A 54373-nucleotide genomic window follows, 5' to 3' on the forward strand; every position below is an offset into this window, starting at 1 on the left:
TCCTTCGACGGCAACCGGGTCGTCCTCGGCGCCTGGGTCGTCGGACACGAATCGGCCGGCCTCGGCATCCGTGAGTCGGCCGGCCTGGTGACGGACGAATACGCACGCTTCCTGCCGCACGTGATCCTGTGACCCACGGCGGACTCACGGCGGGGCCCGGTTCCGACCGCGCCCCGTCGTCGCTCGCATGGTGGACGGCACAACCTCTCCCGCGGGCGCTCCCGGTACGCTGATCCACGGGCCGTGACTGGCGCGCTGGGATGGGATCGACCATCGGGGAGCGGCCCGGGAACCGTGTGCCGTGCGCCTGGGCCGAACCGTGAACGCCGAACGCCACGTCCGGAGGCCGTCATGTCAGAATCCCGCGCACCCCTCTCCACCGAATCCACCGCCTTCCGCAGTGCCCTCGAAGTGATCCGTGCCGTCGAACCCCGGATCGCCGACGCCATCGGGCAGGAGGTCGCCGACCAGCGCGAGATGCTCAAGCTGATCGCCTCCGAGAACTACGCCTCCCCGGCCACCCTCCTCGCGATGGGCAACTGGTTCAGCGACAAGTACGCGGAAGGCACCGTCGGCCGCCGCTTCTACGCCGGCTGCCGCAACGTGGACACCGTGGAGGCCCTCGCCGCCGAGCACGCCCGCGAGCTCTTCGGCGCCGAGCACGCCTACGCCCAGCCGCACTCCGGCATCGACGCCAACCTCGTCGCCTTCTGGGCCGTCCTCGCCCAGCGCGTCGAGGCCCCGGCCCTGGAGAAGGCCGGCGTCCGCAACGTCAACGACCTCTCCGAGGCCGACTGGGCCGAACTGCGCCAGGCCTTCGGCAACCAGCGCATGCTCGGCATGTCCCTGGACGCCGGCGGCCACCTCACCCACGGCTTCCGCCCGAACATCTCCGGCAAGATGTTCGACCAGCGTTCCTACGGCACCGACCCCACCACCGGCCTCATCGACTACGAGGCCCTGCGCGCCACCGCCCGCGAGTTCAAGCCGATGATCATCGTCGCCGGCTACTCCGCCTACCCCCGTCTCGTGAACTTCCGGATCATGCGCGAGATCGCCGACGAGGTCGGTGCCACGCTCATGGTGGACATGGCCCACTTCGCGGGCCTCGTCGCCGGCAAGGTCCTCACCGGGGACTTCGACCCGGTGCCGCACGCCCAGATCGTCACCACGACCACGCACAAGTCGCTGCGCGGCCCGCGCGGCGGCATGGTCCTGTGCGACTCGTCGCTCGCCGACCAGGTCGACCGCGGCTGCCCGATGGTCCTCGGCGGCCCCCTTCCGCACGTCATGGCCGCCAAGGCGGTCGCCCTCGCCGAGGCACGCCGCCCCGAGTTCCGTGACTACGCCCGGGCCGTGGTCGACAACGCCCGCGCCCTCGCCGAGGGCCTGATGCGGCGCGGTGCCACGCTGGTCACCGGCGGCACGGACAACCACCTCAACCTCATCGACGTCGCCTCCTCCTACGGCCTCACCGGCCGCCAGGCCGAGTCGGCCCTGCTCGACTCGGGCATCGTCACCAACCGCAACGCGATCCCCGCCGACCCGAACGGCGCCTGGTACACCTCGGGCATCCGGATCGGCACGCCCGCGCTGACCACCCGGGGCCTCGGGGCCACCGAGATGGACGAGATCGCGGGCCTCATCGACCGCGTCCTCACCACCACGGAGCCGGGCACCACCAAGAAGGGCACCCCTTCCAAGGCCCAGCACATCCTCGACCCGAAGATCGCGGACGAGATCTCCCACCGCGCGACCGACCTCCTGACCGGCTTCCCGCTGTACCCGGAGATCGACCTCGGCTGATGTCCCGGGCGCGGCGCCGGCCACGAGCCCCCGGCCCCACCGCGCCCGGCCCCGCCGCCCCGACCGCCCGCAGTGTTCCGTCCTGCGGGCCGGTAGGGGCTTGTCGCGCAGTTCCCCGCGCCTCTGAGGGGCGACCCCCACCGGGCCCGCGGCCGGACACGTACCGGCGATCGGGGCAGCACCTGTCCCCGACCGGTTCCGGAGCGGGCCCCGGCACCTGAGAGAATGGTGAGCATGGCTTCTGACCGTCCCCGTGTGCTCTCCGGAATCCAGCCCACCGCAGGCTCGTTCCACCTCGGCAACTACCTCGGCGCCGTCCGCCAGTGGGTGGCCCTGCAGGAGTCCCACGACGCCTTCTACATGGTCGTGGACCTGCATGCGATCACCCTTCCGCAGGACCCCGCGGACCTGCGCGCGAACACCCGGCTCGCCGCCGCCCAACTGCTGGCCGCCGGGCTCGACCCCGACCGCTGCACACTCTTCGTCCAGAGCCATGTCCCCGAGCACGCCCAGCTCGCCTGGATCATGAACTGCCTCACCGGCTTCGGCGAGGCCTCCCGCATGACCCAGTTCAAGGACAAGTCCGCCAGACAGGGTGCCGACCGTGCCTCCGTCGGCCTCTTCACGTACCCGATCCTGCAGGTCGCGGACATCCTGCTGTACCAGGCCAACGAGGTCCCCGTGGGTGAGGACCAGCGCCAGCACATCGAGCTGACGCGCGACCTCGCCGAGCGCTTCAACAGCCGCCTGGGGCAGACGTTCACGGTTCCGAAGCCGTACATCCTCAAGGAGACGGCGAAGATCTTCGATCTTCAGGACCCGGCGGTCAAGATGAGCAAGTCGGCGTCGACGCCGAAGGGCCTCATCAACCTCCTCGACGAGCCGAAGGCCACCGCGAAGAAGGTCAGGAGCGCGGTCACCGACACGGACACGGTGATCAGGTTCGACCCCGTGGAGAAGCCGGGCATCAGCAATCTGCTGGGCATCTACTCCACCCTCACCGGCACCGGTGTCGCGGAACTGGAGCAGAAGTACGTCGGCAAGGGCTACGGTGCGCTGAAGACGGACCTGGCGGAGGTCATGGTCGACTTCGTGACGCCCTTCCGGGAGCGCACCCAGCAGTATCTGGACGACCCGGAGACGCTCGACTCGATCCTGGCCAAGGGAGCCGAGAAGGCTCGCGCGGTCGCGGCGGAGACGCTCTCCCAGGCGTACGACAAGGTGGGTTTCCTGCCCGCCAAGCACTGATCGCCGAGCACCGGCCGCCGGTACGGGAACCCGTAGGGGAGTCCGTAGGCGGTCCGGACGAGACCAGGACAACACCGGCACGACATCCGGAACGGGCCCGCACCGCCGTACAGTCGATAGCCGAACCGGCGGCAACCCATGCCTGACCGGAACGCCGACACGGCGGAACAGAACATCGGCACAACGACAGGAGACGACGTGGGGACCGTAACGATCGGTGTGTCGATCGCGGTCCCGGAGCCACACGGCAGCCTGCTCCAGGAGCGGCGCGAGGGCTTCGGCGACCCCGCGGCTTGCGGTATTCCCACCCACGTCACACTGCTGCCGCCGACCGAGGTCGACCGGTCGGCGCTGCCCGCGATCGAGACGCATCTAGTCGAGGTCGCGGCGGCGGGCCGCCCCTTCTCGATGCGGCTGCAGGGCACGGGAACGTTCCGTCCGCTGTCCCCGGTCGTGTTCGTGCAGGTGGTAGAGGGCGCCGAGGCCTGCACCTGGCTGCAGAAGCAGGTCCGGGACGCCTCCGGGCCCGTGGCGCGCGAGCTGCAGTTCCCGTACCACCCCCATGTGACGGTGGCGCACGGCATCGACGACGAGGCGATGGACCGTGCCTTCGAGGAACTGGCGGAGTACGAGGCGCACTGGCCGTGCACCGGCTTCGCGCTCTACGAGCAGGGGCCCGACGGGGTGTGGCGCAGGCTGCGCGACTACGTCTTCGGGGGCGCGGTCGTCCCGCCGCAGGCGTCCCACGTGGAACGGGGCCCGCTCCCGGCGTGCTGACCGGATCGGATTCGGTTCGGATTCGGATTCGTTCGGAAGTGCGGGGATCGCGAGGTCCGGGGTCAGGGGGGAACATGCGCAAGGTGGTGGCGGGGCTCGCTCTTCTCGGCCTCGCGCTGGCCGGATGCGGTACGGACGACGGCAGCGATCGCGCTGGTAGCGACGAGCGCGGTGACGGCAAGGCGAACTCGGCCGGGATGAGCTGGGCGTACGACGAGATCCTCGACGAGGGCAGCCTGTCGGACGTGCTGGCGAACGGCGCCGACGACGTCTGGGCCGTCGGCGCGGTCCTGAGCAGCACCGATCCGTCGTCCGGCGAGTCGTCCGGCGAGTCCTCCAGCGACGGGTTCCTGCTCCACCGCGACGGCACCCGATGGCAGCGGCAGCCGATGCCCGCGGTGCTCGGCGACAGCGTTCACCAGGCCCGCCTCGACGGCCTGGGCTCCGGAGAGTTCCTGCTGACGGCCTCCGCGCAGGACACGACCACGTCGCGCACGGCGCACTGGGACGGCACGGAGTGGACCGTTCTTCCGGAGCTTCCCGGCGGCGGCCGGGTCACCGAGGTGAAGGCGTTCGCGGCCGACGACATCTGGGTGCTGGCCACCGCGTCCCGGTTCCAGCACTGGGACGGCGCGCGGTGGAGCGCCGTGACGCTGCCCGAGGGCGTCACCGCCACCTCGCTCGACGGCGTCGCTTCCGACGACCTGTGGGCGGCCGGCTACCGCGATACCGGTGACGGCACCGACGGCTACGAGATGCAGCAGCCCGCCGCCGTGCACTGGGACGGCGAGGCGTGGCGGCGGACCGACATGCCCGAGTACCGCTACCCCGACCCGGTGCCCGCCGAGCCCGGCGCCTCGGTCGCCCGGGTCCTCGCCTTCGCCGCCGACGACGTCCGCGCGTACGGCACGCACAGCTTCAACCATGGCGAAGGGGAGGACGAGCCCGAGGAAGAGGCCGTTCGGCTGCGCTGGGACGGGTCCCGCTGGAGCAGGGCGGCCGACGCGCGGGGGGACTGCGCCGGACGCGTTCCCGTGGCTCGCGACGGCGCCCGCGGGCTTTTCCTCGACGGCAACCGGTACGCCGACGGTGACGGGGCCTGTACGAAGATCGGGCGGCCCCGGCTGCCCGACGAGGGCGGGGTCAGGGCCGACTCGCGGCAGTCGCTGTGGCTGTCCGCCGTGGAGCCGGTGCCCGGCACCGACCAGGTTCTCGGCGTGGGCCATGTCCAGGTCAACCAGAGCGGTGACCCGATGGACAAGACCGTCATCGTGTCGCTCACGAGGTAGCGCGCGGCTCCGGGGCCGGGTTCGCGGAGTCTGGGGTTCGGTTCGGGGCCGGGCTGCGGGCCGGTGGGGGCTTGTCGCGCAGTTCCCCGTGCCCCTGAAGGGGCACCCCGGGGGCACGGTTACAGCGGCAGGCGGCGGAACAGGCCCCGCGGTACGTGCCGCAGCGCCGACATGACCACCCGTAGCGCCCCCGGCACCCACACCGTCTCGGAGCGGCGGCGCAGGCCCGTCTCGATGGCTGTGGCGACCGCTTCGGGAGTGGTCGCCAGCGGGGCCTCCTCCAGGCCCTGTGTCATCTTGGAGCGGACGAAGCCGGGGCGTACGACCATCACGTGGACGCCCGTGCCGTACAGCGCGTCCCCCAGGCCCTGCGTGAACGCGTCGAGGCCCGCCTTGCTGGAGCCGTAGATGAAGTTGGCGCGGCGGGCCCGCTCGCCCGCCACCGAGGAGAGCACCACCAGGGAGCCGTGGCCCTGCGTCTGGAGCGCTCGCGCGCACACCAGCCCCGACGACACGGCGCCCGTGTAGTTGGTCTGCGCGACCCGCACCGCGGCACCGGGCTCGTTCTCGTCGTGCGACTGGTCGCCGAGGACGCCGAACGCGAGCAGCACCATGTCGATGTCGCCCTCGGCGAAGACCTTGCCGAGGACCGCCTCGTGGGCGTCGGGATCGAGCGCGTCGAAGTCGACGGTACGGACGTCCGCGCCGAGTTCCCGCAGCCCCGAGGCGGCCGACTCCAGGCCGGGTGAGGGACGGCCCGCGAGCCACACCGTGCGGGTGCGGCGGGTGATCAGCCGTCGTGCGGTGGCGAGCCCGATCTCGGACGTGCCGCCGAGGACGAGCAGGGACTGGGGGATGCCGAAGGCGTCCTTCATGGAAGCGAACTCCTAGGGGGAGGAGGGAGCGTTGACGGACCGGCTCACGTGGCGCCCGCGGGCGTCAGAGCCCGAGGCGCCGGGACAGGTCGGAGGTGAAGACGGACCGCGGGTCCAGCTCCTCGCGCAGCTCCCGGAACTCGCCGAGCCGCGGATACATCGACGCGAGCAGCTCGGGCCGCAGCCGGGAGTCCTTGGCGAGGTAGACCCGCCCGTCGGCCGCGGCGACCTCCTCGTCCAGTTCGTCGAGGAAGCCGCCGAGCCCCGGCAGGTTCGCGGGGATGTCGAGGGCGAGGGTCCAGCCGGGCATCGGGAAGGACAGCCAGCCCGGGTCGCCCTCGCCGAACCGCTTCAGGACGGCGAGGAAGGAGGGGCAGCGGCGCTGCGAGATGCGGTGCACGATCCGGCGCAGGGTCTCCTCCTGCCCGTATCCGACGGCGAACTGGTACTGCACGAAACCACCGCGCCCGTAGACGCGGTTCCAGTGCGGCACGCCGTCGAGCGGGTGGAAGAAGGTGGACATCCGCTGGAGTTCGCCCACCCGCTCGCGAGGCGCCTTCCGGTACCAGAGCTCGTTGAAGAGGCCCACCGTCGTACGGCCCAGCAGACCCTCGGGGACGAAGGAGGGCGCGGCGGGGAGACGTCCCGGACGGAACTCCAAGGGGGCTCTACGCGCGCGCGTGCGGTCGGCCAGCGCCTCCAGGGGGGCGTGATCGCCCCGGGTCAGCACCGAGCGGCCCATGGACGCCCCCCGGGCCAGCAGGTCGATCCAGGCGACCGAGTAGCGGTAGCGGTGGTCGGTGGCCGTGAGGCGGGCCATCAGGTCGTCCAGGTCCGTGGCGCGTTCCGTGTCGACGGACATCAGCGACGTCGCGACGGGCTGCAGCCGGACGGTGGCCGTCAGGATGACGCCGGTCAGGCCCATCCCGCCCGCCGTGGCGTCGAACAGGGGCGTCCCCCGGTCCACCATGCGGATCCGGCCGTCGGCGGTCAGCAGTTCGAAGGACAGGACGTGGCGGGCGAACGAGCCGGACACATGGTGGTTCTTGCCGTGGATGTCCGCGCCGATCGCCCCGCCGACCGTCACATAGCGGGTCCCGGGAGTCACCGGCACGAACCAGCCCAGCGGCAGCAGTACTTCCATGAGGCGGTGCAGGGAGACACCGGCGCCGCACAGCACGGTTCCGCCGTCCGCGTCGATCGCGTGGACGCGGTCGAGCCCCGTCATGTCGAACACGGCCCCGCCCGCGTTCTGCGCCGCGTCCCCGTACGCCCGTCCCAGGCCCCGCGCGATGCCTCCGCGGGCCCCGCACTCCCGGACGGCCGCCACGGCCTCCTCGTACGAACGGGGGCGTACCAGGCGGGCTGCGGTGGGAGCGGTGCGGCCCCACCCCGTGACGGAAACCGTGTCGGTAGACATACCGGTGACCGTATCGAGCGGAGCTTGCCTTTAGTTACCTAACATCCCTCTTCATCCCTTTCCTCCCCGAAATGGGTGATTAATGGGATGTCGCTCAATATTGCCGGAGCTGTAGCGGGGTCGACGTGAACAGTGAGTTCCCATGGACCACCACGACGAGCGCCCTGACCTGGACCACCGGATCCTCACGGCCCTCCACGCACGCGGCACCGGCCCCGGAGTCGCCGCCGCCGCACGGGCCCTGTCCCTGGCCGGTGAGCACGGCGCGCTGTGGCTCGCGGCGGGCCTCGCGGGAGCCGCCGCCGACCGGGAGCGGCGCCGCGCCTGGCTGCGCGGCACGGCCCTGACCGCGGGCGCGCACCTCGCCAGCATGGGCGTGAAACGGCTCGTACGCCGTCCGCGCCCCGGCCATGTCGAGCCGCTGGTCCGCACCGCGGGCCGGCACTCCTTCCCCAGCTCGCACGCCACGTCCGCGGTGGCCGCCGCCGTGGCCTTCGGAGCGCTCGGCGCACGTGTGGTGCCCGCGCTGGCCGCCGCGATGTGCGTGTCGCGGGTGGTCGTCGGCGTCCACTACCCCTCGGACGTCGCCGCGGGCGCCGCCCTCGGCGCGGTGACGGCCCGGCTGGGCGCCCGCTGGATGACAGGAGGCCGTGACCATGGCTGAGACGGCCCTTCTGGGAGGTTCGAAGAATCCGGGGAACGCCGGGAGCCCGGGGAGCCCGGGGAGCCCGGGGAGCCCGGGGAGTCCGGGAGAGGCACCGGGAAAACAGCCCGCCCCGCCGAAAAGGGGCCTCCTGAAGGGGCTCATCAGGACCGCCCGTCCGAAACAGTGGGTCAAGAACGTCCTCGTCGTCGCCGCCCCGGCCGCCGCCGGCGAGCTCTTCTCACGCCACGCCCTCATCCAGGTCGCCCTGGTCTTCGTGCTGTTCACGGCCTGCGCGGCGAGTGTCTACCTGGTCAACGACGCCCGCGACGCCGACGCCGACCGCGCCCACCCGGTCAAGCGGCACCGGCCGGTCGCCGCGGGCGTGGTTCCCGTCCCGGTCGCCTACTCCGTAGGGCTCGTTCTCGCCGTCGTCGCCCCGACCGTGGCCGCCTTCGTGTGCTCGCCGCTCACCTCGGCGCTGCTCACCGCCTACCTGGGGATGCAGTTCGCGTACTGCGTCAGCCTCAAGCACGTCCTGGTCGTCGATCTCGCCGTGGTGACCACCGGGTTCCTGATGCGGGCCATGATCGGCGGGCTCGCGCTCGGCATCCCGCTGTCGCGCTGGTTCCTGATCACGACCGGCTTCGGCGCGCTGTTCATGGTGTCCGCCAAGCGCTACTCCGAGGCCGTCCAGATGGCCGGGAAAGCGGGCGCCACGCGCGCGCTGCTCACCGAGTACACCGTCGGCTACCTGCGCTTCGTCTGGCAGCTCGCGGCCTCCGTCGCCGTCCTCGGCTACTGCCTGTGGGCCCTGGAGGAGGGCGGCCTGCCGCACACCGGCGTGCTGCCCTGGCGGCAGCTGTCGATGGTCGCCTTCATCCTCGCCGTCCTGCGGTACGCGGTCTTCGCCGACCGGGGCACCGCGGGCGAGCCCGAGGACGTGGTCCTGCGCGACCGCGCGCTCGCCCTGATCGGCGTGGCGTGGCTCGGCATGTACGGCCTGGCGGTGGCCAACTGGTGAGCGGGGCGCACAGCGCGGGAACAGGAGGCGCGCGCCCGGCGCCCCCGCCGCACGCGGCCCGACCGCGGCGCGGGGAACTGCTCGGCTTCGCCGCCGCAGGCCTCCTCGCGTACGCCGCCGACCTCGCCCTCTTCCTCTGGCTGCGCGGCCCGGCCGGGCTCGACCCGCTGACCGCCAAGGCCCTGTCGTTCGTGGCGGGCTGCTCGGTCGCGTACGCGGGCAACGCGCTGGGCACGTACCGGCACACGACCACGAGCCTGCTCCGGTACGGGATCTTCTTCGGGGTGAACATCGCCGGAGCCCTGGTGCAGTTGCTGTGCATCCTCGTCAGCCACTACGGACTCGGGTTCACCTCCCCCCGCGCGGACACCGTGTCGGGCGCGGGGATCGGCATGGCGCTCGCCACGGTCCTGCGCTTTTGGGGTACGAGGACATTGGTTTTCCGAGGCGAGGGCAGAGTCGGATCATGGACTGGCTGAAAAAGCTCCCCGTCGTGGGCCCGTTGGTCGCACGGCTGATGCTCACGCACGCCTGGCGCTCGTACGAACGGCTGGACCGGGTGAAGTGGACGCGGCTCGCCGCGGCGATGACCTTCATCAGCTTCCTCGCGCTCTTCCCGCTGATCACCGTGGCCGCCGCGATCGCCGCCGCGGCCCTCGACGAGAAGGGGGTGCGGACGCTTGAGGACAAGATCGCCGAGCAGATCCCCGGCATCGCCGAACAGCTCGACATCGGCGCTCTCGTCGACAACGCTGGCACGGTCGGACTCATCGCGGGCGCCCTGCTGCTCTTCACCGGCATCGGCTGGGTCGGCTCGATGCGCGAGTGCCTGCGCGCGGTCTGGGAACTGCCGGACGAGGAGGAGAACCCGATCCTGCGCAAGCTCGTGGACGGCGGCGTACTCGTCGGCCTCGGCGGCGCCGCGCTCGTCACGCTCGCCGCGTCCACCCTCGCGTCGACCGCCGTGGGCTGGACCGCCCGGCAGCTCGGCGTCGACGAGGGCGGCTGGGGCGGGGTGCTGCTGAGGGTGGCCGCGTTCGCCGTGGCCGTCCTCGCCGCCTTCCTGCTGCTCCTGTACCTCCTGACGCTGCTCCCCGGCGTCCAGCCGGAGCGGCGCCGCCTCGTCGTCGCCGCGCTGATCGGCGCCGCCGGGTTCGAGCTGCTGAAACTGCTGCTCAGCGGCTATATCCAGGGAGTCGCGGCGAAGAGCATGTACGGGGCCTTCGGGGTGCCCGTCGCCCTGCTGCTGTGGATCAACTTCACGTCCAAGCTGCTGCTCTTCTGCGCGTCCTGGACGGCCACGGGGCACAAGGAGGCGGCCGGGCCGGCCGGGACGGACGACTCCGCGGACCTCAGCGGCGGCGACGCATCAGCTCCGGCAGCGGCCAGCGGCGGTTGATCAGGAACACACCGGCGGCGAGCAGGGCGAGGACGCCACCGGTGATCGCGAGCGCGATGCCGACACCGCCCGAACCGTCCGTCTTCGACGCGGCGGCCGCCGTCTTCGGCTCGGCCCCGCCGTCACCGGAACCGCCCGCCTCACCGGAGGCGTTCGCGCCCGGCTGGGCGCCCGTGTCCGCGCTCTTCGGCGGCACCAGCTCGCCCACCGGGGAGACCTTGCCCGAGGCCTTGAACCCCCAGTCGAGGAGCTTGGCGGTCTCCTTGTAGACCTCGTCGTGCTCCTGCTTCTCCGGGTTCATGACCGTGACGAGCAGGACCCGGCCGTCGCGCTCGGCGACCCCGGTGAAGGTCGCGCCCGCGTTGGTGGTGTTGCCGTTCTTCACACCCGCGATGCCCTGGTAGGCGTCGAGGCCGTAGTCGCCGGTCAGCAGCCGGTTGGTGTTCTGGATCTCGAAGGTCCCGCGGGTCGTCCTGCCCTTCTTGTTCTTCTTGGTCTCGCCGGGGAACTTCGCGCGGACCGTCGAGCAGTACTCGCGGAAGTCCGGGTCCGTCATACCTGACCTGGCGAAGAGGGTCAGGTCGTACGCCGACGACACCTGGCGCTTCTCGTCGTAGCCGTCCGGGCTGACCACGTTCGTGTCGAGCGCCTGGAGCTCCTCGGCGCGCGCGTTCATGTCCTCGACGGTCTGGTCGACGCCCCCGTTCATCGCGGACAGGACGTGCACGGCGTCGTTGCCGGAGCGAAGGAAGACACCGAGCCACAGATCGTGGACCGAGTACGTCTCGTCCTCCTTGATGCCCACCATGCTGGAGCCCGTGCCGATGCCCGCGAGGTCGGAGGGGACGACCTTGTGCTTCTGCTTCTTGGGGAACTTGGGCAGCAGGGTGTCGGCGAACAGCATCTTCAAGGTGCTCGCCGGCGGCAGCCGCCAGTGCGCGTTGTGGGAGGCCAGGACATCGCCGGACTCGGCGTCCGCGACGATCCAGGAGCGGGCGCTCAGGTCCTTCGGGAGGACCGGCGCGCCGATGCCGAGGTTCGCCTGGGTCCCGGGCCGCGCGAGCAGGGCGCCGCCCACGGACGACATGTCCGCCGGGGGTGTGGCCGAGGGGCTGGCCGACGGGGTCGGCTTCGGCTTGTCCGCCGCCGAGGCGGCCGAGGCCGCGACGGCGGGCGCGGTGGCGGTCGCCGTGAGCGCGAGCGAGAACGACAACAGGGTGGCGGAAGTGACCAGCAAGGAGGACTTGGCGGTCTTTTTCATGGCGGGCACGGTCGAGAACGTACAGGGCGCGGGGAGGGAAGTCGCAGGGGCCTCCTCGCTGGGGCCCTTCCGGGCAGGGGCTTTTCCGCCACCGTGCCGGGTGTCGTGGCCGGACCCACCCCGGGCGCCGGTTCCGTTCGAGGACGGCGATACTGAACCCATGAAGCTCAGCCGTCCCCTCTCCTGGTTCCTGCTCGCCTTCGGAGTGTGGAGCTGGGTCATTTGGGTCACTTTCATCAAAAACCTGTGGAAGGACGGCAGCGGACTCGCCTTCGACGACGCGGGCGATCCGACCGGGTACTTCTGGGTGCATCTGACGCTCGCCGTTGTCTCCTTTGTCTTGGGGACGGTTGTCGGGGGCATCGGGTTGCGCGGTGTCCGGGCCTTGCGTCACACGTCGTCGTAACGCCGCACGGTCGTGACTCCGCGCAGTCGTGGCGCCGCACCGGCACAACGACGCGTCGCCGTAACGCACAACGTCATAACGTCATAACGGGAGAGTCGTCGCGTGGTCATCGTGTTCGTCGTGGTGGTGGTTCTGGTCCTGGCCGTGTTCGGGGGGCTGCACTGGTACCTGTGGCGCCGGCTGGTGCGCGACACGACAGCGCGGCCCGGGGTGTCCCGGCGCGTGGGCACGGTCGTGGTCGTCGGCGGGCCGCTGCTGATGTTCGCGGCGATCACGTCCGAGCGGACGGGCGCGCCGTTCTGGCTGCAGCAGGTGCTGGCCTGGCCGGGCTTCCTGTGGATGGCGCTGTCGATGTACCTGCTGGTGGCGCTGCTGGTCGGCGAGGCCGTGCGGCCGTTGCTGCGGAGGGCTCTGGACCGGCGTACGGCGCCCGCGGCCGAGCCGGTGACCGAGCCCGCGGTCGAACCGGCGGAGGTGCGCGAGGCCGCGCACGTCCCGGCGGGGGCGTCGGCGGCCGGGGAAGCACCGGCCCGGGAGGCCGGGCGGCCCTCGGAGGCACCGGCGCCCGCGCCCGCCGGCCCCTCGCGCCGGCTCCTCATCTCGCGGGTCGTGGGCGGGGCCGCGGCTGCCGCCGCCGTGGGCACCGTGGGGTACGGCACGTACGGCGTCCTGAGCGGGCCCAAGGTGAAGCGGGTCACCGTGCCGCTGGCCAAGCTCCCGAGGGCCGCCCACGGGTACCGGATCGCCGTCGTCAGCGACATCCACCTCGGGCCCGTACTGGGGCGCGGGTTCGCCCAGCAGGTCGTCGACACGATCAACTCGACGCAGCCCGACCTGATCGCGGTCGTGGGCGACCTCGTCGACGGCAGTGTGAAGGACCTCGGACCCGCCGCCGCGCCGCTCGCGCAACTGCGGGCACGGCACGGCTCGTTCTTCGTCACCGGCAACCACGAGTACTTCTCCGGCGCCGAGGAGTGGGTCGCGCGCGTACGTGAACTGGGGCTGAACCCGCTGGAGAACGCCCGCACCGAGCTGGCCCACTTCGATCTCGCCGGGGTCAACGACATCGCCGGGGAGGACGAGGGCCAGGGACCCGACTTCACGAGGGCCCTCGGCGACCGGGACCGCGCCCGGACGTGTGTCCTGCTCGCCCACCAGCCCGTACAGATCCATGACGCGGTGGACCACGGGGTGGACCTCCAGCTCTCCGGGCACACCCACGGCGGTCAGCTGTGGCCCGGCAACCTGGTCGCGGACCTCGCCAATCCGACCCTCGCCGGTCTGGAGCGCTACGGCGACACTCAGTTGTACGTGTCGCGGGGCGCCGGTGCGTGGGGGCCGCCCACCAGGGTGGGGGCGCCGTCCGACATCACGGTGGTGGAGCTGGCCTCCAGGCAGGCCTGAGGCGGGCCGTCCGACGCGGGCCGTCCTCCGCCGGCCGCCGACCAGCTGATTCCGGCCAGTCGGCGGGGCGTCGGCCGTGGCCGGTACGGCCCGGAACCTTCACATGATCCGGTGAACCGTGACGTGCGGGCGCCGGCCGGCGTGTGGCGTCAGGGGGCGGATCGCCGGTTGAGCAGTGCGGACGCGGGGGATCGGGGCACCCCTCGGACGGGGCGGGGTCCTCCGGTTGTGGAGCCCCGAGGGGATCGGCCCGCCGGGCGCCTGTCGCGTTCACGCAGGGTTGCAATTGCGTGCGTGACGCATCGGGTCCGCGTCACGCAGCATGATGTGACGGAGGCGTGCGGAGGGTGAGGAGCAAACGTGTTGAGACGCAACTCCTTCCGGCTGCCCCGGCACCCGGCTTCCGTCGGGCTCGCGCGGCGGCGGGTGCGTGACCATCTGTCGAACTGGGGGCACAGCGCGGGGGAGCAGGCGTTCGAGGACGTGGTGCTGCTCGTGTCCGAACTGGCGACCAACGCGGTGCGGCATGCGCCGTTGCTTGAACGGGAGTTCGAGGTCGCGGTGACCACGCTCGCTGACGGGTCGTGTCTCATAGAGGTCTCCGACGAGAGTGCCGCGCAGCCGCGGCTGCGGTCGATCGGGGAGTACGACGAGGAGTCGGGGCGGGGGTTACGGCTGGTCGACGGCCTCGCGACCGCGTGGGGGGTCTGGAGCCGGGGCCGCCACGGCAAGACGGTCTGGGCGCTGGTCCCGGCACCGCGGTAGCCCTCCGGGCGCGGCGGTCTGCGACCGACCGCGCAGTTCCCCGCGCCCCTTACGGGGCCGGCCCCGCTGTTTTCTGGCCTGCGGGCCGGTGGGGGCTTGTCGCGCAGTTCCCCGCGCCCCTTGTGGGGCTGGCCCCGCTGTTTTTGGCCTGCGGGCCGGTGGGGGTCGGCCGCGCAGTTCCCCGCGCCCCTGAAGGGCGCCTTTAGGGGCGCGGGGAACTGCGCGGCCCGCCCCCACCGGGGCCGCACCCCCGCGACTCACCTATCGCCCCCCCCCGGAGGGAGACTCACGCGCACAGCCCCGAGGGCAGCGTGATCGTCACCGTCAGGCCCGCCCCCGGTGACGTCCGAACCGTCACCTCACCCCCGTGCGCCACCGCAACCCCCTGCACGATCGCCATCCCCAGCCCACTCCCCGCACCCCCGCCCGCCCGGAAGAACCGGTCGAAGATGCGGGCGGCATCCTCCTCCGCCAACCCGGGCCCCTCGTCGACGACCCGCACCCGCACCACCCCGTCCGCCCGCTCCAGATCGAGGGCCACCGCGACATCCGCGGGCGTGTGCGTGCGTACGTTCGCCACGAGATTGCCCAGCACCTGCCGCAGGCCCGACTCGTCCGCCCGTACGAGAAGGGCCCCCTCGGCGCGCACCGAGACCGGGCGCCCCGGCTGCTGGGCCCGCAGATCCTCCGCCGCGTCCCGCACCAGACGGCTCAGGTCGACGTTCCGGAACCGCAGTTCGGGCTGCTGGTCGAGCCGGGCCAGGGTGAGCAGCTCGTCGACCAGGCGCCCCATCCGGTCGGCCTCCCCGGTCATCCGGTCCCACGCCCGCTTGCGCTCGGCCGGCTCCCGCAGCATGCCCTTGTCGTACAGCTGGAGATAGCCGCGGATCGCCGACAGCGGTGTACGCAGCTCGTGCGAGGCGTCCGCGACGAACCGCCGCAGCTGGGCCGCGCTCCGCTCCCGCGTCCGGTACGCCACCTCGACCTGCTGGAGCATCGAGTTGAGGGCGAGCCGCAGCTGCTCGACCTCCTGGGTGGGGTGGTGGCTGGACGGCACCCGGCGGGCCAGATCCCCCTCGGCGATCGCCGACGACGTCTCCACCATGTCCTCCAGGGGCCGCAGCCGCCGGCTCACGCTCAGCATCGTCAGTACGGCGAGCAGCGCCAGCAGCAGCACCCCGAAGAACAGGTCGAGCTTGAGCGCCTTGGACATGCCCTTGTGCAGCGCGTCGGTGGAGCCGGCGACCAGGATCACGGACCCGTCGGGCAGCGAGGCGCCGATCACCCGGAACGGGGAACCGTCCACCGTCACGTCACGCGGGTCCGCGTCACCGGTGAGCGCGCGGGGATCGTCCACCGCCGCGGCGAGCGCGCGCTGGTTCGAGGTCGGTTCGAAGGTGCCGAGCGTGAGGGCCCGGCCCCTGGAGTCGACCACCGCGAACAGCGAGTCCGCGTCCGGCGGGCCCTGCGCCTCCGGCGCCCTCCCCTCCCGGATGGCGGCCAGTGCGCTCAGCGAGTCGATCTGCCGCGCGGTCAGCTGCGTACTCTCCAGGGAGTCCCGCATCCGCAGGAGCTCCGAGTCGACCTGATCCAGCAGGTAGTACCGCATGCCCATCAGGCTCACCGCCGTCGCCAGGACGATGCCGAGTGCCAGCAGCGCCACATTGGCCACCGTCAGCTTGCCGCGCAGGGAGTGGATGCCGTGCCCGCGGCAGCGCCGGCGGATCACGCGAGCCCGTATCCGACGCCACGCCGAGTCGTGATCACCGGGGCGCCGAGGGCGTCGAGCTTGCGCCGCAGATAGCTGATGTACGTCTCCACGACGGTCGACTCCGCCGGGTGCTCGTACTGCCAGACGTGCCGCAACAGCTGCTCCTTGGGCACGATCCGGCCGCCGTTGCGCACGAGGAAACGCAGCAGCGCGTACTCGGTGGGGGTCAGCTCGACCGTGCGGCCCGCGCGGTGCACCGAGTACGTCGTCTCGTCCAGTTCCAGGTCGCCGTAGCGCAGCGGCGGGCGCTCGGGCAGGACGTCGGCGGGGCGGGTGCGGCGCAGCACGGCGGTGATCCGGGCGATCACCTCGTCGATGTTGAACGGCTTGGTGATGTAGTCGTCGCCGAAGGAGAGCGCGCCGACGATCTCCGTGGGCGCGTCCCGCGCGGTGAGGAACACCAGGGCCAGATCGGGCTGCTTCACGCGCAGTTCGCGGCCGAGCGCCCGGCCGTCCCCGTCCGGGAGCATCACGTCGAGGAGCGCCGCGTCCGGTCGTGTGCGCTCGGCCAGCGTCAGCGCCTCGCGGACGGTCCCGGCCGTCATCACCGCGAAGCGGTGGTAGCGCAGGGCGATGGTCAGCACGTCCGCGATGCTCGGCTCGTCCTCGACGACCAGCACGGTCGCCCCCTCGTGAGCGGTCATGCCCCCAGTATCGGCGCGACCACCGACAACGGGACCGGCTCTCCCTTGGGAGTTCCTTGTGAGTCATGGCCAGGTCATGTCCAGCGGCCCGCACCGCGCCCGATGCTGTGCCGCAGGACCTGGGGGACCAACCGATCGACCGAATGAACAACCAAGCGACTAAGGGGCGTTGAGGCGTGACGACATTGGCACGGTGGTGCTATCGGCACCGGCTGGTGGTCCTGATTCTGTGGGTGGGGGCGTTGTTGGGGCTGGGCTTCGCGGGCTCCGCCGCGGGCACGAACTACGCGGACACCTTCACCCTTCCGAACACGGACTCCACGCGCGCGTACGACCTGATGGCGAAGGCCTTCCCGGAGCGGTCCGGCGACACCGACACGGTGGTGTGGAAGGTCGACGAGGGGACGGCGCGGGACGCGTCCGTACGCTCCCGGATCGAGCCCGCCCTCGAAGAGATCGGGCGCATGAAGGGCGTCGGCGAGGTCAGCAGCCCGTACGCCGACCAGGGCGCCTCGCAGATCAGCGGGAACGGGCGGATCGCGTACGCCCAGATCACCTTCACCGAGCAGGCCAACGGTGTGCCGAAGGCGCTCGTGGAGGACGTCGTCGACACGGCGCGGGACGTCGAGCGCGCCGGGCTCCAGGTGGAGCTGGGCGGCCAGGCGATCACCCGGACCCAGGAACCGCCCAGCGGCATCGCCGAGACGGTCGGCATCATGGCCGCGGCGGTCGTCCTCTTCCTCGCCTTCGGTTCGCTCTTCGCGATGCTGCTGCCGCTCGTCGTCGCGATCGCGGCCCTCGGCACCGGCCTGATGGCGACCTCGCTGCTCAGCCATGTCACCGACGTGCCCGAAGTGGCGCCGCTGCTCGGCTCGCTGATCGGCCTGGGCGTCGGCATCGACTACGCCCTGTTCATCGTGACGCGGCACCGCCGGGGCATCCTGCGCGGCATGGAGCCCGAGGCGTCCGCCGTCACGGCCCTCAACACCTCGGGCCGCGCGGTCCTGTTCGCCGGCGGCACCGTGTGCATCGCGCTCGCCGGGATGCTGGTGATGAACATGCGCTTCCTGGACGGTGTGGTCGTCGCGACCTCGCTGACGGTCGTGCTGAGCGTGCTCGCCGCGACCACCCTGCTGCCCGCGCTCCTCGGACTGCTCGGCATGCGTGTGCTCAGCCGCAGGCAGCGCCGCCGGCTCGCCGCCGAGGGACCGGAGTCGGAGGAGGCGAGCGGACTCGCCGCCCGCTGGTCCGCGTACGTGCAGAAGCGGCCGCGGTCGATCGCCGCCGGGGCCCTGCTCGTGATGATGGTCCTGGCGCTGCCCGTCCTGTCGATCCGGCTCGGCGCCACCGACCAGGGCAACCACCAGGACTCCACGACCACCCGGCAGGCGTACGACCTGTTGGCCGAGGGCTTCGGGCCCGGCTTCAACGGCCCGCTCCAGGTGGTCGTGGACGGCGGTGACGCCGACGCGCTCGTCTCGACCATCCGCTCGACCGACGGTGTCGCCCAGGTGGCCGCCGCGCCGCCGGCCCGGGGCATCACGGTCATCCAGGTCGTGCCCACCACGTCACCGCAGTCCGAGAAGACGGACCAGCTGATCGACCGGCTGCGCGACGACGTGATCCCGGAATCCGGCGTCGACGCCCACGTGGGCGGAGTGACCGCCGTCTTCAAGGACTTCGCGGCCGTCACGGGGGAGCGGCTGCCCTACTTCGTCGCGGCGATCATCTCGCTCGGCTTCCTGCTGCTGATGGTGGCCTTCCGCTCCCTGGTGGTGCCGCTGACGGCGGCCCTGATGAACCTCATCGCGGCAGCCGCCTCTTTCGGAGTGCTCGTCGCGATCTTCCAGTGGGGCTGGGGCACGGAACTGCTGGGCATCGGCAAGGAGGGACCGATCACCGCCTTCCTGCCGGTCATCATGTTGTCGCTGCTCTTCGGGCTCTCGATGGACTACCAAGTGTTCCTGGTGAGCCGCATGCACGAGGAGTGGGTGCACACCAAGGACAACGCGCGCGCGGTCCGGGTCGGCCTCGCCGAGACCAGCCGGGTCATCAACTGCGCGGCCCTGATCATGATCTGTGTGTTCTCCGCGTTCGTGCTCAGCGGTGACATGGAGGGCGCGATGGCGGGCATCGGGCTCGCGGCGGCGGTCGCCCTCGACGCGTTCATCCTGCGTACGGCCCTGGTCCCGGCCGCGATGCACTTCCTGGGCAACTCCAACTGGTGGCTCCCCGCGGGCCTGGAGAAGCGGCTGCCGCACCTGGCGGTGGAGCCCCGTGAGGAGACGGCCGACGGGCCCCACGCGCGCGTGCCCGACGCCGAGACCGGCACTGACTCCGGGACTGGCACCGGCACTGACTCCGGCGCTGGCTCCGGTACCGGCACCGACGGCGGTTCCACCGTGATCCACGGCTTCGTCCGCACCCCGGACGGCGCGCCCGTCGAGGGCGCCGCGCTGACCCTGCTCTCCAAGGGCGGCCGTCAGCTCGACCGGGTGACCTCGCTGGCCGACGGCTCGTACATCGTCTCGGTCCCGTCCGCGGGCTCGTACCTGCTGGCCGTGACGGCCCAGGAGCACTCCTCCCGGGCCCGCCATGTGATGGTCGGCGCGGAACCGCTGGTGTACGACGTGGAGCTGGCGGAGGACGAGGTGGACGCGGTGAACTGACCGCGTGAAGCGCTGAAGCGGCGCTATTTCGCGGACTTCCTGGTGGGTTTGGCGGGATCGGGCAGCGCGTTCGTCATCCCCGGCAGGAAGTCCGTGAACAGTTCGTGCACCTCGCGGACCAGGGGCCGCAGTACGCGGAAGCGGGCCAGCGAGACGCCGAGCGAGGTGAGGCGGGCGCCGCGTTCGGCGAGGCGGTAGCTGCGCTCGCGGCCCTCCGTGCGGTCGAAGATCCAGTACAGGACCAGGCCCATCTGGGAGAGCCACAGCAGTTCGGGAAGCACCTCCCGCAGTTCCTCCGGGATCTTCGCCTTCGAACCGCTCAGCACCTCGCCGCAGACGCCGATGGCCTCCACGCGCGCGTGCTCCGACTCGGGCGAGAAGGGGCTGAGCGGGCTGTCCGGATCGGCGGCGTTCTTGAAGAACTGCACGGCGAACTCGTGGTACGGCGTCGCCACGTCCAGCCACGCCTTCAGGACACCGGCGATCCGTTTCTCCAGATCCCTCTCGTGGTCCAGGACCTCACGGACCGCCGCCCGGTGCTCCACGGCCATGCGGTCGTAGAAGCCCTGGATCAGGTGCTCCTTGCCCGCGAAGTAGTAGTAGGCGTTGCCTACGGAGACCCCGGCCTCCTTGGCGATGGCCCGCATCGTCGTCTTCTCGTAACCCCGCTCCTGGAACAGGCGCATGGCCGTCTCCAGGATCAGGGCCCGGGTCTGCTCGCTCTTGGCGGGCGTGCGCGGGGCGCCGGGGCCTTCGGCCCCGCCGGAGCTCTCGGGCACGGCGGGACCGTCCGGGCTGGGGGCACTGTCGTTCGCTGCTGGCACGGGACAGAGCCTAACGAGGTGGACAGGTGCCGCTGTCGCAGGCGGGCGGGTCGTAGGTCCACCCCACGGTCGGGTCGTACGACCATCCGTCGGCCGCGGTGTACGTACGCCCGCCCCAGTGCCCCTCCCGGCGGGCCCGCTGCCCCTCGCGCCACCTGGCCGCGGCGAGCACCGCGCCCCGCGCCAGCCGGGCCCCGGCCGGGGTGCTGAGCCGGTGGGCCATCGGGCGGTGGTCGGCGAGCGCCCACAGGGTGACGACCCAGGCGGCGGTTCCCCGGTAGACCTGGCCCGCGTCCCCGACCACGGTGATCTCGTCGAGCGTCGCGGCGTGGTCGAGCCCGGGGTAGCGGCGCCTGGCCTCCGACGACCCGGCGGCCACCAGCTCCAGGGGCACCAACTGCCGCTGCCATACGAGCCAGTCGCGCAGGAAGGCGCAGAGCGAGCACTCGGCGTCGTACAGGACGGTGAGCCCGCGGACCGGGACGCGTACGGCGTCCCGGTCCGGGCCTGCGGCGGTGACCACCGGGGTCACGCTCCGGCCGTCGGCGCGACCCAGCCCTGCGGCGGCACGGGCGGGATCTGCTCGCGCTCCATGACGCCCCGGCGGCGGATCCTGTTGAGCACGTAGACGTTCCCCAGGTGCATGGCGCCGAGCACCAGGAGCACCACACCGAGCTTGGTCGACAGGGCCTCGAAGACCCCGCGGGCATCGGCGATCTCGTCGTCCTGGTTCAGATAGAGCGCCACGAAGCCGAGGTTCACCAGGTAGAAGCCCACCACCAGGAGGTGGTTGACGGCGTCCGCGAGCTTCTCGTTCCCCTGCAGCACATCGGCCAGGAAGATCCGCCCGTTGTGGCTGAGCGTCCGTGCCACCCAGACCGTCAGCGCGACGCTGATCAGCAGATATATGACATACGCAACGACCGTGAGGTCCATGGTCCCCGCCCCTTCTCGACTGCACCACTGTCTTCTCGACTGCCTTCTTGAACGTGTTCAAAAGGCTGTCGAGAGAGAATGTAGACCTGTTTTTGAACACGTTCAAGTCGTCTGTGGGGGGCGCGGGTGTGACGTGCGGCTCAGCCGGTGCGGGCCAGCTCCGGCCGCTTGGTGTAGTCGGTGAAGCCGATGACGTTGCCCCAGGGGTCGGCGACCTCGACGGTCCAGCCGGTGGCCACGGAGAGGGGTGCGTCGAGGGGCTGGACGCCGGCGGCGGCGAGGGTGTCGGCCATGCCCCTGGCGTCCCGCACCTCCAGCCACACCCGGGGGCACGCCCAGGCCGGCGGCCGGTGCCCCAGTTCGTCCTCCAGCCGCAACAGCACGCCGGGCGTCTCCTTGCCGACCTTGAGCACGGCGATCCCGGCCTCGTCGAGCCGGAACCCGACCGTGAACCCGGCCCGCCGGTAGAAGTCCACGGCCTCGTCGAGGTTGCCGACGGGGAGGAGGACGTTGTCGAAACCGAGCAGTTCGTACGACTCTTCGTCTGACATGTCGTCAGATTAGGTGGTGGGGTGGGGGTGAGGGGGGAGGCGGCGGGCAGCCACTGAGGGGAGTCACCCGTGTGGCGCCGCGGCGCCAGGCCACTCTTTCGGCTGAACCGGCGGTCATTGCTGGTGGGAGCGCTGATCCCGCGGGCGAGACTCCGTCGCATGGGAGCAACGGCGGACGCCGCATCCGAGGACGGGCCCGACACCGAGGGTGCGTACTGTCGGCCGGTTCCGCCGCCCGAGGGCTGGACCGCGGACGACCTCGACCGGATCCCGGATCTGCCGCCACACACGCAACTGATCGACGGAAGCCTCGTCTACAGGAGTCCGCAGACGCGCTTCCACTTGCGCTGCATACGTCTGCTGGAGCATGGCTTGCTGAGCCGGGCGCCGGACCATCTGGATGTCTATCGGGAGTTCACCGTCGTGCTGGACCGACGGAACAGACCGGAACCGGACGTTCTGGTGGCTTCGGCGGAGGCGTACACAGGTCTCGACCAGACCTGGCTCGGAGCCGAGCACGTCCTCCTGGCAGCGGAGGTCGTATCACCGGACTCCCGCGAACGGGACCGTGAGGTCAAGCCCCGTAAGTTCGCGGAAGCCGGGGTGCCGCACTTCTGGCGGGTCGAGAAGGACGAGGAGAAGGGCCTCCCGGTCGTCTACGTCTACGAACTCGACCCCGCCACGAAGTCGTACGGGCTCACCGGCATCTTCCACGACCGACTGAAGACCACGGCACCCTTCGACATCGAGATCGACCTGACGGCGGTGGACTGACGCCCGGGCGCTCGGGGGACGCGGTGCGCGGCTGACCAAAGGAGCTGCCCCCTCGACGGGGTCTAGTGGCCGAGCCCGTGCTTGACGACGTGCTTGGCCACTGTTTTGGACGGGCCGGCCAGTTCGGCGGCGATCCGGGACTCCGCGCCGCCGTCCGTCGTGACGGTCGCCGGGAGGGGCGGGACGGCGAGGAGGCACTGGCGGCGCAGGTGGGTCGGAGGGTGGGTCGTGTCGACGCTCTGCCCCCGGAGGGCCGCCGCGCGGCGCTGGCGTTCGTACTCGCCCTCCGGAACGGAGTCCATGTGTGCGCCCAGGCGTTCCCACAGGCCCAGCCAGGGTTCCCGGTCCGCCGTGCCGCGCCGCCCGACCTGCTGGGCGTTGGCCTCGCGCCGCAGCATGGTCTCGGCCGAGTCGAGGACGAGGAAACGGTTCATGATCGACGCTGCCGCGTCGGTGGACCCGGCGCGGGCGGCCATCGAATCGGCGAGGTATTCGGCGCGCTGTGTCGCCCGCAGGGTCAGCCGGTCCAGCAGCATCAACAGCCCTTGGATCAGGGCGCGGGGCAGAATGAAGACCAGGTTGACGAAGGCCTCCACGACCGTCGGGTTGGGAGTCGGGTCGACGTAGTAGCGCCAGGTGGAGAGGGAGCGGAGCGCGTTTCCGATGATCAGCCCGTGCCGGGTGTCCCCGTTGCTGTAGTGGCCGAGTTCATGGCCGAGCAGGGCGATCCGCTCCTGCGGGGTGAGGATCTCCCAGAGCGGCATACCGATCGTCAGCAGCCTGCGACCGCGTATCCCGTACGTCGTCACACTTGCGTTCAGCTCGGCGCTGACGGCGACCGTGTCCACGCCTCGGGTGTCCGCGACGACGGCGACCTCGTCGATCAGCGCGAAGAGCGCGGGCGCGTCGGTGCGGATCAGCAGGGGCCGGTCGTCGGGGAGTTCGGAGAAGCGCGGCCGCAGGGTCCAGGCCAGCAGGCCGAGGACCGCGCCGAGGAACATCCCGGCGCCGCCCCACCCGGCCACGACGAACCACACCGCGCCGACGGCCAGCGCGCCGGTGACGCCGTGCACCGCGAGTGCGATCAGGTAGGCCGCCAGGCCCGCGAAGTCGCGGCGCGGGCGCAGCGTCTCTCCGGCGGCCACCTCGGCGGCCAGCCGCTCGCCGTGACGGCGGGCGAGTCTTCGCCGGCGTCTCTCCAGGCGGCCCGGGTCCTCGCCGGGCTGCTCCGGATCCACGTTCCAGTCACAACCGGCACACCAGGTGGTGAACCGCCCGTCCACCCGGATCTCGGCCCCGCACTGCGGGCACGGCTGCGTTGTCTCTCCGGCCTGCCCGGTGGTCCCGACGCTGGTGCTCACGTGACGTCTCCCGCTCCCCGACCCCTCCCCAGAGGCCGCTCCGCTTCTGCTTGCAGAGCTGATCATTGCGCACGCCCCGACTGGCTGCGCTCAAGAGTGACTGGTCGTCTCCCGGCGGAACGCGGCCAGCAGGGAGTGAAGGCTCGGCGGGCGGAGGTCCAGCGCGGTTGTCGGGTCGTCGGATTCGCGGAGGCGGAGTGTTCTGTCGGGGGCGGTGGCGAGTTCCAGGCAATTGCTGGCCTCGCTGCTGAACGAGGATTTTTGCCAGAAGAGTTCGGTCATGGCGGGTCCTTTCGCAAATCTGCGTTGAGTCCCTGGATGAAATCGCGGGACGCTGCGGCGTCGGGTGAGACCTGCCGTGTTCCGTGGTCGTACGGACTCACCGGCATCTTCCGCGACTGTCCCCCAACTCTGTGGCTTCCCCGCGGGTACTCCGCTGCGGGAGTTGAGGGAGACGGGGGCAATGTGGTGCGCGTCTGGAAAGCGGTGGTCCCGGTCCTCGCCTTGATGGCGGTGGCGGTGGCGTGATGCTCCTCGTCCGCGGACAAGGATGAGCAGCGGCTCACCGCGCAGCGGGAGAACTACTGCACGCAGTTGGGGGCATGGCAGAAGGCGCGTGACGCGGCGCGCACGGACGCGTCGGGCTCGTCGGGGAACGACGACCGCCACCGTCGCGCGGGACGCCCTCCTCGCGTTGGAGCCGCTCCGGGACGAGACCATCGGGCAGGGCCGCACTCATGCGGAGGCGACGGTGGCAGCGATGGACAACGGTGACTCCGACGCGGAGGGGCGCCTGATTCGGTACTGCGACGACGCCGGCTTCGAGACACTGACGCGCTAGCCGCGCGCTCAAGAGCGACTGGATATCTCCTGACGGACCGCGGCCAGCAGTGAGCGGAGGCCCGGCGGGTGGAGGGCGAGCGTGGTCGCCGGGTCGTCGGATTCGCGGAGGCGGAGTCCGCCGTCGGGGGTGGTGGCGAGTTCCAGGCAGTTGTTTCCCTCGCTGCTGTAGGACGACTTCTGCCAGTGGAGGGTGGGCATCGGAGGCCTTTCACAGGTTGTCGATGATCGCCTGGATCAGGGTTCGCGACTCGGCTTCCTTGAGGGCGACCGCTCTGAAGTGGGTCATGAAGGTGCGGTATTTCTCCAGTTGTAGGTCGGCGTGGAGGAATACGGACCCATGTTCGGCGTCGAGTTGGACGGTGTCCAGCTGGGGAACGGGACCCTCGGCGTACAGGACGGTCTGCCCGGCGCCGGGGAAGACGCCGGCCTCGTAAGGGATCACCAGGACGGTGACATGCTCCCGTTCGCCCATCTCGACGATGTGCTCCAGTTGTTCACGCGTCACGTCGCGGCTGCCGAACCGCATGCGCAGTGCCGCCTCGTGGATGATCGCCGTGTAGGGGATCGGCTTGTCCGCGAAGAGGATGCCCTGACGCTTGATGCGATGGGTGACGCGGTACTCGATCTCGGGTGGGGACAGCTTGGGGATGGACTGTCTGAAGACGAGGCGGGCGTAGTCGACTGTCTGGAACAGGCCCGGGATGTGGGCGATCTGGGCCGTACTGATCGTGGTCGCGTGGTGTTCCAGTTCGGAGAGGTCCAGCAGCCCGGAGGGCAGCGCCTCGCGGTACTCGTCCCACCAGCTTCGCCCCCGCCCCGCGGCCATTTCCACGAGTGCTTCGATGTATGGCTCGTCTGCACTGCCGTAGCTGTGCGCGAACATGCGGATCCGGTCGGCGCTGACACCGAAACGCCCGGCTTCGATGGAGCTGATGCGCGCCGCGTTGACGCTCAGCAACTCACCCGCCTCGCGTGCGGTCATCCCCGCTCGCCCTCGCAGTTTGCGCAGCTCAGCACCGATGCGCTGCTGTCGTACGGTCGCTGCTGCCCTTGGCGGCATGCAGTCGCCCTCTCACTCGTAGGGGTAATGGTTTGACGGAATTGGTAGTAACCCTACTCCGATCCTCTATCTTCGGTGTCGAGGCAATCAGTGCAACCCCCGCACCGCACCGAGGAGTTACGGACGTGACCGAACTCGCCCTGCACCACCCTGCCCACTCGCCGCTCGACGGCGACTGGGAATACGCGCTCCGCATCCCCCACTCGCTCCTGGGACCGGGCATCGTCCGTGCCCACGTGCGGGCTGTGCTCACTCGCTACCGGGTGAGCCCCGCCGTCCTCGACAACGCCCAACTCGTCGCTTCGGAGCTGGTCACCAACTCCCTCTCCTGTACGCGGGATTCCGTCGCCGTGCGGCTCCTGCGCACCGACGGGCGGTTGCGGCTCAGCGTGTGGGACAGCAGTCCGTATCCTCCACCGCGTTCGCCGGAAGTCGGGGCGGGGCCCGACGACGAGAGCGGGCGCGGGCTCTGGCTCACACGGGCGTGTGCCGACGACTGGGGGCATTACCTCGTGATCAACGGACGGCGCGAGACCGGTGGCAAGGAGGTCTGGGCGGAGTGGCGAGCCCCGCGCCTGGACGCAGCCCTATAGGTATCCGTGCCGTGAAGGTGCGCCCCCGACCGCTCTTGCCCTCGATGGGACCTGTCCCGAAGGCTTCAGTACTCTTCAGGCTGATTGGGGGAGGGGAAGCCGGTGGGCCGTTTGCGAATTGCCTTCGGGCTGCTGGTGGTTGTCGCCGGCACGGTCTGGTTGCTGGGTGGAGGGTCGGCCGTGCGGTCGGGGGGCCGGTGGGCGCTGTCGGCACTGCCGTATGTGTTTGTCGCGCTCGGGCTTCTGCTCGTGCTTCGGGCTGCCGTGCCGAAGGGTTTGCTCGCTGCCCCGCTTGTCCTCGTCGCCGGCGGTGGATTGTGGGCGGCGTACAACGCGGGGCACCTGAGGGAAGCGACCGCGGGCAAGGTGTGGCCTGCCGTGGTGATAGCCCTGGGCGCGGCGCTCGCGCTGGGCGCGAGGCCCCGGGCCGCCGTCATAGAGGACGAAGTGCCGTTCAGGAGCTACCGCAGTGTGCTGCTCCCCATCCGCAGGCAGGTCGCTACGGACGCGGTGCCGCTGCAGAACGTGGCGGTGAGTTCCTGGTTCGGGGACGCGCGGATAGATCTCTCTGGAGCGCAGTTCATTAGTGATCCTGCGCCCGACGGAGGCTACAAAGTGCTGGAGGTCGACGTCATAGTCTGCTTCGGCAGGGTCGAACTCGTCCTTCCGCCTCGCTGTGCGGTCGTACGCGGCAACGTTGAGAACACCCTTGCGGTGCACTTCGCCGACCGGGTCGCCGTATACGCGGACACGGACGTGTACCGCGCGTCGGCGGGCGGGATCATGCCGCGCCGTGTGCTGCTCAACGTGCTGGGGTTAGGAGGATCCGTCGCCATTCGGTCTTTGTGATCCTTACGGGACGGTGTTGCCGGTGCTTCCTGTTGTGTCCACCGAGTGATCCATGCGCTGACTCGCGAGGCTGGGATGGACGTCCAGGCGCCTCTCGTCTTGGGCGAGGAAGAGTGAGATCCGCTGATTCATCCGGACGAACTCGGCGTTCTGAACGGGTAGTTTGTAGCGGAAGGCTTTGGCCAGATCGAACCGGTGCAGGTCGAACACACTGCACAGCAGATCGGCCAGGGAGAGCGCCGCAGCCACCGCGCCACGGTAAGCGAGCACAGCCATGACGGCGGGCAGCAAGGGCAGCAGCGCCCATGCGTCGAGGCGGAGGATCAGCGGCAGGGTGGCTGCGGTGCACAGCCCCAGCGAGACGCAGAGCGAGGCAGTCGCGGCGATGAGGTCCAGTTGCTGTGTTACGGCACTGTGAAGCCGCTCGGACACGAAAGGATAGATCCGCCAGTAGGTGCTCATGATGTCCAGCCCGTAGCGGTCACCGGAGAGGCGTTCGCCGCGCAACAGAGCGTTGCCGAGTTCCGTGGCCATCAGTTCGCCGTGCTTGTCGAGCATCGACTTGTCCGGCTGCAGGCGTGGACGGACCTCGGTCGGGTATCGGCTCCGGAGGCGCTCTGCCTGCCTTACCCGACGCTGCCCTCTGGCGGCTACTTTGGCTTCGAGGGCCAGTGTGTGCAGGGGGCGGGACCCTGTCGACTGCGGAGCGGCGTTGTTGACGTTCCGTCTGGCCCATTCGATGGTGGCGATCGCACGGTTTCTGCGGCGTCGATGTCGTTCGGTCGCCGCTGCACGCAAGGGCGCGAGGGGAGACGGGCGCGTCCAATAGCCTTCGAGGAGTTGGACCAGCGCGGCTTCGAAGGGCCGGAGAATCACGCCGCCCACGAAGATCATGAACGTACCCAGGGCCAGAGCCGCCGCGTCCCCCCTGACCGGAAGTACGGCGTCGAAGTCCACGTTGGAGTCGGGGGTGTAAAGGTGCGTGCGCACCAGAATGGCGATGATGCCGACCACTAGCACACTGGGCAGGATGCTCAAGAGGCTGAACCGCGCCCCGCCCAGGACCTTGCCGCCCGCTTCGATCAGACCTCGCAGCATCTACGACCCCTCTAGGTGGAGAAGCATTTCATGCGGTGCTGCCCACCGGGACAGTTTGGTGCGCTTCGACCAGTGCGGACAGGAGGCTGGTCGTGGCACCTGACGCAAACCCAAATGACCTGGTCGAGAGAGAGGTCCGCCAATTCCATATCAGGCAAAATCTGCTGTGTCTCCATGGCCATCTTGCAGGCGACGCACTCAGGAATGGGGTCTGCCACATCGTGCTTGAGTAGTGAAGGCTGCGTGCACTGCCCGTCGGGGCACACGTAGACGTACCAGCCGGGCTTCGGAGATGGTGGTTGGTAGTAGGGGCTTTGGTCGGCCACCGAAACCCACCACAGAACAAGTAGCCGCAGACCTAGCCCAGAGAGACCAAGTCGTCCCCGCGCCATGAGCACCCCCCGACCCACGTAGGTGGGACGAGTATGCCGTCAACTCCCCAGCGCGCACAGCCTGTCTGGCGGAGACGAGGGGGCAGTTCCCTCTCTGCGCCCCGGACCGCAGTCGCGACTCCGAGGTCGCACGACAGGCGTCCGTGCAGTCCCACGGCCGAACCGGCTTCTCTATCGACCGTTCTCTCCGGCAAGATGACCTGAACTGATTCTTTTCATACGTCATCCCGTCCCCAGGAGCAGTCACCGTGACCGAGCAGCCGTCTGAGCCGCAGCAGCCCCCGAACCAGCCGCCCGGCTACGGCTATCCGAACTCCGGGGACACCCCGCCCGGTTACGGGTACCCGAACCCGGGTGCCGTGCCGCCCGGCGACGCGAACCCGTACGCGGCCGGGCAGCCGGGTTCCGGGCAGTACCAGCAGCCGGGGCAGCCCGGACAGCCCGGGCCGGGGCAGCCGTACGGGCCTCCGCAGTCCGGGTATCAGCAAGGGCCGGGGTACCCGCCCCCCGGCGGTTACGCCCCGCCCGGCGCGTACCCTCCCGGTACCTTCACCGGTGACCCCAACGCGCCGTACGGCTACGACCCCTACGGGCGCCCGTACTCCGACAAGTCGAAGATCATCGCGGGTGTCCTCCAGCTCTGCCTGGGGAGCCTCGGCGTCGGGCGCTTCTACATCGGCAGCGTGGGGATCGGGCTCGCCCAGCTCTTCACCTGCGGCGGGCTCGGGATCTGGGCCCTCATCGACGGGATCATGCTGCTGACGGGGCACAACGCGACGGACGCCCAGGGCCGCCCCCTGCGTGGCTGAGCCGAGCAGCCCCGTGCGCGCGGAACCACTGCGGCACCCGGCGGCGGCACCCCTCGCGGTGCTCGTCGCCGGGGCCGTCGGCGCGGGCTATCTGTACGGCACCGACCCGCACGAGCCCGGTCACGTCCTGCCCGCGTGCCCCTTCCGGTTCGTCACCGGGCTGCTCTGCCCGGCCTGCGGCGGCACCCGGATGACGTACGACCTGATGCACGGTCAGTTCGGCGCGGCCTGGCTGGACAACAGGGCGCTGCTGCTCGCCTCGCCGTTCGCCCTCGCGTTGCTTGCGCGCTGGATCGTGGAGGGGCTGCGCGGGCGTCGCTGGCGGCCTGAACTCAGTCCCCGCGTCCAGGTGTTGGTGCTGTCACTGGCCGTCGCGTGGACCGTGGTTCGCAATATTCGGAACTGATTCAGGCATAACTTGATCACGGGATGGGAACAATAGAACGTTTACCCTCCCAGTCGCCCCTGTGTTCTCCGTACGCTCACACGGCACAGGGGGGATGACGTGTACGCGGCTATGCCGTTGCGCGATTTTTTGGCGGTCTCCGTCATGGGTCCTTCCTGGTACATCTCCGGAGCGGGTCCGCTCTCGCTCCGGTCTCACTCAGCGCCATCCAGTCACCCAGGAGCACGTCTCATGACCGTCCCCACCCCCTCGGCCCCGTACGGCGTCGACCCGCAGGGCCGCCCCTACTCGGAGAAGTCGAAGATCGTCGCGGGCATCCTGCAGATCTTCCTCGGCACGCTCGGCATCGGCCGTTTCTACGTCGGCTCCGTCGGCGTGGGTGTCGCGCAGCTGCTCACCTGCGGTGGCCTGGGCTTCTGGGCGCTGATCGACGGCATCCTGTTCCTCACCAGCAACGACCGCACCGACAAGGAAGGCCGCCCGCTGCGCGGCTGAGTCGGCAGAGGCATGAAGGGCCCCACTCCGGCGGGAGTGGGGCCCTCTTGCTATCGGTCCTGCCGGCGGTCTCGCCAGCAGTTCCAAGATCTCAGAAGCGGCGCGTGATCAGCGCCCGCTTCACTTCCTGGATCGCCTTCGTGACCTCGATACCGCGCGGGCAGGCGTCCGTGCAGTTGAACGTCGTGCGGCAACGCCACACGCCGTCCTTGTCGTTGAGGATCTCCAGGCGCTGCTCTCCGGCGTCGTCACGCGAGTCGAAGATGAAGCGGTGGGCGTTCACGATGGCGGCCGGGCCGAAGTACTGGCCGTCGTTCCAGAACACCGGGCACGAGGACGTGCAGGCGGCGCAGAGGATGCACTTCGTCGTGTCGTCGAAGCGCTCCCGGTCCTCCGCCGTCTGCAGCCGCTCACGCGTCGGCTCGTTCGTCTCCTTCGTGATGAGGAACGGCATCACGTCGCGGTACGCCTGGAAGAACGGCTCCATGTCCACGACCAGGTCCTTCAGCACGGTGAGGCCCTTGATGGGCTCGACCGTGATGGGCTTGGCCGGGTTGATGTCCTTGATCAGGGTCTTGCAGGCGAGACGGTTCTTGCCGTTGATCCGCATGGCGTCCGAGCCGCAGATGCCGTGCGCGCAGGACCGGCGGAACGTCAGGGTGCCGTCCAGGTCCCACTTGATCTTGTGCAGCGCGTCGAGGACACGCTCCTTGGGGTCGATCTCCAGCTGGAAGTCTTCCCAGACCGCTTCCGCCGAGTTCTCGGGGTTGAAGCGGCGGATGCGGAACGTGGCCGTGATGTACGGGGAGTCGGCGAAGCCGGGCTCGGCCGTGCCGGCCGCGTCGGCCTTGTCTGTGCCGTCCAAGGTAGGGGTTGCCATCAGTACTTACGCTCCATCGGCTGGTAGCGGGTCTGCACGACCGGCTTGTAGTCGAGACGGATCGACTCGGTGCCGTCGTCGCCGACCTCGCGGTACGCCATGGTGTGGCGCATGAAGTTGACGTCGTCGCGGTTGGGGTAGTCCTCGCGGTAGTGACCGCCGCGGGACTCCTTGCGGGCGAGCGCGGACACGGCCATGACCTCGGCGAGGTCGAGCAGGTTGCCCAGCTCGACGGCCTCAAGGAGGTCGGTGTTGAACCGCTTGCCCTTGTCCTGGACGGACACGTTCAGGTAGCGCTCGCGCAGCTCGGCGATCTTCTCGACGGCCGTCTTGATCGTCTGCTCGGTGCGGAACACCATGACGTTGGCGTCCATGCACTCCTGCAGCTCGCGGCGGATGTCCGCCACGCGCTCGTTGCCCGTGGACGCCCGCAGCCGCTCGATCTGAGTGACGACCAGCGAGGCCGGGTCCTCGGGCAGCTCGACGTGCGGTGCCGTGGCCGAGTACTCCGCCGCCGCGATGCCCGCGCGCTTCCCGAACACGTTGATGTCGAGCAGCGAGTTCGTGCCCAGCCGGTTCGCGCCGTGCACGGAGACGCACGCGACCTCACCGGCCGCGTACAGGCCCGGGACGACGGTGGTGTTGTCCGACAGGACCTCACCCTCGACGTTCGTCGGGATGCCGCCCATGGCGTAGTGCGCGGTGGGCTGGATCGGGATCGGGTCCGTGTACGGCTCGATGCCGAGGTACGTACGCGCGAACTCCGTGATGTCCGGGAGCTTGGCGTCCAGCTGCTCCGGCGGGAGGTGCGTGAGGTCGAGGTAGACGTGGTCGCCCTCGGGACCGCAGCCGCGGCCCTCACGGATCTCCGTGTAGATGGAGCGGGACACGACGTCACGGGACGCGAGGTCCTTCATGACCGGCGCGTACTTCTCCATGAAGCGCTCGCCGTCCTTGTTGCGGAGGATGCCGCCCTCACCGCGGGCGCCCTCCGTCAGCAGGATGCCCATGCGCCAGATGCCGGTCGGGTGGAACTGGAAGAACTCCATGTCCTCCAGCGGCAGCCCGCGCCGGTACACCGCGGCCTGGCCGTCACCGGTCAGGGTGTGCGCGTTCGACGTCACCTTGAAGAACTTGCCGGTGCCGCCGGACGCGTAGATCACGGCCTTCGCCTGGAAGACGTGGATCTCACCGGTCGCCAGTTCGTAGGCGACGACGCCCGCCGACTTCTTGACGCCGTCGACCTCTACGAGCAGCTGGTCGAGGACGTAGAACTCGTTGAAGAACTCCACACCCTCCTTGACGCAGTTCTGGTAGAGCGTCTGGAGGATCATGTGGCCGGTGCGGTCCGCCGCGTAGCAGGACCGGCGGACCGGGGCCTCGCCGTGGTTGCGGGAGTGACCGCCGAACCGGCGCTGGTCGATGGTGCCGTCCGGGGTCCGGTTGAACGGCAGGCCCATCTTCTCCAGGTCGAGGACCGCGTCGATGGCCTCCTTCGCCAGGATCTCGGCGGCGTCCTGGTCGACCAGGTAGTCGCCGCCCTTGATCGTGTCGAAGGTGTGCCACTCCCAGTTGTCCTCCTCCACGTTCGCCAGCGCGGCGGCCATACCGCCCTGCGCGGCGCCCGTGTGGGAGCGGGTGGGGTAGAGCTTCGTCAGCACGGCGGTCCGGCTGCGCTTCGTCGACTCGATGGCCGCGCGCATTCCGGCGCCGCCGGCGCCGACGATGACGGTGTCGTACTTGTGGATCTTCATGTTTCTCGCAGCCCCGTGCCTAGCGGATGTTCGGGTCGAAGGTGAAGATCACCAGCGTGCCCAGCAGGATGGTGAACACCGTGGCGGTGTAGAGCAGGCCCTTGAGCCACAGCCGGGTGTCCGCGCGCTCCGCGTAGTCGTTGATGACCGTGCGCAGGCCGTTGGCGCCGTGCAGCATCGCCAGCCACAGCATCAACAGATCCCAGACCTGCCAGAACGGGGAGGCCCAGCGGCCCGCCACGAAGGCGAAACCGATCTTGGAGACGCCGCCGTCGAGGACGAGCTGGATGAGCAGGTGGCCGAGGACCAGGACGACCAGGACGACGCCGGACAGCCGCATGAACAGCCAGCCGTACATCTCGAAGTTGCCGCGGGTGGACTTCGGGGTCTTCCTGGTCCGCTTGCGCGGGGCTTCGATGAGGGGCGCCGGGTTGTCGACGTCGTAGAGGGACGCGCCCTCGACGGGGCCGATACCGGGCGCGGTCTTCTCGGTGGTGCCTGTGTTGTTCGACATCTTGCGCGTCAGCTCCCGAAGACTTCACGAGCGGCGTGGCCGAGGACGGGGTACAGGGCCCCGATCATCAGCACGACCCAGATGCCGACAACGGTCCAGAGCATCTGCTTCTGGTAGCGCGGGCCCTTCGACCAGAAGTCGACGGCGATCACCCGCAGGCCGTTGAGCGCGTGGAAGAGGATGGCGGCGACGAGGCCGTACTCCAGCAGCGCGACGATCGGCGTCTTGTAGGTGGCTACGACCTTGTCGTAGTCCTGGGGAGAGACACGGACAAGAGCGGTGTCCAGCACGTGTACGAACAGGAAGAAGAAGATGAGGACGCCGGTGACTCGATGAGCCACCCAGGACCACATTCCTTCCCGGCCGCGGTACAGCGTTCCAGCCGGCACGGAAGAACCCTCCGGGAGCGGGGATTGGGGCCTGCCGGCTTCGATGTCGACCTGGCCCGGCCGGGTACGGTCCACCGGCCCTGGCCATCGTAGCGACGTGTTGTCGGAACGTTTACGGCGGGCCTACCGATGTGATCGAACTGGCAGGCAAAGGGGTACGTATGGGCTATTGCGGGGTGGGTCCGGTGCGGGTGCGTTGTGGCCGGCCTCAGGGATTGCGCCGTTCCCCGCGCCCCTAAGAGCAAAAGACTGCGCCGTTCCCCGCGCCCCTAAGGGCGAAGGACTGCGCCGTTCCCCGCGCCCCTTATCGATCTGGTCAGGCGGCCTCTGGTCAGGCGGCGTAGTTCTTCTGCTGTGAGCGTCAGCTCTTTGTCCGGGTCGTTGGCCAGGCGGGAGCTGATTTCGGTCAGGACCAGGTCGGGGGACTCCTCCGGGGGCGTGTCGTCCAGGCAGATGACGAAGACATGGCCGAAACGGCTCTCGTACGCCGCGTGGGCGGCGCTCAGCGCCATGTGCGCGGCGGAGTACGCGCCGTCCGGGAGGAGCGTGAGAGGTTCGCAGGCCAGGGCCTCGGCGACAGCGGCCGGTGTCAGGTCGTACGCCGCCTCGTCGGACGCGGCCAGCAGGGCGTCCAGGTCGGGGTAGGGGCGGTGCGCGGCGATACGGCGGGCCCAGTGGTGGCTGCCGCAGCAGGCCAGGAGCGTGCGCTCGGCCTCGTCCGCGGGCATGGCGTTGAACCGGGCCAGGCCGGTGGGGCGGTGCCCGGGCGACTCCGGTGTGGCGACGGCCTGGCCGGGGAGACGGGTAGGGCGGTGCGCGGACAGCGTGGGTTCCTCGGCGGTTCGGCGGCGCCGGGATGTGCGCCACGCGGGGTTCGGCAGGGGATCAGGAACATCAAGGGGGATGAAGTGAGAGGTGTGATCTCACGGTATCGACGCTTGGCGGTAGCTGTCCGAGAGATGCCCGAACTTCACCCGTAAGGGAGAGTTTCAGGACAGATGGTGGACGGCGGCACCGGGCGCCGGGGCTTAGGTTCACAGCGGAGGTACAGCGTACGGGGGCGGCCTCGGGCGAGTGATCGGGAGAGTGAGTGGGCTGTGGTGAACGGGCGTAGGCGCAAAGAGTCGGCATCGGTGCACAGGAAGCCCCTGCTGGTCGGCGCGGGCGTCGTGGCGGTCGTGGCGGGCGCGGCGCTGACCGTCGGGCTCTGGCCGAGCGGTGACCCGGGCGCGCCCTCGACCCGGCGGCCCACCGGGGAGAGGAGCGCCCTGGCACCGGCCGCCTCCCCGACTCCGTCACCCGATCGGACGTATCCGATGTCACGGACGCCCCGGACGATTCCGGCCGTCCGCGAGCACACCCCCGCGCGCGGACCCGGCTGGCGGCCCGCGAAGGGCGGCCGCGTGGTCGTGGGCGACGACGCGCTCGCCGACGAGGGGCGGCTTCTCGCCAAGGAGCTGGGGCTGACCTACGCGGGGCAGGGGACGGCGCGTGCCGGGGACGTCGGGCTGGACCTCACGGACGAGGACGCGAACGCCGAGTCGTACACGCTGCGGGTGGCGGACGGGCGGGTGCGGATCAGCGGTACGGAGGAGGCGGGCGTCTTCTACGGCACCCGCACGCTCAAGCAGGAGGTCCACGGGAACGCCACGGCGCCCGAGGGGGTCGTACGCGACTCGCCGGCCAAGCCGCAGCGCGGGTTCATGCTGGACATCGCGCGCAAGCATTTCACCGCCGCCTGGATCGAGGACCGGATCCGTGAGCTGGGCGATCTGAAGTACAACCAGCTCGGCCTGCACTTCTCCGACGACCAGGGCTTCCGGATAGCCTCCGACTCGCACCCCGAGGTCGTCTCGAAGGAACACCTGACGAAAGCCGAGGTGCGGCGCATCCTCGCGCTCGCGAAGAGCCGGCACATCGCCGTCGTGCCCGAGATCGACTCGCCCGGACACCTCGGCGCGGTGATCGCCGCGCACCCGGACCTCCAGCTCCGCAACACCGCGGGTGTCGCCTCGAAGGGCGCGATGGACATCTCCAAGCCCGCCGCCGGGAAGATCGTCGACGAACTGCTGAACGAGTACGCCGACCTGTTCCCGGGGCCGTACTGGCACCTCGGCGCCGACGAGTACCAGGCGCTGACGGTGGCGAACCCGGCGGCCTCGTACCCGCAGCTGGCCGCCGCCGCGACGAAGGCGTACGGATCCGGCGCCGGGATCGCCGACCTGGCGACCGGGTGGCTCAACGACCGGGCCGACACCGTGCGCGGGCACGACCGGACCATGCGCGCCTGGAACGACGGGATCTTCGCCGGGGGCACCGTCCAGGCGGACGAGGACCTCCAGGTCGCGTACTGGACCGGCAAGGAGATCGGCGCGCGGCAGCCGACGGAGTACCTGCGGTCCGGGCGCGAGATGCTGAACTACAACGACGAGTACCTGTACTACGTCCTCGGGCAGCCCAACACCTTCGTCTACCCGACCGGGCAGCGCATCTACGAGCGGTGGACCCCCCTCGTGGTACGCGGCACGACCCCGGTGTCCGAGGAGTACGACGACCAGATCCTCGGCGCGTCCTTCGCCGTCTGGTGCGACCTCTCGGGCTCCCAGACCCAGGCCCAGGTGGCGGCGGGGATCCGGATGCCGCTGCGGGCGCTGACGCAGAAGCTGTGGGATCCGCGCAAGCCCGGGTCGTCGTGGGCCGACTTCAAGTCGCTGGCGGGGAAGCTGGGCTGAGGGGCGTACACCGCCTTCCGGGTGGACGGGCGGGGGGTGGCCGCCGCCGGCGGCCTCGTGGCTGTGCGGTTTCCGACGCCTCGCGTGTTCCGGTGGCGAACTACTGTGCGCGTGTGGTGTATTCGGCGCTGGCCGGACCGACACACCGGGGGGAGCGGCATGGGCTACTGGGGTTATTTCGTCGTGGGCAGAAGCGAGCGCCCGCTCGCGGAGCTGGGGGCGTTATCGGGTGCGGCGGGCATGACGCTGCACGAGACGGCGGACGGCGGCTGGCAGGTCTGGGAGTACCCGAACGCTCCCGGCGGGGGCGCCTCGGACGTGGGGAACATGAACGACCTGGCTCAGGAGACGGGCGCGCCCGCGCTCTTCGGATACGTCATGGACAGCGACTGCGTGGTCGTCGAGGCGGCCGCGCCCGACAGCGGGGCCTGGACGACCTGCCTGGCCAGGGACGCGATGGCCGGATACCTGGGCGGGAACGAGGACGGACTGGCCGTCGACGACTTCTTCCTGGAACCGCGTGACGCCGTCCTGCGGGCCCTCGCCTGGGCCGCCGAATCGGGCCATGACGCGTCGGAGGAACGTCTTCTCGATGTGCTCAGTTCCGACGCGAACCCCTCGGCCGAGATGCTGTTCTTCCGGTTCCTGGACCGACTGGGCGTCATCCCCATGTAGATTTCGGCCACTTCGCACTGTGACGTTCCGGCCACTGTGCACGCAGTAAGGGGAAGTGCGGGCTCCGCAACCAGCGGCGGCCCACCGAGGGAGGCGTGATGAGCCTGGTGGAACTGATCGCTCGGGCCGACGAGCTGGGTCTCGCGGCCGGCGGTCTGGCGTGCCTGGACAGGTGCGTGCCCCTGTTGGGCGGCGACGACGAGATCCTGCGCCCCCTGTGGGCGAGCCTCGCCGAGTCCGAGGAGGGGTTCCGGGACTGGGGCGAGTGTGTCGAGCAGGTGCGCGCCAAGCTCTATGTGGCGGACGGCCCGAAGAGCAGCGCGTCGGCCGAGGGCGAGGCCGTCGCTCTGGCGCACCGCATGCTCGGCACGGCCCCGGCGGAGCGGACCACCGTAAACCTGCGGGAGTGGGCCGACGCCTGCTCGGTCGCCGCACTCCAGGTCCACGGCCTTCTCGACGCCACGGCCCGTGCCGAGTCCGACGGCGCGGCCTCGGCGCGGGAGTGGCGCGAGGGCCGTACGCGGGACATGTCGCCGCTCCTCGCCGCCGAACTGCGCCGCCAGGTCAGCGTTCTGGAACTGGTGTCCGCGCACGGCCCGGCGGGTCTGCGCCAGGCGCGGGAGCTGACCACCGAGGGCCGGCGCGTCCTGCGCGCGGTGGTCTCCCGACGGGCCCGCGGACGCGCCTGAGCACCCGCGCGGACCCGTACGCGGAAGGCCGGGACCCTGTCGCGTACGGGGTCCCGGCCTTCCGCGTACGCCGCGTGATGGGCGCGGTACGCGTGTCTACGGGGTCAGGACCTGGCCCAGTCGCGTGGCCTTCGCCGTGCCCAGCTGGGTGACGCCGTAGTACGCCGACTTGGCGACGGAGACGCCCGAGGCCGTGCTCGGCAGGTACAGCAGCGTGCCGTTGTACGCGTCCTCGCCCTCCGCGCCGATGAGCAGGTGCGCGCGGCCGTGGCCGGAGAAGTCCGTCAGCGAGACGGACGAACCCAGCTTGTCGTCCTTCTCCGTGGACCCGGCGACGCCCGTCGTGTCCTGGGAGAAGGAGAGCGAGCCGGTGCCGGTGAGGCCGGCCGAGGCGCCCTTGAGGAGCCAGACCGCGCCCGCGTTGGCCTTGTTGGCGCCGCTGCGCGTGATGTCCTCGTTCGGGGCGCCGGTGAGGACGTCCGCGAAGCCGTCGGCGTTGAAGTCGCCCACGGAGACGGAGGTGCCCATCGCGTCACCGGACTCGTTGGCGCCCTCGACGCCCGCCGTGCTCTGGGTGATCTTCGTCAGCCCGGTGGTGGTGAAGCCCGTGGACGTGCCCGGGACCATCGTGACCTGGCCGCCGGAGACCGCGCCGGACTCGGAGGCGTACGGCTGGCCGATGACGATGTCGTCGTAGCCGTTGCCGTTCACGTCGCCCGCGGCGAGCGAGCGGCCGCCCTTCACGGAGAGCGTGGACACCTTCGACAGGCCGAGCGACTTGGACCCCTTGAACCAGGTGACCTTGCCGGCGCCGGACGCGTCGCGGTAGTTGAGCGCCACGTCCGCGTAGCCGTCCCGGTTGAAGTCACCGGTCGCGGCGTCCGCGTACGCGAGGGCGCCGGAGGCGGTGGTGAGGTCGCCGGCGACCTCGTGGCCGTCGTCGAAGCGGGCCGCCCAGTTGCCGCCCGTGCCGGTGGCCGCCGTGAAGACGTCCGCCCTGCCGTCGGCGTTGAAGTCGCCGACCGCGACCGTCGCCCCGAACCGCGCCCCGGCCGGTTCGTAGTCGTCGCCCAGCGCCATGGTGTCGGCGCCGAGGTCGAACTTCGGGCCGTACAGGATCGTCACCGCGCCACGGTCCGCGTGGCCGGTCGTGTCGTCCTCGCCGGGCGCGCCGATCGCGATGTCCGCGTAGCCGTCGGCGTTGATGTCGCCGAGGGCCGTGGCCGCGCCCCACTGGTCGCCCGACTCGGCGGCGCCCGGAACATCGGCGGTGCCCTGGTTGAGCTTCACCTTCGAGGCCGATACGGGGCCGTTCGGACCGCCGGGCACGAGGGTGAGCCAGCCGCTGCCCTGCTTGGGCGTGGCGGCGACGAGGTCGCTGATGCCGTCACCGTTGAAGTCGGCGGTCGGGACCGCGGAGTTCCTGGCCGGGCTGGAGGCGTACCGGCGGATCTCGCTCAGTTTCGAGTAGAGGTTCTTGCCGGGGCACTCGGTGGCGAAGCCGTCGCGGTGGCCGGAGACCGTGTTCAGCGTGGCCTGCCGGCCCGCCTTCCACACGCCCGTGTCGTCGGCGGCGGTCAGGGTGACCTGGCCGCTCGGGTTGCCGCCGTACTGGCCGAGCTTCCACGCGGCGACGCGCGCCACGGACTCCAGGGCGGCCCGGGTCGGCCTGCCCGCGGCCTTCGCCGCGGTGGTGGAGGTGGCGGCGGCGCCCTCGAAGTCACCGAGGACGGCGATGCCCGCCGAGTCGCCGTTGAAGCCGTACGTGTGCGCGCCGCGCACCGGCAGGTCGATGCCGCCCGCGCGGCCCTCGAAGATCCGGCCGCACTTGTCGACCAGGAAGTTGTAGCCGATGTCGTTCCACAGTTCGGTCTGCACGTGGTACGCCATGATGCCGCGCACCAGCGCCGGGGACTCGGCGCAGCTGTAGTCGTTCGTACCGACCGTGTGGTGGACGAAGACCGCGCTGACCTTGTCGATGTACTCCGGCGCGTCCTTGACCGTCGACTCGGCGGCACCCCACTGGGCGCGGGGGACGATCGGCGGCTGCGTCACGGTGGACGGCGGCGGGGAGGGGACCGGGTCGGGCGTCGGGGAGGCCGGAGCGCTCTCGGACGGGCTCTCGGACGCGCTCTGCGAGGTGCTCTCGGCGGGCGACGCGGGGGCGCCGGTCGTATCGGCCGTGCCCGTGGGCTTGGTGCCCGCCGATTCCGCCGGGGACGCGGCACCCGAGGTGGCGTCGGCCGGGGTGGCCGGGGAGCCGGTCGGATCCTCGGCGGCGAAGGCGGCGCCGTCCATCGAGAGATCCGCGGTCGTGCTCAGTGCCTCGTTCTTCGCCTCGGCCGAGGTCACGCCCGGGTCCACGAGGCTCAGCTCAAGTCCCTTGGGCAGACCCGAACTCGCCGAACTGTCGGCCGCGACCACCCGCGCCTCGACGCCGTCGCTCGGGCCGACCCAGAGCGGATCGGACGCGCCGCGCGCCTCCTTGGCGCCCGGCTCCGCCTTGTCCACCGGATGGAGTTCCAGGTCCAGGTTCTGCCAGCCGGTCCACTCGTCCGAGCCGAGCGCGCGGGTCCGAACCTGGGCGGTGCCGTCGAGTTCGGCCTTCGCGCCGGTCCAGGAGATGCCGAGCAGCGAGAACCGGGCGGTGCTCGTCCGCTCCACCTCGCGGCGGCCCGTGCCGTCGCTGCTCATCGCGAGTTCGTGGACCTGCACGGGCCGCTTGCCGCGTGCGGCGTCCACCGACGGGTCGTCGCCGGGGTTCGCGACCGCGTACGTTACGGCGCCCGCTCCGGCCAGTACGACGGCGCCCGTCGTCAGCCACGCTCTCCGCCTCAGGCTCAGCGGTTTGTACGCATGGGTCGTCCGGCGACTCAAATACCCCACCCCTAGAGAAGCAGCACAAAAAAGCGCACCCGTCACAAGGGTGGCCCCTCAGTTCAGCGCCGGCTCCGGACCGAACATCACCCAACAGGGCTGTGCGGTACGTCACTCCGAAGAGGGTGAGACGCTTGCGGGGAGTGGATGGTTGTACGGATTCCGGTGAATTGCCGCGTGACCTTTGTCACCATGGGGACGTGTGATGTTCGGGTCACCCGGCCCGCTTGGTGTTGCGGACCGGCCGTGGCTCTCGCGGCCCGGACGCGACCGAGTGAGGGGGCGCAGGCGTGGTGGGGACGAGCGCGGAGTCGGGAGAGCCCCCACGCGTGGCCCGCAGGCTCTCGGCCGACCTGAGGATGCGACAGCACGCGGCACGGTTCGTACGGGACGTCACGGCCCGCAACCAACTGCCGCTGGACTACTCCGTCGCGAGCCTGCGTGTCGTCGACTTCATCGTCGACGGGCTGCGCAGCAGCGGCCGGGACCACGCGGCCGTGGGCCGGGTGCTGTTCGGGCTCGGGGTGTACGCGGGGGAGGTGCTGGTGCGGCGGGCCGGGGCCGCGTGGGTCGAGTTCGACCAGGGGCAGCGGGAGCTCTTCGGCCAGCCGGTGGGCGTACGGATGCCGGACGGGCGGGTGTGGAATCCGCTGGGCAAGGTCGTGAAGCGGTTCGAGGTGGGGGAGCGGGAGTCCCTGCGCACGTTCTATCTGCAGTTGCACGGGCGGGCGCGGGCCGGACTGCCCGGGTCGCCGGGGCGGTCCGGGTGCGTGGAGGCGCGCGGCGCGGCTGACGAACTGTGACGTTTCCGCGCCGCCCGGCGCAGATGACCTTGAAGGTATGTGCGATCGCAGCGGTTCCGCGCGGCTGGGTGCCGGTGCCGGCGGCGGTGCGAGTACCGGTGCCGATGCCGGTGACGGGTGCGGTACGGAAGCAGTCCGAACCCGGTGCGAACGAGGCAGTGTTGGGCCAGGGAGGGGAGTCCCGCCGCGTGCGGTCGTCCGACGGGGAGCTGGGCCTGGCCGTCGCGCGGGCACAGCAGGGGGACGAGGACGCCTTCGCGGTCGCGTACCGGATCGTGCAGCCCGGACTGCTCGGGTATCTGCGGGGCCTGGTCGGCGCCGAGGCGGAGGACGTGGCCTCGGACGCGTGGCTGGAGATCGCCCGGGATCTGGGGCGGTTCCGCGGGGACGGGGCCGGGTTCCGCGGCTGGACCGCGACCATCGCCAGGCACCGGGCGCTCGATCATCTGAGGCGGCAGAAGGTACGGCCGCGGGCGTCCGAACTCGAACAGGACGTGCTCGACCTGCCCGCCGCCCGGAGCACGGAGGAGCAGGCCCTGGAGTCCCTCGGCACGCAGTACGCCCTCGAACTCCTCGCCACCCTTCCGCGCGACCAGGCCGAGGCCGTACTGCTGCGGGTCGTCGTCGGTCTCGACGGTCCGGCGGCCGGGCGGGTCCTCGGCAAACGGCCCGGCGCGGTACGCACGGCCGCGTACCGGGGTCTGAAGCGGCTGGCCCGCCGCCTCGACGCCGAGGGTGTGACGGAAGACGGGCCCCGGACGCTGGGGGAGTCGGGATGAACGGCAGACAGTCCTCCGGCGGCGAGAGTGGATGCGGACATGGGTGAACGAGGGGGCGACAGCACCCACCCGGACCTCGGTGCCCTTCTCGCCGGCGCCGTCCGGGGCGAGGACGCGGACCCCGACGCCGAGAAGCGGGCCCTCGCCGCGTTCCGGGACGCCCGGGACGCGGGGGCGCACGGAGCGGTCCGTACCCGGCGGCGGGACGACTGGCGGCCCGCGGGCGAGCGGCGCGGCTGGTCGCTGCGGGCGACGCTGGTCGCGCTGGCGGCGAGCGTGACGCTCGGCGGGGTGGCCGTCGCGGCCATCGGCTCGGGCGTGGGCGGGCGGGACCACGGGGGTGAGCCGGACAGGGCCCGGCGCCCGTCGAGCGGTTCCGTTGTCGGTGGCGGCACCCCCGGTGTGTCCGGGCCCGGCCGGGCCGGCCTGCCCTCCACCGCTCAGGACACCGAGGCCCACTGCCGTGCGTACGACTCCGTCGGGAAGCGCGGGAAGGCCCTCGACCCGGCCGCCTGGCAGCGGCTGGTCCGGGCCGCGGGCGGCGAGGACGAGGTGGTGGCGTACTGCGCGTCGCAGTTGGCCGGCGCGAAGGAAAAGAAGCACACCGAGAACAGCAAGGGCACCAAGGCGGCCGAGAAGGCGGCGAAGGCCGGGGGGAGTAAACCGGCCAAGCAGTCGAAGGCGCCGGGCAAGGGCGTCACGAAAACCCCGAAGAGCGTAAAGAGCCCAAAAACCAAGAAGAGCGCCAAAACAGCGAAGGGCGCGAAGAGCGGGAGCGGTTGAGGGCGGGGGGCGCCGACTCCGCCGATGGCAACGGCCGGGGCCGCCACCCCCCACAGGAGAGGCCCCGGCCGTCGCGCGGCACGGGCCGCGCGGCGGCCCGTACTCTCCTCAGCGCCGACAGTGCGTTTTGTGTCACACCCCGCGTCGCAACGAGTTGGTTGCATGTTCTACGGACATGGACGCGCCCCGGTTTAAAGCCGTAACGTGCATTTCGCGCCGGATGCGGGGCAGGACCGCAACCATCGACCGAGAGACCACGACGGAGATGACCCGGTCCGCGAGAGCGGCGCCGGCTGGGCGCGATAAGGGGCGCGGTGCTGGGGGACGACGCGGAGCTGACCGCCGCGGTGCTTGCCGCACAGTACGGGGACGAGACCGCGTTCCGGACTGTGTACCGAGCCGTGCATCCACGGCTCCTGGGGTATGTGCGGACGCTGGTCGGTGACCCGGACGCCGAGGACGTGACGTCCGAGGCCTGGCTGCAGATCACCCGCGACCTGGAACGGTTCAGCGGAGACGCCGACCGGTTCCGCGGCTGGGCGGCCCGAATAGCCCGCAACCGCGCGCTCGATCACATCCGTATGCGCGGGCGGCGCCCCGCGACAGGCGGCGACGAGAGCGAACTGACCGGCAGGGCGGCCGAGTCCGACACCGCGGGTGAGGCCATCGAGGCGCTCGCCACGGGCCGCACCCTCTCCCTCATCGCCCAGCTTCCGCAGGACCAGGCGGAGGCCGTCGTGCTGCGCGTCGTCGTCGGCCTCGACGCCAAGACCGCCGCGGACACCCTCGGCAAACGGCCCGGCGCCGTCCGCACGGCGGCGCACCGCGGACTGAAACGCCTCGCGGAACTGCTCGGCGCGGACCCGGAGGCGGCGGCTGCGGAATCCGTGGGCTCCCTCGGCTCGGTACCCCAGCAGAGACCCCCGCGCACAGAGCCGCGTACCCGTGCGGTGACGTCGGCCGGTGTGACGCATACGCCTTCGCGTACGCAGAAGGACATGTGATGGCCGACGAGCGCTCTGTCTTCCCGGGGGACGATCCCACGCCCCCCGGCCGGTGGCTGGACCGTGACGCGGCGGAACGACTGCTGCGCGGAGAACCGCTCGAAGCCGTCGACGCCGACATCCGCGCCCAGGCCGACCGACTCGCCGAGGCACTCGACGAACTGGGCGCGCTGGGCGGCACGCGTGCGGTAGCCGCCACGGGTGCGACGGGTGCGATGGGTGCCACGGACGCCCCGCGCGCGCACGGCGCCGAGCACGCGCCGGCCGGTACCACCGGTGAACGCGGTACCGAACTCCCGGGCGAGGAAGCCGCGTTGGCCGCCTTCCGCTCGGCGCGCGCCGGCCGGAGCGAGGAGACGGCCCTCGCCGGGCCCTCCCGTACGCGTTCCCGGGCGCCCTTCCCGTCCCCGTCGCCCTCCTCGTCCCTGGGGGCTTCCCTGGACGCGGGACTTGTCCGGCTGGGCCGTTTCACCCCGGAGCGCCGTGCTCGCTCCCCGTGGGGCCGCCCGGTGCGCTACGGCCTCGCCGCCACGCTGGCCGCCGGGATGATCGGCGGGGTCGCCGTGGCCGCCACCGCCGGTGTCCTGGCCTTCGGCGGGGACGGACCGGAACCGGGCGCCTCCGCGACGGCCGACGTCACCGAGAACCGCCCGCTGCGCACGCCGTCCCCGAAGACGACCCGCCGCGGCGACGACCCGCGGCCCGAGGGCAGCGCCGGCGCACCGACCGGCGAGAGCTCCGCCCCGAGCGGCGAAGCCCCCGAGGGCACGGGTACGGGCGCACAGCCCGACTCCGACGACACCGGGCGCGAGAACCGGCAGGGGCAGCTGTGGGCCAGGATCGCCTCGGCCTGCCGTGACATCCGCGACGGCAGGGACCTCGACGCCGGGCGCAGACGCACCCTGGAGGACGCGGCCCGGGGCGCCGAGCAGGTGCAGAAGTACTGCAGGGACATCCTGAAGACCGGGAACCAACGCGACTTTGACGACGACCGGAGTGACGGTTCCGGGCCCGCCGGTTCCGGCAAGGGCGACAACGGCAAGGGCGGCGACGGTGATGACCGCGGCGGCGACGACGGCGGCGATGGCACCGGTGGCGGTGGCGGTGGCGGCCGCGGCGGTGACGACCGCGGCCACATAGGTACGGGCACGTTCCGGGGCGACGAGGGCGACGCGGCCCCGACCCCACGGATCAGTGCCCTCGCGGAGCTGACCAGCCGCTTCTGACCTGCGATTCCGTTCGGTCTACACGCGTGTGCCGTGCCGGTGTGACGTTTTCAGCCGTCCCGACGCAGTAGTAAGCGAGCCGACTGGTCATCGGCTGTCGCACGAGCCGGGGTTCCCCCCGTACTCACGGCTCAGTGCACAAAAGGCGCGGGCGGGACACGTTCCCCCGGTTCCGCCCGCGCCCGCACACCTTCTCCGCCGCACGGCGCTCACCAGTAGATGACGACCTTGTCGCCGTCCCTCACCTGCGAGAACAGCGCCGCGATCTTCCCCTCGTCCCGTACGTTCACACAGCCGTGCGAACCGCCGTAGTAACCCGTCCCCGCGAAGTCCGCGGAGTAGTGGACCGCCTGGCCGCCGCTGAAGAACATCGCGTACGGCATGGGTGAGTCGTAGAGCGTCGACACATGATGGCGCGACTTGAAGTAGACGTTGAAGACACCTTCGCGGGTGGGGGTGTACTGCGAGCCGAAACGCACTTCCATCGTCGAGACCGTACGGCCGTCGATCATCCAGCGCAGGGTGCGGCTGGTCTTGCTGATGCACAGCACCCGGCCCGTCAGACAGCGCGGGTCCGGCTTCGCGGCAGGCTGGCCGCCCGACGCGTACAGGTCCCACTTGCCCGGTTCGCGGGTCATCCCCAGCAGCCGCTGCCAGGTCACCGAGTCGGTGGTGCCGGTCTTCGGCAGGCCGCGCTTGCCCTGGAAACCCTTGACCGCGTAGACCGTCGAGGCGTCGTACGTCCCCGTGGGCCCCTCGTAGAGCCACAGCACCTGTCGCAGCCGGGCCTGCAACTCCCGTACGTCCCCGCCCCGGTCGCCCGGCGACCACAGGACCTCGGGCGCGGGCTGCCCGGCGGAACCCGGCGGCTTGGCGTCACCGGGAGAACGGCCGGCCGGTGACGACTCACCCGCGGACGACGACGCACCCGCGGGCGGCGAACCGGCGGGCGGCGAACCGCCCGGTGACGTGCCCGGCGGGCCCGCCGGCTGGATGGTGCACCCGCTCACCACGGCGAGCGCTGCCAGCGCCGTCGCCGCTGCGACTGATCTCCACACACCTGATGTACGCATCTGAACCCCCCGCCGCTCATCGATCCGGTCATCGATGTGCCGTGGTGACATCCGAGCGGCTGTCTCATCCCGCAGAACTCCGTCCTGCGTTGTCATACCCGGATGCGACACTGCCTCTCATGCTTGGCGTAACGGATCTCCCCACCTACCTCGTGGGCCTCGTCCTGATTGTGCTGTTGCCGGGGCCGAACTCCCTCTATGTGCTGTCCGTCGCCGCGCGGCGGGGTGTCAGGACCGGGTATCGGGCCTCCGCCGGTGTCTGGTGCGGTGACGCCGTGCTGATGACGCTGTCCGCGGCCGGTGTCGCGTCCCTGCTGCAGGCCAACGCCCTGCTGTTCGGAATCGTGAAGTACGCGGGCGCCGGGTATCTCACCTGGCTGGCCTTCGGGATGCTGCGGGCCGCGTGGCAGATGTGGCGGACCAGAGGAGAGCGGGACGAGGCCGAGGAGGCCGCCCCGCCGGCCGTCGAGGAGCGGCCCTTCCGACGGGCGCTCGTCATCAGCCTGTTCAACCCGAAGGCGATCCTCTTCTTCGTCGCCTTCTTCGTGCAGTTCGTGGATCCGGGCTACGCGTATCCGGCCCTCTCCTTCGTCGTGCTCGGTGCCTTCGCCCAGGTTGCGAGCTTCCTCTATCTCAGCGCGCTGATATTCGGCGGGACGAAGCTGGCGGCGGCCTTCGAGCGGCGCAGGCGGCTCTCCGCGGGGGCCACCTCCGCCGCCGGCGCGCTCTTCCTGGGCTTCGCCGTGAAGCTGTCGCTCGCCAGTTCCGTCTGAGGGCCCCCTCAAAGACCAGCCCTAGAGGGCGCCCGCGCGCGCCGCGTACTCCGCCAGGCCCCGTGCCGACCCGGCCGACCCGGCCGACCCGCCCGACTCGCCGGACGGGTCGGACCCGCCCGCCCAGCCCACGTAACCGTCGGGGCGGACGAGGAACACCCCGGTTCCGTAGGCCTCGTAGGCGGGGAAGCGGACCGTCCGGACGCCGGGGAGGTCCGGCACCGGTGTGTCCGTGCCGACCGCGAGCAGCGTCCAGTGCGGGCCCCGGAAGGCGTCGAAGAGGCGGGTCCCGGCCCGGGTGCCGTCCGGTGCGCGGTCGCCGGCCCGCAGGGCCTCCGCGGGCAGGTCCGTACGGGACTCCACGGCCAGCGCCGAACCGCGGTAGCCGAGGCCGAGCTGCTGGGTGGCCGCGCCGCGCCGCACCTCGCCGCGGTGGACACCGGTGGACAGGCCCAGCATCTGCGCGGCGATGGGCATCCGCTCCTCCTCGTACGAGTCGAGGAGGGCGGCCGGGGCGGACCCCCGCAGCACGGCCGCGAGCTTCCAGCCGAGGTTGTAGGCGTCCTGGACGCTGGTGTTGAGGCCCTGGCCGCCCGCGGGCGAGTGGACGTGGGCCGCGTCGCCCGCCAGGAAGATCCGTCCGTCCCGGAACCGGTCCGCCATCGCGGCACGCGGCCGGAACTCGGAGGCCCAGCGGACCTCGGTCACGTCGTCCGCGGACAGGTGCGTGCGCGTGGCGACCAGCTTGCGGATGCCGTCGAGGGACAGGTCCGGCTCGGCGGACGGGTCCGAGAAACCGGCCGCCAGCTGGAAGTCCTCGGTGTGGGGAAGGGGGCAGATCCCCAGGAAGCCGCCCTGGAGGCCCCGGCCGCCCTCGCCGCCGCCTTTGCCTTTGCCTCCGTCTTTGCCTTCGCCGACGGTGTCGGTGGCGTCGGTGGGCGGGAAGAAGTGCCAGTTGTCGCGGTCGAGGCCGGTGACGCGGATGTCCGCGACCAGCGCCGGAGCCGGGTCCACGGTCTCGCCGGTCATCCTGATGCCCAGCGCGCGCCGCACGGCCGACCGGCCGCCGTCCGCGGCGACGGCGTAGCGGGCGCGCACCGGCGTGCCGGACGCGAAGCTCGCCGTCACCCCGTCGGCGTCCTGGGCGAGGCCCACCAGCTCCCGGCCGAAGGCGACGCCGCCGCCCAGCTCCGCAAGGCGCGCGTACAGGATCTCCTGCGTCCTCCACTGCGGAACCATCAGCGCGAAGCCCGCGTACGGGTCGGCCTCCGTCGCCTCGACCTCGTCGAACATCCGGTGCTCGCCCTGCCGTCGCCCGTCCTTCCAGATCATTCCGACCGGGTACGTGCCGCCGCCCGCCCGGAGCGCGTCCAGCACGCCGAAGTCGTCGAAGACCTCCTGCGTGCGCGGCTGGATCCCCTTGCCGCGCGAGCCGGGGAAGAGGGTGGCGGACCGCTCCACGACGAGGGCGCGTACGCCGTGCCGGGCGAGGTCGAGCGCGAGGGCGAGACCGGTGGGCCCGGCGCCCACGATCAGGACGTCGGTCTCGGCCGGTACGGCGGCGGTGTCCACGACGGCATCCACAGGACTTTCCTTAACGTTGTTAAGTTCCATGCGCCGAGGATGCACTTAACGACGTTAAGCTGTCAAGGGGAGGTCTCCGGATAGGGTGCGAGCGTGGCTGCAGGGAAGATCGACCGAGCGCTGGTGGCCGACACGGCGCTGCGTCTGCTGAACGAGGTCGGCCTCAACGGCCTCAGCCTCCGCGTCATCGCCAAGGAGCTGGACGTCAAGGCGCCCGCCCTCTACTGGCACTTCGAGGACAAGCAGGCGCTGCTGGACGAGATGGCGACGGAGATGTACCGGCGGATGATCGCCGATACCCCGATCCCGCCGGGCACGGACTGGCGCGAGCGGCTGCTGGCCGCGAACCGGGGTCTGCGTGCCGCGCTGCTGAGCTATCGCGACGGGGCCAAGGTCTTCAGCGGCTCGCGCTTCACCGGCACCGCGCACGCCGCCCAGATGGAGGAGAACCTGCGCGCCCTGGTGGACGCCGGGTTCACCCTCCGGCAGGCGGTACGCGCCTTCACCACCGCGTACCTGTACACGCTGGGCTTCGTCACCGAGGAGCAGGGCGTGTACCCCCTGCCGGGGGAGCGCCGCGAGGGCTACGACGTGGAGGCGCGCGCCGAGATGCTCGCCGCCCACCCCCTGTCGGCCGCCGCGGGCTCGGTGATCTTCGAGGGGTACGACGAGGGGTTCGAGGAAGGCCTCATGCTGCTGCTGGACGGGATCGAGGCACGCTTCGGCGCCGGCTGAACCGGTCGGTTCGGCCGGCTCCCAAGGGGTCGGCGCCGGCTCAGCGCGGCTTCGACAGAGCCGAGCGCAGTCGCGGGGTCAACCGGTCCTCGACGAAGCGGTTCAGCAGCCAGGCTAGGGTCAGCATCGTCACGACCGTCAGCAGTGCCGTCGCGTACGACGGGAGGCCCAGGCTCTGGTGGTAGGCCTTGATGGCGACCCAGCCCAGGTGCTCGTGGACCAGGTAGAAGGGGTACGTCAGCGCCCCGGCCACCGTCAGCCACGGCCAGTTCGCCCGGTTCAGCCAGCCCAGCGCGACCGCGGCGACCGCCACGAAGCCCAGGGTGACGACGAGGATGATCCCGGTCGAGCTGCGGTTCGAGAAGAACTGCGGGTCGGGCGCGTGCCACAGCCGCGCCACCGCGTAGTGCTGGCCGATCAGCCAGCTCACGAGCACGATGCCCCAGGCGTACGCGTCGCGCCGGTCGCGGTGGACGAGGTAGAGGCCGATGCCGCCGATGAAGAACGGCGCGTACTCGGGCATCAGGATCAGGTCGAGCAGCGGCTCCCGCGCCGCCTGGGCGATCGCCGCGGCGAGGGTCCAGCTCGCGCAGAACAGGATCACGCGCTGCCGGGTCGCCCCGGGAAGCACCACGCAGAGGGCGAACAGGGCGTAGAAGCGGACCTCGGCCCAGAGCGTCCAGCAGACGCCGAGCACCCGGTCGGCGCCCAGCGGTTGCTGCATCAGCGTCAGGTTCACCAGCGCGTCACTGGGGGAGACGGCGTGGTACGCGACCACGGGCAGCGCGAAGACGGCCGTGACGAGGACGATCGCCGCCCAGTACGCCGGCATCAGCCGGGAGACCCGCGAGGCGAAGAACGAGCGCAGGCTCCGTCCCCAGCCGCTCATACAGATCACGAAACCGCTGATCACGAAGAAGATCTGCACGCCCAGACAGCCGTACGCGAACCAGGTGTGGAGTGTGGGGAACTGGAGCTGTGGAGAAGTCCCCCAGGCCCCGCTCACCTCGCCGTCCCGGCCGCCGTAGTGGTACGCGGCGACCATCAGGGCGGCGATCAGCCGGAGCCCGTCCAGCGCGCGCAGGCGCGGGGCGTGCTTCCGGGGAACTGTCCGGGGAGGGACAGGAGCACTGCCGCCCGCCTCGGCGGAGGGACCCGCCCCAGGAGAGGAGGCCGCCCCCTCGGAGGACGTCAGGACGGGCGACGATTCCACGGTGCTCATCCGAGTGTGGCCCTCTTCAGGGATCGGGCGCGCTTGGCCACACGGCGTACGGTCGCGTTGCGCGGGATGAAGGCGAGCTGAGCCGGTACCGCGCCCGGCAGTCCCAGCGAGGTGAGACGCCGTCGCTTGAAGTACCGCCAGGTGTCGGCATTCAGACGCTGCGTCAGGTACTGCTCGGCGTCCGGCCGGGTGTCCGGGTAGATCTTGGGCTGCATGGCGAAGCCCACGGCCCGTACCAGCTCGGACAGTTCGTCGGCCGTCATGCCCTGGCGCTGCTCGGTGACCGCCGCGCGGTCCGTCAGCTCCGGGAGAAGCGCGTCCACGATCGTGACCGGGACGCGGTTGCTGTTCTCGTACGGGGTGAGGCGTTCGAGGAGCGGTCCGGTGCCGATGCGGGCGACCGGGAGGCCGTACAGCGCGGAGGCGGTGAGCAGTGCGGTGGAGAAGCAGCCCACGACCAGCGCGGGGCGCATCCGCTGGTAGAGCACCTCGGCGAGGACCGGGGTGTCGAGCACCGTCAGGTCGGCGCCGATCCGCTCGGCCTCCTTCTCCAGGGCGCGCGACCAGCGGGCCGGTGCGCTGGGGTGCGGCTTGAACACGATCCGGCCGTGCCCGAGTGCGACGGCGCCCTTGAGCATCCGTACGTGCAGGTCCTCCTCCTCCTCGGAGGTGAGGATGCCGAGGGCGGAGAGGTACTGACCGAGCAGCAGGGCCGGTTCGTCGATGGCGGGCAACTCGTCGCCCGTCTTGACGAGTTCGGTCAGGACGTCGGTGAAGACCGCGGTCGGCACGATCTCCGGTCCGACACCGAACTCCGTGAGCAGCAGGGGAGTGAGGCCCGGCACCAGGTCGAGGTGGAGGAGCCGGTCGATCCGGGTGCCGACCAGCGGGTCGATCTTGTTGCGGGTCGGGCCGTAGCTCATCAGGCCGTCGGCGTAGACGGTGACGGGGGCGCCCGTGAAGATCTGCGTGAGGCCGAGCGCGGGGTTGACCTGGATCGACTCGACGACCAGTTCGACATCGTCGTCGCCGAGCCCCCAGGCGAGCCGCAGATGCCGCTCCCACAGCGGTACGTCGTCGAGCCGCGGGGCCCAACCGCCCGGGTGGAACGGGGAGATGGTCTCGTTCCACGAGATCACGTCGTCGAACCGGCCGCGCAGTTGCGTGAAGCCGGGCATCTCGTCGACGCCGGGTGTCGTCTCGGGGGTCGCCGCGTTGTTGGAGACCAGCAGGACGCGCCGGTCCGCCGGGCGGAAGCAGCCGGCGTCGACGGCCGCGGCGAGCGTCGCCGTGCCGTAGAGCGTCGACGCCATGTAGATCTGGGTGGTCACGCGGACACCCCCGCGGCGGCCGGCCGCCGGCGCAGCCGACGCAGTCGCGTCGCGCGCTGTATGTCCATGGAGTCGAGGGCGTCATCGAGGACGTCCTGCGGCATACGCCGCAATGCGACGGCACTCATCGACTTCAGTTTCCGTGCCACTGGCGGCTCGAACCTTTCGATGGATCCCAGGTGATGGGAAATAATCGCACAGTAGGTCCGCACGGCCTTCGGGAGGAGTTTATCCGCGTCCCGGTCCTGTGCCGTTTCGCTTACCACCTGGTCGAACGCGCGAATGAAATCCAGCTGCCGTACGTCACCGATCTGCGTCAGTGAGGAGGCGACACCGCGCCGGTAGAACACCCCGAGCAGGCCCACCGTGGCGAACGATTCCGCCTCCCGGTGCAGCTTCCAGATCCACGGCCGGTCCTCGGCCGTGCGCAGCCCGTCGGTGAAGTGCAGCAGGCCCCGGTCGGCCAGCCTGCGGTGGTAGATGCCGGCCCACGCGTACGCGTAGTCGACGGAGGTGGAGCGGTCGGCGGGCAGGATCGCCTCGCGCGGATCGAGGACGACACCGCGCCTGCCGTACGGCACACGGTGGACGGTGCGGGCCCGCGCGGTGCACTGGACATGGTCCGTGCGCACGAAGTCGCAGCCCAACCCCTCGATGGAGGCGAGCAGTTGCTCGTAGTAGCCGGGGGCGAGCCAGTCGTCCCCGTCGAGGAACGTGAGGTACTCGCCACGTGCCGCGTCGATGCCGGTGTTGCGCGCGGTGGCCAGTCCTCCGTTCTGCTCGTGTCTGACATGCACCGCGCCCGGGAGCTCGCGCTCCGCGCGCGCGAGGATGTCCGGCGTCTCGTCGCGGGAGCAGTCGTCGACGAGAATGAACTCGAAGTCGTCGCGTGCGTTCGCACGCAGACTCTTCAGGGTGTCGGGCGCATATTGCTGCACGTTGTAGAACGGCACGATGACGGAGAGCTTGACCACCCACGTGACGTTAGGCGGCGGCCCGGCATTCGTCTTGACCGCCGGTGAGATGCCAGGTGAACGACACGTGGCGGAATGGTGAACCGGGCCTTATTGCGGGCGTATCCGGGGTCGCATCGCCATTCGGCGGTGTGCTGTTAACCCTTTGTTGTATTCCGGTTGGGCCGGTGATCGGAATCGCTTCCTAGCGTCTTCGGTGTGCCAGCAAGTACCAGGAAGTCCCTGCGAGTGGCCGTCCTCGCCGATTCCGATACCCGGTGGAAATGGGGCGCGCTCACCGCGAACCGTATCGCACCGGCCGATTCGGACATCAGGCTCGACGGCTACCTCCTGCGGGGCCGTGCGACCCCCACCGCCCGTCAGCTCGAAGAGGTCGGCGTGCGCGCCGACTCCCTGCGGGAGGTCACCTCTGTCGAGTTCCTTCGGGAGATGGCCCGCGAGGAGGCCGCGTACGACGTCCTCGTGCTGTCCCTCGTCGGGGGCGGCGTCCAGGCGATGCTGCACGGGCTCTCCCATCAGTGGCGGGAGCGCGCGGCGACGGGGAGCACGAAGCGGCCCGTGGTCGTCACCGGCTATGTCGGCGTCGTCTACGAGAAGCTCGCCGACGGACTGCTCCTGCGGCACGGCGCGGACCTCGTCCTCGCCAACTCCCGCCAGGACGCGGACCGTTTCACCGCCGTGTACGAGGGAGTGGGCGCCGACGCCTCCTCGGTGACCGAGGTCGCCCTGCCGTTCCTCGGCGGCGCCCCGTACGAGAAGCACGACCCGTCCGCGAAGCAGGGGCGCAGGCCCTACACGGTCGTCTTCGCCGCGCAGCCCTCCGTGCCGGAGAGCCGCAAGGACCGTACGTACCTGCTGAACCGGCTCGTCCAGCACGCCGGGCTGCACCCGGACCGCGAGGTCCTGCTGAAGCTGCGGTCCAAGCCGGGCGAGCACACCACACACATCGAGGAGCAGCCCTACCAGCGCCTCGCGGAGCGGATCCCGGGCGGCCTGCCCGCCAACCTCCGCCTCGTGTACGGGCACATGGGCGAGGTCCTCGACCGTACGGACCTGCTGGTCACCGTCAGTTCCACGGCCGCCCTGGAGTCCCTGCACCGCCGGATCCCCACCGTGGTCCTCACCGACCTCGGGGTGCGCGAGTCGCTCGGCAACCACCACTTCGTGGGCTCCGGCTGCCTCGC

56 protein-coding genes and 1 riboswitch (2 of these 57 cut by a window edge) are annotated in these 54373 nt (G+C 70.8%); of the genes, 31 read left to right on the forward strand and 25 right to left on the reverse strand.

Translation table 11 applies throughout. From position 1 onward, the window contains the following. The 5 genes from ACH4DZ_RS09885 to ACH4DZ_RS09905 form a co-directional block, all read left to right on the forward strand. Positions 1–132, forward strand: partial view of a glutathionylspermidine synthase family protein gene (locus ACH4DZ_RS09885; RefSeq protein ID WP_398286496.1) — the end only. It extends 1056 nt beyond the left edge of the window; 132 of the gene's 1188 nt are visible here — the last part of the coding sequence; the start codon falls outside the window, past its left edge; its stop codon occupies positions 130–132. A 101-nt stretch (positions 133–233) separates the two neighbouring features. Then, positions 234–320: riboswitch (ZMP/ZTP riboswitch) on the forward strand. A 31-nt stretch (positions 321–351) separates the two neighbouring features. Continuing rightward, entirely contained in the window at positions 352–1806 is a 1455-nt protein-coding gene (locus ACH4DZ_RS09890; protein WP_398286497.1) for a glycine hydroxymethyltransferase, read from the forward strand. 234 nt (positions 1807–2040) lie between these two features. After that, a complete protein-coding gene (trpS, locus tag ACH4DZ_RS09895; protein ID WP_398286498.1) occupies positions 2041–3054 on the forward strand; it encodes a tryptophan--tRNA ligase in 1014 nt (337 codons plus the stop codon). A gap of 198 nt (positions 3055–3252) precedes the next feature. Beyond that, the gene (locus ACH4DZ_RS09900; RefSeq protein WP_398286499.1) at positions 3253–3831 is read left to right on the forward strand and encodes a 2'-5' RNA ligase family protein; all 579 of its coding nucleotides are present in this window, start codon (positions 3253–3255) and stop codon (positions 3829–3831) included. A gap of 74 nt (positions 3832–3905) precedes the next feature. Further along, positions 3906–5120 carry a hypothetical protein gene (locus tag ACH4DZ_RS09905; RefSeq protein ID WP_398286500.1) on the forward strand — a complete coding sequence of 405 codons (1215 nt, stop codon included), beginning with the start codon at positions 3906–3908 and terminating at the stop codon, positions 5118–5120. Positions 5121–5239: 119 nt separating this feature from the next. Here the strand turns inward: ACH4DZ_RS09905 and ACH4DZ_RS09910 are convergent, their stop codons facing one another. Beyond that, a complete protein-coding gene (locus ACH4DZ_RS09910) occupies positions 5240–5995 on the reverse strand; it encodes a decaprenylphospho-beta-D-erythro-pentofuranosid-2-ulose 2-reductase (RefSeq protein ID WP_398286501.1) in 756 nt (251 codons plus the stop codon). Between the two features lie 64 nt (positions 5996–6059). Beyond that, positions 6060–7415 (reverse strand): FAD-binding protein, encoded by a 1356-nt coding sequence (locus ACH4DZ_RS09915; RefSeq protein ID WP_398286502.1) that lies wholly within the window; start codon positions 7413–7415, stop codon positions 6060–6062. A gap of 142 nt (positions 7416–7557) precedes the next feature. On the opposite strand from ACH4DZ_RS09915, the gene ACH4DZ_RS09920 reads away from it, so the two are divergent. Genes ACH4DZ_RS09920 through ACH4DZ_RS09935 form a run of 4 tightly spaced genes read left to right on the forward strand, consistent with a single transcriptional unit; the run spans position 7558 to position 10481 of the window. Continuing rightward, the gene (locus ACH4DZ_RS09920) at positions 7558–8079 is read left to right on the forward strand and encodes a phosphatase PAP2 family protein (protein ID WP_398286503.1); all 522 of its coding nucleotides are present in this window, start codon (positions 7558–7560) and stop codon (positions 8077–8079) included. Beyond that, positions 8072–9082, forward strand: a complete 1011-nt coding sequence (locus ACH4DZ_RS09925; protein ID WP_398286504.1) for a decaprenyl-phosphate phosphoribosyltransferase — start codon at positions 8072–8074, stop codon at positions 9080–9082. The genes ACH4DZ_RS09920 and ACH4DZ_RS09925 overlap by 8 nt, the downstream gene beginning before the upstream one ends. Next, entirely contained in the window at positions 9079–9561 is a 483-nt protein-coding gene (locus ACH4DZ_RS09930) for a GtrA family protein (protein ID WP_398286505.1), read from the forward strand. The genes ACH4DZ_RS09925 and ACH4DZ_RS09930 overlap by 4 nt, the downstream gene beginning before the upstream one ends. Further along, positions 9549–10481 carry a YihY/virulence factor BrkB family protein gene (locus ACH4DZ_RS09935; protein WP_398286506.1) on the forward strand — a complete coding sequence of 311 codons (933 nt, stop codon included), beginning with the start codon at positions 9549–9551 and terminating at the stop codon, positions 10479–10481. Before ACH4DZ_RS09930 ends, ACH4DZ_RS09935 begins: the two co-directional genes overlap by 13 nt. Here the strand turns inward: ACH4DZ_RS09935 and ACH4DZ_RS09940 are convergent. Then, positions 10435–11751 (reverse strand): D-alanyl-D-alanine carboxypeptidase family protein, encoded by a 1317-nt coding sequence (locus tag ACH4DZ_RS09940; RefSeq protein ID WP_398286508.1) that lies wholly within the window; start codon positions 11749–11751, stop codon positions 10435–10437. The two genes, ACH4DZ_RS09935 and ACH4DZ_RS09940, sit on opposite strands and share 47 nt — an antisense overlap. Before the next feature lie 151 nt (positions 11752–11902). On the opposite strand from ACH4DZ_RS09940, the gene ACH4DZ_RS09945 reads away from it, so the two are divergent. From ACH4DZ_RS09945 to ACH4DZ_RS09955, 3 genes are all read left to right on the forward strand, one after another. Next, complete coding sequence (locus tag ACH4DZ_RS09945) at positions 11903–12148, forward strand: SCO4848 family membrane protein (RefSeq protein WP_398286509.1); 246 nt, start codon at positions 11903–11905, stop codon at positions 12146–12148. A gap of 102 nt (positions 12149–12250) precedes the next feature. Next, complete coding sequence (locus tag ACH4DZ_RS09950) at positions 12251–13552, forward strand: metallophosphoesterase (RefSeq protein WP_398286510.1); 1302 nt, start codon at positions 12251–12253, stop codon at positions 13550–13552. Between the two features lie 360 nt (positions 13553–13912). Continuing rightward, positions 13913–14317: an ATP-binding protein gene (locus ACH4DZ_RS09955; protein WP_398286511.1), complete on the forward strand. Its 405-nt coding sequence runs from the start codon at positions 13913–13915 to the stop codon at positions 14315–14317. 286 nt (positions 14318–14603) lie between these two features. Here the strand turns inward: ACH4DZ_RS09955 and ACH4DZ_RS09960 are convergent, their stop codons facing one another. After that, positions 14604–16043, reverse strand: a complete 1440-nt coding sequence (locus ACH4DZ_RS09960; protein WP_398287057.1) for an ATP-binding protein — start codon at positions 16041–16043, stop codon at positions 14604–14606. Beyond that, positions 16043–16732: a response regulator transcription factor gene (locus ACH4DZ_RS09965; protein WP_398286512.1), complete on the reverse strand. Its 690-nt coding sequence runs from the start codon at positions 16730–16732 to the stop codon at positions 16043–16045. The genes ACH4DZ_RS09960 and ACH4DZ_RS09965 overlap by 1 nt, the downstream gene beginning before the upstream one ends. Before the next feature lie 185 nt (positions 16733–16917). Between ACH4DZ_RS09965 and ACH4DZ_RS09970 the strand changes: the two genes are divergently transcribed. Further along, positions 16918–19401, forward strand: a complete 2484-nt coding sequence (locus tag ACH4DZ_RS09970) for an MMPL family transporter (protein ID WP_398287058.1) — start codon at positions 16918–16920, stop codon at positions 19399–19401. Between the two features lie 23 nt (positions 19402–19424). On the opposite strand, the gene ACH4DZ_RS09975 is transcribed toward ACH4DZ_RS09970, so the two are convergent. The 4 genes from ACH4DZ_RS09975 to ACH4DZ_RS09990 form a co-directional block, all read right to left on the reverse strand. Then, a complete protein-coding gene (locus tag ACH4DZ_RS09975; protein ID WP_398287059.1) occupies positions 19425–20180 on the reverse strand; it encodes a TetR/AcrR family transcriptional regulator in 756 nt (251 codons plus the stop codon). Positions 20181–20235: 55 nt separating this feature from the next. After that, on the reverse strand, positions 20236–20757 hold the full coding sequence (locus tag ACH4DZ_RS09980; RefSeq protein WP_398286513.1) for a thiol-disulfide oxidoreductase DCC family protein: 522 nt from the start codon (positions 20755–20757) through the stop codon (positions 20236–20238). Beyond that, a complete protein-coding gene (locus tag ACH4DZ_RS09985; protein WP_398286515.1) occupies positions 20754–21161 on the reverse strand; it encodes a hypothetical protein in 408 nt (135 codons plus the stop codon). The genes ACH4DZ_RS09980 and ACH4DZ_RS09985 overlap by 4 nt, the downstream gene beginning before the upstream one ends. A gap of 140 nt (positions 21162–21301) precedes the next feature. Next, complete coding sequence (locus ACH4DZ_RS09990) at positions 21302–21712, reverse strand: VOC family protein (protein ID WP_398286516.1); 411 nt, start codon at positions 21710–21712, stop codon at positions 21302–21304. A gap of 159 nt (positions 21713–21871) precedes the next feature. Here ACH4DZ_RS09990 and ACH4DZ_RS09995 point away from each other — a divergent pair, with 159 nt between their 5' ends. Then, positions 21872–22486, forward strand: a complete 615-nt coding sequence (locus tag ACH4DZ_RS09995) for a Uma2 family endonuclease (RefSeq protein ID WP_398286517.1) — start codon at positions 21872–21874, stop codon at positions 22484–22486. A 62-nt stretch (positions 22487–22548) separates the two neighbouring features. Here ACH4DZ_RS09995 and ACH4DZ_RS10000 read toward each other — a convergent pair whose 3' ends face one another. Together ACH4DZ_RS10000 and ACH4DZ_RS10005 are read right to left on the reverse strand one after the other, a co-directional pair. Further along, positions 22549–23847 (reverse strand): M48 family metallopeptidase, encoded by a 1299-nt coding sequence (locus ACH4DZ_RS10000; protein WP_398286518.1) that lies wholly within the window; start codon positions 23845–23847, stop codon positions 22549–22551. Positions 23848–23937: 90 nt separating this feature from the next. Beyond that, positions 23938–24129, reverse strand: coding sequence for a DUF397 domain-containing protein (locus ACH4DZ_RS10005; protein ID WP_398286520.1), 192 nt, complete (start codon positions 24127–24129; stop codon positions 23938–23940). A 334-nt stretch (positions 24130–24463) separates the two neighbouring features. Between ACH4DZ_RS10005 and ACH4DZ_RS10010 the strand changes: the two genes are divergently transcribed. Continuing rightward, complete coding sequence (locus tag ACH4DZ_RS10010) at positions 24464–24688, forward strand: hypothetical protein (protein WP_398286521.1); 225 nt, start codon at positions 24464–24466, stop codon at positions 24686–24688. Between the two features lie 8 nt (positions 24689–24696). Here ACH4DZ_RS10010 and ACH4DZ_RS10015 read toward each other — a convergent pair whose 3' ends face one another. Together ACH4DZ_RS10015 and ACH4DZ_RS10020 are read right to left on the reverse strand one after the other, a co-directional pair. Continuing rightward, complete coding sequence (locus tag ACH4DZ_RS10015; RefSeq protein WP_398286522.1) at positions 24697–24888, reverse strand: DUF397 domain-containing protein; 192 nt, start codon at positions 24886–24888, stop codon at positions 24697–24699. 10 nt (positions 24889–24898) lie between these two features. Beyond that, a complete protein-coding gene (locus ACH4DZ_RS10020) occupies positions 24899–25750 on the reverse strand; it encodes a helix-turn-helix domain-containing protein (RefSeq protein ID WP_398286523.1) in 852 nt (283 codons plus the stop codon). Positions 25751–25875: 125 nt separating this feature from the next. Between ACH4DZ_RS10020 and ACH4DZ_RS10025 the strand changes: the two genes are divergently transcribed. Both ACH4DZ_RS10025 and ACH4DZ_RS10030 read left to right on the forward strand, forming a co-directional pair. Continuing rightward, entirely contained in the window at positions 25876–26343 is a 468-nt protein-coding gene (locus tag ACH4DZ_RS10025; protein WP_398286524.1) for an ATP-binding protein, read from the forward strand. A gap of 102 nt (positions 26344–26445) precedes the next feature. Beyond that, positions 26446–27192 (forward strand): hypothetical protein, encoded by a 747-nt coding sequence (locus ACH4DZ_RS10030; RefSeq protein WP_398286525.1) that lies wholly within the window; start codon positions 26446–26448, stop codon positions 27190–27192. A 3-nt stretch (positions 27193–27195) separates the two neighbouring features. On the opposite strand, the gene ACH4DZ_RS10035 is transcribed toward ACH4DZ_RS10030, so the two are convergent. After that, a complete protein-coding gene (locus ACH4DZ_RS10035) occupies positions 27196–28290 on the reverse strand; it encodes a hypothetical protein (RefSeq protein ID WP_398286526.1) in 1095 nt (364 codons plus the stop codon). Between the two features lie 640 nt (positions 28291–28930). On the opposite strand from ACH4DZ_RS10035, the gene ACH4DZ_RS10040 reads away from it, so the two are divergent. The 3 genes from ACH4DZ_RS10040 to ACH4DZ_RS10050 all read left to right on the forward strand — a co-directional run bounded on the left by ACH4DZ_RS10040 (position 28931) and on the right by ACH4DZ_RS10050 (position 30392). Further along, on the forward strand, positions 28931–29491 hold the full coding sequence (locus tag ACH4DZ_RS10040; RefSeq protein ID WP_398286527.1) for a TM2 domain-containing protein: 561 nt from the start codon (positions 28931–28933) through the stop codon (positions 29489–29491). After that, a complete protein-coding gene (locus tag ACH4DZ_RS10045; RefSeq protein ID WP_398286528.1) occupies positions 29484–29897 on the forward strand; it encodes a DUF2752 domain-containing protein in 414 nt (137 codons plus the stop codon). Before ACH4DZ_RS10040 ends, ACH4DZ_RS10045 begins: the two co-directional genes overlap by 8 nt. 231 nt (positions 29898–30128) lie before the next feature. Further along, entirely contained in the window at positions 30129–30392 is a 264-nt protein-coding gene (locus tag ACH4DZ_RS10050; protein ID WP_398286529.1) for a TM2 domain-containing protein, read from the forward strand. Between the two features lie 91 nt (positions 30393–30483). On the opposite strand, the gene ACH4DZ_RS10055 is transcribed toward ACH4DZ_RS10050, so the two are convergent. The 5 genes from ACH4DZ_RS10055 to ACH4DZ_RS10075 all read right to left on the reverse strand — a co-directional run bounded on the left by ACH4DZ_RS10055 (position 30484) and on the right by ACH4DZ_RS10075 (position 34657). Next, the gene (locus ACH4DZ_RS10055; protein WP_398286530.1) at positions 30484–31272 is read right to left on the reverse strand and encodes a succinate dehydrogenase iron-sulfur subunit; all 789 of its coding nucleotides are present in this window, start codon (positions 31270–31272) and stop codon (positions 30484–30486) included. After that, positions 31272–33026 carry a succinate dehydrogenase flavoprotein subunit gene (sdhA, locus tag ACH4DZ_RS10060; RefSeq protein WP_398286531.1) on the reverse strand — a complete coding sequence of 585 codons (1755 nt, stop codon included), beginning with the start codon at positions 33024–33026 and terminating at the stop codon, positions 31272–31274. The genes ACH4DZ_RS10055 and sdhA overlap by 1 nt, the downstream gene beginning before the upstream one ends. A gap of 19 nt (positions 33027–33045) precedes the next feature. After that, positions 33046–33540 (reverse strand): succinate dehydrogenase hydrophobic membrane anchor subunit, encoded by a 495-nt coding sequence (locus ACH4DZ_RS10065; RefSeq protein ID WP_107015771.1) that lies wholly within the window; start codon positions 33538–33540, stop codon positions 33046–33048. Between the two features lie 8 nt (positions 33541–33548). Next, the gene (gene sdhC / locus ACH4DZ_RS10070; protein ID WP_210880708.1) at positions 33549–33929 is read right to left on the reverse strand and encodes a succinate dehydrogenase, cytochrome b556 subunit; all 381 of its coding nucleotides are present in this window, start codon (positions 33927–33929) and stop codon (positions 33549–33551) included. Positions 33930–34198: 269 nt separating this feature from the next. After that, complete coding sequence (locus ACH4DZ_RS10075) at positions 34199–34657, reverse strand: 2-oxo-4-hydroxy-4-carboxy-5-ureidoimidazoline decarboxylase (RefSeq protein WP_398286532.1); 459 nt, start codon at positions 34655–34657, stop codon at positions 34199–34201. 405 nt (positions 34658–35062) lie between these two features. On the opposite strand from ACH4DZ_RS10075, the gene ACH4DZ_RS10080 reads away from it, so the two are divergent. The 3 genes from ACH4DZ_RS10080 (at position 35063) to ACH4DZ_RS10090 (ending at position 38025) form a co-directional block, all read left to right on the forward strand. Further along, positions 35063–36661 carry a glycoside hydrolase family 20 protein gene (locus ACH4DZ_RS10080; protein ID WP_398286533.1) on the forward strand — a complete coding sequence of 533 codons (1599 nt, stop codon included), beginning with the start codon at positions 35063–35065 and terminating at the stop codon, positions 36659–36661. A gap of 159 nt (positions 36662–36820) precedes the next feature. Next, positions 36821–37336 (forward strand): hypothetical protein, encoded by a 516-nt coding sequence (locus tag ACH4DZ_RS10085; RefSeq protein ID WP_398286534.1) that lies wholly within the window; start codon positions 36821–36823, stop codon positions 37334–37336. 98 nt (positions 37337–37434) lie between these two features. Beyond that, a complete protein-coding gene (locus tag ACH4DZ_RS10090; protein ID WP_398286536.1) occupies positions 37435–38025 on the forward strand; it encodes a hypothetical protein in 591 nt (196 codons plus the stop codon). A gap of 96 nt (positions 38026–38121) precedes the next feature. On the opposite strand, the gene ACH4DZ_RS10095 is transcribed toward ACH4DZ_RS10090, so the two are convergent. Then, positions 38122–40911 (reverse strand): FG-GAP-like repeat-containing protein, encoded by a 2790-nt coding sequence (locus ACH4DZ_RS10095; RefSeq protein WP_398286538.1) that lies wholly within the window; start codon positions 40909–40911, stop codon positions 38122–38124. Between the two features lie 350 nt (positions 40912–41261). On the opposite strand from ACH4DZ_RS10095, the gene ACH4DZ_RS10100 reads away from it, so the two are divergent. The 5 genes from ACH4DZ_RS10100 (at position 41262) to ACH4DZ_RS10120 (ending at position 45497) form a co-directional block, all read left to right on the forward strand. Next, a complete protein-coding gene (locus ACH4DZ_RS10100; RefSeq protein WP_398287060.1) occupies positions 41262–41705 on the forward strand; it encodes a hypothetical protein in 444 nt (147 codons plus the stop codon). Between the two features lie 161 nt (positions 41706–41866). Beyond that, the gene (locus ACH4DZ_RS10105) at positions 41867–42484 is read left to right on the forward strand and encodes an RNA polymerase sigma factor (RefSeq protein WP_398286539.1); all 618 of its coding nucleotides are present in this window, start codon (positions 41867–41869) and stop codon (positions 42482–42484) included. 39 nt (positions 42485–42523) lie between these two features. Further along, positions 42524–43267 carry a hypothetical protein gene (locus tag ACH4DZ_RS10110; RefSeq protein ID WP_398286540.1) on the forward strand — a complete coding sequence of 248 codons (744 nt, stop codon included), beginning with the start codon at positions 42524–42526 and terminating at the stop codon, positions 43265–43267. A 314-nt stretch (positions 43268–43581) separates the two neighbouring features. After that, positions 43582–44271 carry an RNA polymerase sigma factor gene (locus ACH4DZ_RS10115; RefSeq protein WP_398286541.1) on the forward strand — a complete coding sequence of 230 codons (690 nt, stop codon included), beginning with the start codon at positions 43582–43584 and terminating at the stop codon, positions 44269–44271. Continuing rightward, complete coding sequence (locus ACH4DZ_RS10120) at positions 44271–45497, forward strand: hypothetical protein (RefSeq protein ID WP_398286542.1); 1227 nt, start codon at positions 44271–44273, stop codon at positions 45495–45497. Before ACH4DZ_RS10115 ends, ACH4DZ_RS10120 begins: the two co-directional genes overlap by 1 nt. Before the next feature lie 209 nt (positions 45498–45706). On the opposite strand, the gene ACH4DZ_RS10125 is transcribed toward ACH4DZ_RS10120, so the two are convergent. Then, a complete protein-coding gene (locus ACH4DZ_RS10125; protein WP_398286543.1) occupies positions 45707–46570 on the reverse strand; it encodes a L,D-transpeptidase family protein in 864 nt (287 codons plus the stop codon). A gap of 119 nt (positions 46571–46689) precedes the next feature. On the opposite strand from ACH4DZ_RS10125, the gene leuE reads away from it, so the two are divergent. Then, positions 46690–47343 (forward strand): leucine efflux protein LeuE, encoded by a 654-nt coding sequence (leuE, locus tag ACH4DZ_RS10130; RefSeq protein WP_398286545.1) that lies wholly within the window; start codon positions 46690–46692, stop codon positions 47341–47343. 21 nt (positions 47344–47364) lie between these two features. Here leuE and ACH4DZ_RS10135 read toward each other — a convergent pair whose 3' ends face one another. Continuing rightward, complete coding sequence (locus ACH4DZ_RS10135; RefSeq protein WP_398286546.1) at positions 47365–48957, reverse strand: FAD-dependent monooxygenase; 1593 nt, start codon at positions 48955–48957, stop codon at positions 47365–47367. A gap of 63 nt (positions 48958–49020) precedes the next feature. Between ACH4DZ_RS10135 and ACH4DZ_RS10140 the strand changes: the two genes are divergently transcribed. Further along, entirely contained in the window at positions 49021–49662 is a 642-nt protein-coding gene (locus ACH4DZ_RS10140) for a TetR/AcrR family transcriptional regulator (protein WP_398286547.1), read from the forward strand. A gap of 40 nt (positions 49663–49702) precedes the next feature. Here ACH4DZ_RS10140 and ACH4DZ_RS10145 read toward each other — a convergent pair whose 3' ends face one another. Genes ACH4DZ_RS10145 through ACH4DZ_RS10155 form a run of 3 tightly spaced genes read right to left on the reverse strand, consistent with a single transcriptional unit; the run spans position 49703 to position 53189 of the window. Then, entirely contained in the window at positions 49703–50884 is a 1182-nt protein-coding gene (locus ACH4DZ_RS10145) for an acyltransferase family protein (protein WP_398286548.1), read from the reverse strand. Next, positions 50881–52215 carry an alpha-2,8-polysialyltransferase family protein gene (locus ACH4DZ_RS10150; protein ID WP_398286549.1) on the reverse strand — a complete coding sequence of 445 codons (1335 nt, stop codon included), beginning with the start codon at positions 52213–52215 and terminating at the stop codon, positions 50881–50883. Before ACH4DZ_RS10150 ends, ACH4DZ_RS10145 begins: the two co-directional genes overlap by 4 nt. Next, the gene (locus ACH4DZ_RS10155; RefSeq protein WP_398286550.1) at positions 52212–53189 is read right to left on the reverse strand and encodes a glycosyltransferase family 2 protein; all 978 of its coding nucleotides are present in this window, start codon (positions 53187–53189) and stop codon (positions 52212–52214) included. The genes ACH4DZ_RS10150 and ACH4DZ_RS10155 overlap by 4 nt, the downstream gene beginning before the upstream one ends. A 198-nt stretch (positions 53190–53387) precedes the next feature. On the opposite strand from ACH4DZ_RS10155, the gene ACH4DZ_RS10160 reads away from it, so the two are divergent. Then, positions 53388–54373, forward strand: partial view of a DUF6716 putative glycosyltransferase gene (locus ACH4DZ_RS10160; RefSeq protein ID WP_398286551.1) — the 5' portion only. The gene runs 406 nt beyond the window's last position; only the first 986 of its 1392 coding nucleotides appear in the window; its start codon is at positions 53388–53390; the stop codon falls past the right edge of the window.

Origin of the sequence: Streptomyces sp. NPDC017991 (genome assembly GCF_044328075.1) — a bacterium.
In the GTDB taxonomy this organism is placed as follows: Bacteria; Actinomycetota; Actinomycetes; order Streptomycetales; family Streptomycetaceae; genus Streptomyces.

What these genes read in the sequence shown, in the direction of transcription:
- ACH4DZ_RS09890 (WP_398286497.1), top strand. Translation starts at nt 352, where the DNA reads ATGTCAGAATCCCGCGCACCCCTCTCCACCGAATCCACCGCCTTCCGC.
- trpS (WP_398286498.1), top strand. Translation starts at nt 2,041, where the DNA reads ATGGCTTCTGACCGTCCCCGTGTGCTCTCCGGAATCCAGCCCACCGCA.
- ACH4DZ_RS09905 (WP_398286500.1), top strand. Translation starts at nt 3,906, where the DNA reads ATGCGCAAGGTGGTGGCGGGGCTCGCTCTTCTCGGCCTCGCGCTGGCC.
- ACH4DZ_RS09910 (WP_398286501.1), bottom strand. Translation starts at nt 5,995, where the DNA reads ATGAAGGACGCCTTCGGCATCCCCCAGTCCCTGCTCGTCCTCGGCGGC.
- ACH4DZ_RS09915 (WP_398286502.1), bottom strand. Translation starts at nt 7,415, where the DNA reads ATGTCTACCGACACGGTTTCCGTCACGGGGTGGGGCCGCACCGCTCCC.
- ACH4DZ_RS09920 (WP_398286503.1), top strand. Translation starts at nt 7,558, where the DNA reads ATGGACCACCACGACGAGCGCCCTGACCTGGACCACCGGATCCTCACG.
- ACH4DZ_RS09925 (WP_398286504.1), top strand. Translation starts at nt 8,072, where the DNA reads ATGGCTGAGACGGCCCTTCTGGGAGGTTCGAAGAATCCGGGGAACGCC.
- ACH4DZ_RS09935 (WP_398286506.1), top strand. Translation starts at nt 9,549, where the DNA reads ATGGACTGGCTGAAAAAGCTCCCCGTCGTGGGCCCGTTGGTCGCACGG.
- ACH4DZ_RS09945 (WP_398286509.1), top strand. Translation starts at nt 11,903, where the DNA reads ATGAAGCTCAGCCGTCCCCTCTCCTGGTTCCTGCTCGCCTTCGGAGTG.
- ACH4DZ_RS09965 (WP_398286512.1), bottom strand. Translation starts at nt 16,732, where the DNA reads ATGACCGCTCACGAGGGGGCGACCGTGCTGGTCGTCGAGGACGAGCCG.
- ACH4DZ_RS09985 (WP_398286515.1), bottom strand. Translation starts at nt 21,161, where the DNA reads ATGGACCTCACGGTCGTTGCGTATGTCATATATCTGCTGATCAGCGTC.
- ACH4DZ_RS09990 (WP_398286516.1), bottom strand. Translation starts at nt 21,712, where the DNA reads ATGTCAGACGAAGAGTCGTACGAACTGCTCGGTTTCGACAACGTCCTC.
- ACH4DZ_RS09995 (WP_398286517.1), top strand. Translation starts at nt 21,872, where the DNA reads ATGGGAGCAACGGCGGACGCCGCATCCGAGGACGGGCCCGACACCGAG.
- ACH4DZ_RS10005 (WP_398286520.1), bottom strand. Translation starts at nt 24,129, where the DNA reads ATGACCGAACTCTTCTGGCAAAAATCCTCGTTCAGCAGCGAGGCCAGC.
- ACH4DZ_RS10015 (WP_398286522.1), bottom strand. Translation starts at nt 24,888, where the DNA reads ATGCCCACCCTCCACTGGCAGAAGTCGTCCTACAGCAGCGAGGGAAAC.
- ACH4DZ_RS10020 (WP_398286523.1), bottom strand. Translation starts at nt 25,750, where the DNA reads ATGCCGCCAAGGGCAGCAGCGACCGTACGACAGCAGCGCATCGGTGCT.
- ACH4DZ_RS10035 (WP_398286526.1), bottom strand. Translation starts at nt 28,290, where the DNA reads ATGCTGCGAGGTCTGATCGAAGCGGGCGGCAAGGTCCTGGGCGGGGCG.
- ACH4DZ_RS10050 (WP_398286529.1), top strand. Translation starts at nt 30,129, where the DNA reads ATGACCGTCCCCACCCCCTCGGCCCCGTACGGCGTCGACCCGCAGGGC.
- ACH4DZ_RS10055 (WP_398286530.1), bottom strand. Translation starts at nt 31,272, where the DNA reads ATGGCAACCCCTACCTTGGACGGCACAGACAAGGCCGACGCGGCCGGC.
- sdhA (WP_398286531.1), bottom strand. Translation starts at nt 33,026, where the DNA reads ATGAAGATCCACAAGTACGACACCGTCATCGTCGGCGCCGGCGGCGCC.
- ACH4DZ_RS10065 (WP_107015771.1), bottom strand. Translation starts at nt 33,540, where the DNA reads ATGTCGAACAACACAGGCACCACCGAGAAGACCGCGCCCGGTATCGGC.
- ACH4DZ_RS10075 (WP_398286532.1), bottom strand. Translation starts at nt 34,657, where the DNA reads ATGCCCGCGGACGAGGCCGAGCGCACGCTCCTGGCCTGCTGCGGCAGC.
- ACH4DZ_RS10085 (WP_398286534.1), top strand. Translation starts at nt 36,821, where the DNA reads ATGGGCTACTGGGGTTATTTCGTCGTGGGCAGAAGCGAGCGCCCGCTC.
- ACH4DZ_RS10090 (WP_398286536.1), top strand. Translation starts at nt 37,435, where the DNA reads ATGAGCCTGGTGGAACTGATCGCTCGGGCCGACGAGCTGGGTCTCGCG.
- ACH4DZ_RS10100 (WP_398287060.1), top strand. Translation starts at nt 41,262, where the DNA reads ATGCGACAGCACGCGGCACGGTTCGTACGGGACGTCACGGCCCGCAAC.
- ACH4DZ_RS10110 (WP_398286540.1), top strand. Translation starts at nt 42,524, where the DNA reads ATGGGTGAACGAGGGGGCGACAGCACCCACCCGGACCTCGGTGCCCTT.
- ACH4DZ_RS10120 (WP_398286542.1), top strand. Translation starts at nt 44,271, where the DNA reads ATGGCCGACGAGCGCTCTGTCTTCCCGGGGGACGATCCCACGCCCCCC.
- ACH4DZ_RS10125 (WP_398286543.1), bottom strand. Translation starts at nt 46,570, where the DNA reads ATGCGTACATCAGGTGTGTGGAGATCAGTCGCAGCGGCGACGGCGCTG.
- leuE (WP_398286545.1), top strand. Translation starts at nt 46,690, where the DNA reads ATGCTTGGCGTAACGGATCTCCCCACCTACCTCGTGGGCCTCGTCCTG.
- ACH4DZ_RS10135 (WP_398286546.1), bottom strand. Translation starts at nt 48,957, where the DNA reads ATGGAACTTAACAACGTTAAGGAAAGTCCTGTGGATGCCGTCGTGGAC.
- ACH4DZ_RS10145 (WP_398286548.1), bottom strand. Translation starts at nt 50,884, where the DNA reads ATGAGCACCGTGGAATCGTCGCCCGTCCTGACGTCCTCCGAGGGGGCG.